This is a genomic window from Micromonospora sp. CNZ286 (assembly GCF_014207755.1).
In genome coordinates, this window is the sequence record NZ_JACHIZ010000001.1 from 1 (window position 1) to 56,136 (window position 56,136).

Here is a 56,136-nt window from a genome sequence, read left to right on the forward strand (position 1 = left end):
GGCTGACCGTGCTGGGCACGAAGCTGGCCGCCCTGCTCACCACCGTGTTCGGCCTGACCGTGGTGCTCGGCGCGCTCTGGACGGCGGCGTTCTGGCTGATCGCCAGCCAGCGCGGCAGCACCGCGAAGATGACCGCCGGAGTGTGGCAGTCGATCGGGCTGGACGGTCTGCGGGCGCTGGGGATGACGCTGCTCGTGGCGGCGGTCGGGTTCGCGCTGGCCTCGCTCGGCCGGCACACGGCGATGGCGCTCGGCGCGGCGGTGGGCATCTTCGCGGTGAGCGAGATCGGCATCCGGATCGCGGTCGCCGTGCTCGGGGTCCAGTTCGGTGACCGGTACGTGCTGTCCACGTACGCCCAGTCGTGGTTCCTGAAGCAGGCGGAACTGTTCGACTACGACACCTGCCAGTTCTCCCAGGGCGCCTGCGAGCCTGCGACGTACGTGGTCACCTGGCAGCAGTCGGCTGTGGTGTTCGGCGTGGCGCTGGTGGGCGCGTTGGCGGCCGCGTTCTGGACGATGCGCCGGCGGGACATCGCCTGACCTGGTCCGCGCCGTCGGCCGGTGCCGGCGGCGCGGACCCCGCGTCCGATGCGGCCGGGGGCGACCCTGGTTACGCTGGGGCTCCCCCGGCCGGCGCGCTCCGCGTGCCGGTCACCCGCCGTCGGAGAGGAGCGCCATGTCCGCCGACGCCTCGCAGCGGGCCGCCGTCGACCGGTCCGGCCCGGCAGCGGGTACGCGCCACGCGGGCGGGACGGTTCCGCCGCCGCGCACCGCTCCGCCCGTCGAGTCCACCGCACCGTCGGAGCCGTCGGAGTCCGCCCGGCCCGCCGAGCCCGCCACGGCCGGGCCCGCCGCTCCGCCCGTCGAGTCCGCCGCGCCGGTCGAGCAGGCCGGTCCAGACGCGGCAGAGGCGGCCGCTGTAGGCACGACGCCGGCCGGCCTGACCGAGCGGGAGCAGCGGATCCTCGCGTTCGAGGCGCAGTGGTGGAAGCACGCCGGCGCCAAGGAACAAGCCATCCGGGACACGTTCGGGCTCTCCGCGACCCGCTACTACCAGCTGCTCAACGCCCTGCTCGACCAGCCGGCCGCGCTCGCCGCCGAGCCCGTGCTGATCGGCCGGCTGCGTCGGCTGCGCTCGTCGCGTGCCCGTAACCGGCGCCGCTGACCGGCGTCACTTCTCGTACGTGCGCAACCCGTTGCCGATGGCGAAGAACGTCGGGGCCCACTCGCCGATGAAGATGCCCCAGCGGTCCGCCCGCGCCACCCCGGCGCGCTCCATGTGCTTGGAGAGGAACCAGCTGGTCACCGAGAGGCCGATGCTGACGAACCCGGCGAGGTAGGCGTGCTCCGCCCGGATGCCGCCCTCGTGCAACCGCTCCAACATCTCGAACCCCCTGTCGCCGGGACCGACCCGGTCGCGTCCGACGCTACCGAAAGTCCGGAGAAGATGACGCACGGTTACCTCGATCGGGTCGGCCGGCGGATGACCGGCCGCGGTCCGGGTAGGCGGTCCGCGACGACGAACGGAGGCCGACGATGGGGGCACCAGACCGCCGGTACGTGATCGGCAGCAGGCCGGCCCGCCCGGTCGCGGAGGCGCCGGTGATGCGGGTGCGTTCCGCCTCCGACCCGGCGCCCGGCCGACCGGAGAACGAGGACGCGGTCTTCCGGTTCGGCCCGCTCGTCGGCGTCCTCGACGGCGCGACGGTGCCCGAGGGCTTCGACACCGGCTGCGTGCACGGTCCCGCCTGGTACGTCCGGCACCTGGCCGCCCGGATCGGCCTGGCGATCGCGGCCCGCCCCGCCGCCACGCTGATGAGCAGCCTCGCGGCGGCGATCCTCGCGGTGCGGGCCGATCACGGCGGAACGTGTGACCTCGACCATCCCGGCACCCCGTCCTCCACCGTCTGCCTGCTCCGGCACAGCGGCGACCGGGTCGACTACCTGGTGCTCTGCGACAGCCCGCTGGTGCTCGACACCGACCAGGGGATCGAGGTGGTCACCGACGACCGGCTGGCCGACGCGGTGGCGGACCTGCGCCGCAGCGTCGCCGCACTGCCGGACGGCGAGACCGACCCGGTGACCCGGTTCCGGCGCGCGACGACCGTGCAGCGGACCCGGATGAACCGCACCCACGGCTACTGGGCGGCGGCGAGCGACCCGGACGCGGCGTACCACGCGCTGACCGGGACGCTTCCGCTGCGCGGTCCGGGTGCGCTGCGGCGGGCCGCGCTGCTCAGTGACGGCGCCTCCTGCGCTGTCGACCAGTTCGGCCTGTTCGACTGGGCCGGGCTGCTGGAGGTGCTGACCGTGGAGGGTCCGGAAGGGCTGATCGACCGGGTCCGCGCTGCCGAGCGGGACCACCCGGACCGGCTGCGGCGGCACAAGCGCACCGACGACGCCTCGGCTGTGCTCTGCGAGTTCGGCCCTTCGGCGTGAGCACGCTCACGTCGGAACGACCGGTCGGATGACAACGCAGCGTGAGGCGGGAACACCCCGGGGGTACGACCGGACGAGGCGGTCGGCCATAGCGGCAATCCCTCCCCAAAGGGGTGGACGACCCGGACCACGCGCGGCAGACTGCGCGACGTGACGGGTGCTGTACGGCTGGAGCCGGTGGACGAACGGAACCTGGAACCGTTGCTCTCCGTAGCGGCGGCCGAGGCGGAACCGGAGGACGTCATGCCTCCGGTGGACGCCCCCGCGGGCTGGTCGCTGGCCCGCCGCGACGCGTTCCGCGAGTTTCACCGCGCCAGCCTCGGCGGGCTGAACGGCCCGACCGGCACCGCCATGTACGCGATCGTCTCCGGCGGTGAGGTCGTCGGCATGGTGCGGATGACCCGCCGGGACGAGCCGGGAACAGTGGAGACCGGCATGTGGCTCGGCCGGTCCGCGCGGGGCCGGGGCCTGGGCGCCGCGGCGCTGCGGCAGTTGCTGCACGTCGCCGCCGGGGCCGGGATGCACACGGTGGTCGCGAACACCACGCCGGACAACGCGGGGGCGATCTCGGTGCTGCGTAAGTGCGGCGCGGAACTGCGTGAGGAAGACGGAGTGCTGCACGCCCGGATGTCCCTGGATTCGGCCCTGCCGATCCGCTGACCCCGCTTCCTTCCCCGATCACGTTTCTCCTGCTCAGAGTCGCCTCGGTGGGTGGTTTCGTGCTTGCACGGAAGTGTTTTGCCGAGGGGGTGACGGGTACTGCCCGCGTCTCCGGGACCTGACTTTCCCGGGGAGCGCGGAGGAGAGCGGATGAAGAGCGGAACACGGGTGGCGTTCGCCGTCGGTCTCGGCTACCTGCTGGGTCGCCGGAAGAAGATGCGTACCGCGCTGACGCTCGCCGCGGCGGTCGCCGCCGGGCGGGCCAGCAGGCGCCCGGGCGGCCTGAAGCAGCTCGGCGCGGACCTGATGGCCGCGAACCCGCAGCTGCGCAACCTCGGCGGGCTGGCACCGCCGCTGGTGGCCGCGGGCCGCGCGGCCGCGACCGCCGCCGCCGGCAACGGCATCGACGCCATCGGCGGACGACTGCGTGAGGGCGCCGGTGCGTTGCGCCGCAAGGCGGGTACGGGCCGGCCGGACGCCGGGCGTTCCGCGTCGGACGAGGACCGTTCCGGGCCGGGCGCCGAGCGTTCCGCGCCGGACGAGGAGCAGGAACTGGACGACCAGCCCGGCGCGCCGGTGCCGGCCCGAGCCGATCGGGGGCGGTGAGCCGTGGCGACGGGCAGCCTGGCCGACCGGGCCCGCGACCAGATCGGCGGTGAGCTGCGCAACCTCGCCTCCGCGCTCGGTGAGCGGGCCGTGCAGGTGGTCACCGAACGGGTCACCGACGCCACCGGGCGGCTGAGCGGGTACGCGAAGCAGGGCGGCGATCCTGGCCTGGTCGCCGCCGCCACCGGCGCGCAACGGCTCGCCGAGGGCGCCTCCCCGGTGAAGGCGATGTTCCATGCCGGCCTGGCCGGCGGTAAGGAGAAGCTGATGGCGGCGTTCGGTCGCAAGGGTGGCCGGGACGGCGGCCAGAAGCTCAAGGTCACCAACATCGTCGAGACCGTCGAGGTCGGCGTGCCGGTCCGGGTCGCCTACAACCAGTGGACGACGTTCGGCGACTTCCCGAGCTTCATGAAGAAGGTCGAGCAGGCCGACTGCGACGCCGACGAGAAGATGACCTGGAAGGCGCAGGTGCTCTGGTCGCACCGGAGCTGGGAGTCGACGATCGTCCGGCAGATCCCGGACCGGCTCGTCCACTGGCGGTCCAAGGGCGAGAAGGGCTCGGTCGACGGCACCGTCAGCTTCCACGAGGTCGCCCCGGAGCTGACCCGGATCCTGGTCGTGCTGGAGTACCACCCGCAGGGCTTCTTCGAGCACACCGGCAACCTGTGGCGGGCGCAGGGCCGGCGGGTCCGGCTGGAGCTGAAGCACTTCGTCCGGCACGTGATGACCCGGACCGTGCTCGACCCGGACGCGGTCGAGGGCTGGCGCGGCGAGATCGAGGACTCCCAGGTCGTCAAGGACCACGAGACCGCGCTCCGGGAGGAGCGGGGAGACGCCGGGCCGGCCGACGACGAGTACGCCGCCTACGACGAGGGCAACGACTTCGACGACGACGAGTACGCCGACGAGCCGGTCCTGACCGAGCCGGAGCGTGCCCGCAGCCGGACGGCACGCGGGCAGCGCGAACCCGAGCGCCGCCGCCGTGTCCCGGAGAGGCCTCGCCGCCCGGCCGCCCGCCGCCGCGACGAGCGCTGACCGGAGGCGGGCCGGTTCGTCAGGACCGGCCCGTGGCGTACGACTCCAGGTGCGCGAGCTGCACCGGGTCCAGGGAGGGGCGGACCCGGTTCCGGGCCGCCTCGACGTGCGCGGCGGTCACGGTGCTCGCGCTCAGCGACTCCCGCATGGCTGCCAGCGCCGCCTCCCGGATCAGCGCGGCGCAGTCGGCGGCGGAGAAGCCGTCCAGCTCCCCGCCGAGCGCGTCGAGGTCCACGTCCGGCGCGAGCGGGACGTCCCGGGCCGAGGCGCGGAGGATCTCCGTACGCGCCGGGCCGTCCGGCGGCGGCACGTAGACCAGCCGTTCCAGCCGGCCGGGACGCAACAGCGCCGGGTCGATCAGTTCGGGACGGTTGGTCGCGCCGACCACCACCACGTTGCGCAGTGCCTCCACCCCGTCCAGTTCGGTCAGCAGCGCCGCCACCACCCGGTCGGTCGTACCGCCGTCGGTGGCCTGCCCGCGTACCGGGGCCAGCGCGTCCACCTCGTCGAGGAAGACGAGCGTGGGTGCGGCCTGGCGGGCGCGGCGGAACAGCTCCCGGACCGCCCGCTCGCTCTCACCCACCCACTTCGAGAGCAGCTCCGCGCCCTTCACCGACAGCACGTTCGCCCGCCCGGACCCGGCCAGCGCGGTCACCAGGTAGGTCTTGCCGCAGCCGGGCGGACCGTAGAGCAGCACCCCGCGCGGCGGCGTCACGCCCAGCCGGGCGAACGTGTCCGGATAGGTGAGCGGCCACAGCACCGACTCGGTGAGCGTCTGCTTGACCTCGTGCAGCCCGCCCACGTCGTCCAGCGTCACCGACGCCAGCTCCAGCGTGGACGCGGACATCGTGGTCGGCCGGACCACCTCCAGCGCGGCGGTGAAGTCGGCCATCGCCACCGTCGGCGTCTCCGCCGTCTTCTGGCGCAGCGCCGCGCGTACCCCTGCCTCGCGTACCAGCGCCGCCAGGTCCGCCGCGACGAACCCGGGGGTACGGGCGGCCACCTCGTCCAGCCGGACGTCACCTGCGAGCGGCACCTCACGGGTCAGCACCGTCAACTGCTCCCGGCGCAGCGCCGCGTCGGGCAGCGGCACGGTGATCCGCAGCGCGAGCAGGTCCGGGCCGCGCAGCGCCGGATCCACCGCCTCGGGGCGTCCGCTGGTGCACACCACAGCGGCACCGGCCCGCAGCGTCTCGGCCACCACCTGGCGGAACACCGTGGCCAGGGGGCCCGGCTCGTCGGCCGGGGCGATCGACTCCACGTCGGTGACCAGCAGCACGGCGGGACCACCGGCGCGTACCGCCGAGGCGGCCTCGCGCAGCCGGCGGGCCGCCGCGTCATTGCTGAGCGCGGCCAGCTCCGGCGCCCAGAGCGGCCGTACGCCCGCGCCGACCCGGGCGGCGACGGCACGCACCAGCGCGGACTTGCCCGAGCCCGCCGGGCCCTCCACCAGCACACCGAGCGACACGGTGGTGCCGAGCCGGCCCAGCACCTCGCGGTGGTGGAAGCCCAGATCCAGCAGTTCGGTCAGCTCCTCGGCCTGGGCGCGCAGGCCGGGCAGCTCGTCCACGTCGGGCGCGTCCTCCGGACCGAGCAGGTCCCCGTCGGGTTCCGTCCCGGGCGGCGTGGCGGGGGCGGAGAACCGCGCGGGGGAGGCCGAGGACGCCGGGCCGGAGCCGCGGGTGGCGGCGCCGTGCTCCCAGCCCACCACCGTGTCCATGGTGACGAGCGCGCCGACCGCCGGTTCGGCCGACACGACTGTGAGCAGCGTGCTCGTCCAGGCGTACCCGACGGAACTGGCCAGACTGCGCCGCGCGGCCTCGATCAGGCCGCGCACGGCGGCGTCCGGCAGCACGTCCTGCGGCAGCAGCGAGACGTCGTCCCCGGCGGTGACCACCTTGCCCAGCAGCGCGAGCCGCAGCATCTCCGGCGGGACCGCGGCGACCACAGCGGCCGGGCCGGAGAGGGTGAGCCGACGCGCCGGGGTCGCCGGCAGCGGGCTCACAGTGACCTGGCCGCCGGCCCGCAGGCCGAGGTTGCCCAGCAGCAGGTCGTCGGCGTGCAGCAGGGCGCCGCTGGTGCTCGGCTCGGCGGCGGCCGCGATGCCGGCGGTGACCCGGCGGCCGGTCAGGCGTACCGGGTCGCCGGGGCGCAGCGCCAGCGCGGTGAGCACCTCGGGATGCAGGCGCACCACGCCGCGGCGGGCGTCGAGCGCGGCCGGCCGCAGCGTCGCGGTCAGGGTCAGGTCGGGTTCGGCCACCCGCCGACAGTAGCCGCCCCGATCATCGGGTGCCGGTCAGCGCGGGCCCGGATCGTCCAGCAGCGACGGGTCGCGCCGGATCATCTCGGCCAGCCGGGCCGCCGGGTCGGACTCCAGCGGGTCGTGGCCGGGCGCGGGCACCGTCTTCACCGACATGGGCCACGCCGGCGGCGGCGCGGGCGGCGCCGCCGGGCCCACCGTCACCGCCGCGCCGGACCAGGAGACCCGCAGCGGGTACGCCTGCTCGCCCAGTTCCACGCGCAGCGTCACGGCCAGCCCGGGGTGCTCCGCCACCACCCTCCGGACCGCCTCGGCGACCTCCTCGACCGGGTCACGCCGAACCGGCGCCTCGCCACCGCGCAGCCGGTACGCGCCGCGTCCCGCCCGCTCGTCGCCCGGCTCGTCCGCCGCCTCCACGGGTACGTCCCGCTCGGGCGTCCCGGCGGGTTCGCCGGGCATCGGCGCCCGGCGGCGCAGCGCCTCCTCGCGCCGTGCCATCCGGGCCAGTGTCTCGTCCAGATCACCTCTCATGGCGTCCACCCCTTCGCCAGACAACGGATCGAAACGACTGCGAGTTCAGCCTGCCCGGGATCGGGTGGCCCGGTCCAGCGCACGGTCCAGGACGACGAGCAGGGCGTCCCGTACCGAGAGACGGTCCCGGGCGTCGAACTGCACCAGCGGCACGTGCTCGCCGATCGCCAGCGCCCAGCGGATCGACGGCAGGTCCAGGGCCAGCCGGCCGTCGAAGGCGTTGACGCCCACCGCGAACGGCAGACCGGACCGCTCGAAGAAGTCGATCGCCGGGTAGCAGTCGTCGAGCCGGGCGCTGTCCACCACCACGAGCGCCCCGAGCGCGCCCCGGGCCAGGTCGTCCCACATGAACCCGAAGCGCGCCTGGCCGGGCGTACCGAAGAGGTAGAGCTTCAGGCTGCGGTCGATGGTCACGCAACCGAAGTCCATGGCGACGGTGGTGGTGGTCTTGCCGGCGACCCCGCCCGGGTCGTCGATGCCGATGCCGGCGGTGGTCATCTCCGCCTCGGTGGTCAGCGGCGCGATCTCGGAGATCGCGCCGACAGTGGTGGTCTTGCCGACCCCGAACCCGCCGGCTATGAGGATCTTGACCGGGATCGGCGGCCGGGGCGCCGGTACCCGGCTGACGATCGGGGCAGGTTCGGCCGGCGGCACACCCGGCGGCAGGTACGGCAGCGGCGGCGTGGGCGGGGGTGGCGTGGCCCGGCCGATCAGCGGCGCCGGGCCGCCGTAGCGGCTCGGGGCGCTGTTGGCGGCCGGCCCACCCGTGGCGGCCGCCGGCCATTCAGGAGATCGCACGAAGTCCATCAATCACTCGCAGGATGATGTCGGGATCGAGGGCGTCGTCGACGTCCGCGACGTGCACGTCGAGATGGCCGGCGGCGCGAAGGTCGCCGACCAGCACCCGGGTCACCCCGAAGTGCATCCGGGTCCGGGCGGAGATCTCGGCCACCGAGACGGGCTCGGCGCAGATCGCGACGATCGCCGCCAGCTCCGGGGCCAACCGGGCGGTCACCGCCCACGAGGTGCTGCCCGGACGAGCGGTGACCTGGGTCTCCAGGCCGATCGCCGGGTCGCCGTCCACCCGTCCGGAGGTCAGCACGAAGGGGCGTGGGCCGGTCGGCTCCCCGTCGCCCGCGTCCGGCTCCGGCACCGGAGCGGACGCGTGCAGGAAGGGGCGGATCCGGACGCCGGGTTCCGGCTCCGGGTCCGCGCCGGCGGCCCCTGGGATCATTGCTGTACGGCGTTCTTCAGCTCGGCGATCAGGCGCGGACTCAGGGCGCCGCCGGCGCGGCCGGCGAACAGCGTCATCTCGTACGCCACGGTGCCCAGGTTCGCCGTGCGGTCGGCGACGACGCCGAGCACCGAGCCGCTGCTGATCGCGCTGATCAGCAGGTATCCCTCGGCCATGTCGACGATCACCCGGTTGAGCGCGCCGAGCGCGTACCAGCTCGCCGCGCCCCCGGCGAGACTGGTCATGCCGGAGACCACGGCGGCGAGCCGTTCCGCGTTGGACCGGTCCTTGATCGCGGACATGGCCATCAGCAGCCCGTCCGAGGAGACCGCGATCGCCTCCATCACCCCGGCGGTGCTGGAGGTGAACGAGTCGAGCAGCCAGTTGAAGGTGCGTGCCTCGGGGCTGAGATCGCCGGTGGTGCTCTGTTCGACGTTCTCGTGGAGGAAGGGGCTGGTCACCGTGATGGGTCCTCTTCGTAGCGGCGGTCGGTACTGACTTCGCGCAGAGCACGGGCGACGCCCGCCTCGAACTCGCTGATCCGGTTGCGTACCTCGACGGGGTCGCCGGGGTCGGAGCTGGTGGGGGGCACGGACTGCGCCGGGGAGACGGACAGGTTCGCGCCGGGCACCCGGCGGCTGAGCCGGGGCCGTTCCGCAGCCGGGGGCGCGTGGTCGACGTCGCCCTCGGCCCGCCGTACCCCGTCCTGGAACGCCTCGACCAGGGCCCGGACGCTCGACGGGTCCGCCGGTACGCCGATCAGCGGTCCGCCGGTGGCCGGTCCGGCCGGACCGGCGGGCGGGGTGGCCGGCAGGTTCGCGCCGGGCACCCGCTGCCGGATCGGCGAGCGGGTACCGGGCCGCCCGGCGGGCGGCCCGACCGGGTTCGGCCCGGTCGGCGCCGGCATGACCGGGGATGACCCGGCGGGCGCCGGGGCCGGGCGGGTGGCCGGCGGCGTCAGGGTCGGGCCGGTCGCCGGCCCGGCGGCCGGGGGAGCGGCCGGGGCCGGGCCGACGACCGGTGTCGGCGGGGAGACGTGCCCGGGACGCGCCGCCGGTCCGGCCGGCCGGGTGCCCGACGGCGGCCAGGCCGGCGGCGGAGCGCCGGTGGCCCGACCCTGGTCCTCGATCGGCTCCGCGGTGTCGGCCTGGTGGCCGAAGGCGTTCCACGGGTCGCCGCTGGACATGCTGCGCGTGGCCCGGGTCAGCAGCTCGGCGTCGAAGCCGGACGGCGCCTCGACGGCCGGTGGCTCCGGCTCGCGGGTGCCGGACACGGCGGCCCGGCCGGCGCCGACCGGCTCGGGGCGGCGGATCACGAGCGAGGCGCCCGGGATCTCCAGGGCGGCGGTGACGCCGCTACCGGGGGTGTGGCTCAGCCGGACGCTCCAGCCGTGCCGGCGGGCCAGCCGGCCGACCACGAACAGGCCGAGCACCTCGGTCGGGGCGAGGTCGAGGCGTTCCCGCCGGGTGAACCGGGCGTTCTCCTCGGTCATCCGGTCCTCGGTCAGGCCGATGCCGTGGTCGACCACGACAAGTCGTGCGCCGCCCTCGGTCAGCTCACCGGTCACCACCACACGGGTGTGCGGCGGCGAGAACGAGGTGGCGTTCTCCATCAGCTCGGCGAGCGTCAGCACCAGGTCGCCCGCGATGGCGGGGGCCGCCGCCACGCCGGGCGGTACCTCCACGTCGACGCGGGTGTAGTCCTCGATCTCGCCGAGCGCGAGCCGGACCACGTCGGCCAGCGGGACCGGCGCCACGTGACCGTCCGAGCCGGTGGCGCCGGAGAGCACCACCAGGCTGCCCGCGTTGCGGCGCAGCCGGCTGGAGATGTGGTCCAGTCGATAGAGGTGCTCCAGGCGGCCCGGGTCGGTCTCCTGCCGTTCCAGCCGGTCGATGAGCGCGATCTGGCGGCCGACGAGGTTCTGCGTACGCCGGCCGACGTGGCCGAACATCTGCGCCACGTTGCGCCGCCCGGCGACCTGCCGCTCGACCAGCCGGGCGGCGGTGTGCTGCACCCGGTCGAACGCGCGGGCCAGGTCGCCGATCTCGTCCCGGGCGCTGATCTCCACCGGGTCGAGGCGTACCGGGGGGACCGTTTCGGACTCGTCGTCGGCGACCCGGGTCAGCTCGGCCTCGGTGACCCGGGCGACCCGCTCGGCGGAGCGGGTGAGCCGGCTCAGCGGCCGGGCCACCGTACGCGCCACCGTCATGCTCAGCAGCACCACGACGAGCAGGATCGCCGCCGCCGCCAGGCTGACCAGCCAGGCCGCGGTCAGGGCCTCCCGTTCCCGGGCGCGGGTCTCCGCGATGACGTCCGCGACGACCTTCTTCTCCACGAACTGGCCCAGCGTGATCATCGACCGGGCCGACGGGAACAGCACGTCCAGCGGCACCGGCGCGATCGCCTTGTCCGGATCCCGGAGGCTGTCCACCAGGAACGTCGGGCTGGTCCGGGCGGCCACCGCCGCGTCGTCCAGCTCGGCCACCTTCAGCTGCTCCGGCGTGATCAGCTTGCGGAACCGCCGGTTGTCGACGTTGAGCCCCGCCATGCAGGCCACGAACGACCGGGCCACCTGCGGATCGCCCGTCGCCTTCACCAGCACGATCTGCGTGGTGCACGAGCTCAGTGCCTCGTCGACGCGCAGCAGCGCGTCCAGGGCGAGCACCTGCCGTCCGGCCGCGGTGTCGGTGTCCACCTGGAAGGGCAGCCGCAGCGCGTCGATCAGGGCGGTGTCGACCTCGCCGAACACGGTCAGGATCTGCTGCGGCGTGGCCCGGCCGCCGAGCGTGGCGTTGCGGACGTCCTCCAGCCGGCGTACCCCGTCGAGGCTCTTGCGGACCGCCGTCGGCAGCGTCTCGGCGCGCAGGTCCGCGACCCGGTCGTCGACGGTGGCCGACTTCTGGATCAGCTCGGTCCGGCTCACCCGCCCGAGCAGCAGCCCGACCGACAGCAGGCGTTCCTGCTGGAGATCCTGGACCAGGCTGCCGACCCGGCTGGCGACGCGGACGGTCTCGGCGGTGTCGGCTGCCTCCCGGGCGGCGGTGACCCGGTCGATGACGACCGGTACGGCGAGTCCGACCATGCTGAGCAGCGGAATGATGACCAGCAGGGCGAGCTTGCCCCGGATGCGTAACCTACCGAGCAGCATCGAACGGCCTCCACCGGTCGGCGTCGCCACCGTGTCCCACCGCGACCGGCTGGCGGTCGGCCCCGGGCGCGGTGAGCGGTGGCTCCGGGTGGACAGTCGGCGCCGGCCCGGCCTCGGCCGGTTCCCGGCGTGCCGGGGTGGCCCGGGACCGGTCCCGGCGCAGCGCGGCCACGTGCAGCGCGACGATCCCGGCGATCAGCACCACCGCCGCCCCGGCGGCGATCCGGCCCAGCAGCCGGTCCCGCTCCAGGGCGTCGAGTCGTTCCCGCAGCAGCGCGTCGAGCTGGTCGAGGATGACCGTGCGGAGCTGCTTGGCGGCGTTCTGCGCGCTGATCCCGGCGCGGGTGAGCTGGTCGGTGCTCGGCGCGGAGCGGCCGGCGCCGGGCGCCGAGTAGACAGCGAACGTCTCCAGTGAGCGCTGGTAGGTGTCCAGCGGCGTGAGCACGTTGGCGCCCAGGTCGGTGCTCTCCGAGCTGTCGACCGCCGAGCGCAGGTCGGCGACCAGGTCGGTGGCGGGACCGAGCGCGGAGACGCGCAGCTCGGCCAGCTCCGCGCCGACCCGCGCGCGTTCGGCGGCGGGGCGCTTGGCGGACAGCCGGGCCAGGTCGACGAGCCGCCCGGCCAGCACCGTCGCGGTGGGCAGGTCCCCGCCGATGCCGTCCTGGAGGAAGAACGAGTCGGAGCGCGGGTCGCGGATCAGGCCGGAGCTCTCCCGTACCTTCCGGTAGAGGGCCAGGAGCAGGTCGGACGCCTCGCCGTAGGCCCGGTACGCGGCCTCGGGGTCACCGATCCCGCGGTCCGGCAGCGCCTCCAGCTTGGCCCGCAGCCCGGCCCAGCGTTCGTGGGTGCGCAGCTCGTCGCCGACGGCGTTGTCCACCTCCGCGACGCCCTCGATGGCGGCGGCGAGCGAGGCCCGGGAGACGGCCCCTTCGGCGACGGCGATGGCCTGGGCCTCCACCAGCGTGTCGGTGACCGGCCCGAGGGCGCGCAGGTAGCGGACGCCGAGCCGCTCCCGGCTCACCAGGTCGTGGTCGTCGGCGAAGTCGCGTTCGGCCTGGACGAAGATCAGCCCGAGCGGGGCCAGCAGCGCCAGCACCAGCACCAGGGCGAGCGTGCGGCCCGGTACGGCGGGCCGCCGGCGAACCCGCGACGCGGGGACTGTCATGGTGTGTCTCCTCCGGCGACGGCGGGGCGATCGGTGCCCCGGGAGGTCGCCGTACGCAGTCCCGTGCACCGGACCGGAAAAGTAGCCGAACCGGACGCGCGTGAGACCTCGGCCGATGAGTCGGCTTCGCGTCAGTCCATTTTGGGTGACCCTGCGTCAGGGCGAAAGGTACGTAGCGTGTGATCGTGTTGCCGAGAAATGACATCGACGATGGTTTGCGCCTGTAGATGTGAATTCACATGATCCGAATACGTCCCGCTGGGATGCTCTGGACCTTTGGCGGATGACGGACGCTACGCGACGATCGGTGCAACCGGACAGACGTACGGCGGATCTCAGCGAATGCTCAGCCGTCGGCCCGTACCGTGTGGCGCATGAGATCAACCGCCGCGCGGCTCCGGCGCGCCCTGGCCGGCCATCCGCGCCGCATCGTCGCCGCAGTGGTGGTGGTCGTCCTCGTCGCCGCCGCGCTGGTCTGGGTGGCCCGGCCGCAGGGCGCGGACTTCCGGACCGAGCCGGCCCTGGTGACAGTGCGTTCCGGGCCCTCCGGCGACGAGCCGGTCGACCTGGACACCACGCTCTACCTGCCGGAGGACGCCTCGTCGTCGAACCGGGTGCCGGCGGTGCTGCTGGCGCACGGCTTCGGCGGGACCAAGGACTCGGTCCGCTCCGACGCCGAGGACCTGGTCGCCCGCGGGTACGCGGTGCTCACCTGGACCGCCCGCGGGTTCGGGCGCAGCGGCGGCCAGATCCACCTGGACAACCCCGACTACGAGGTGCGGGACGCGCAGCGGCTGCTCGACCGGCTCGCGCAGCGGCCGGACATCCGCCTCGACGCGGCCGGCGACCCCCGGGTCGGTGTGGTCGGCGGCTCGTACGGCGGCGGCCTGGCCCTGCTGCTCGCCGCGCAGGACCAGCGGATCGACGCGATCGTCCCGATGATCACCTGGAACGACCTGTCCCGCGCATTCCTGCCGGAGAGCAGTGGCCGGCAGCCCACCGACGGCGTGTTCAAGAAGGGCTGGGCCGGCATCTTCTTCGGCGGCGGCGGGAACGCCGGATCCGGCCCGGCCGGGCTCTCCGGGGCCACCGCCGCCGCGCCGGAGGGCGCGCCCGAGTCGGCCGGCCCGCCGAGCCCGCAGCCGAGCCCGCAGCCGGGCGCCGGGCCGGGCACCGGTTCCGGTCGCGCGCCGGCCGGCGCCGCCGACCCGTCCTGCGGGCGCTTCGCGGCCGACGTCTGTGCCGCGTACCTGCGCATCGCCACCACCGGCCGGGCCGACGCGGCGGCGGTCGAACTGCTGCGCCGGTCGTCGCCGGCCGGCGTGCTGGACCGGATCAAGTCGCCGACGCTGCTGGTGCAGGGCGAGGCGGACACGCTGTTCCCGCTGGCCGAGGCGGACGCCAACGCCCGGGGCATCGCCGCCGCCGGCACCCCGGTACGGGTCGCCTGGTTCACCGGCGGCCACGACGGCGGCTCCGGACCCACCTCCGACTCCGACCGGGTGAAGTTCCTGACCGCACAGTGGCTCGACCACTACGTCAAGGGCGACGGGGCGGCGCCCGGCGACACGTTCACGTTCTCCCGGATCGCCGGGTTCGACGCGCTCGACCGGGGCCTGGTGGCGACCGGCTTCCGTACCGCCGACTATCCGGGGCTGACCGGGCAGGACCGCCGCGAGGTGACGCTCGCCGGTCCGCCCCAGCCGGTCGCCGTACCGCCGAACGGCAACCCGGCGGCGATCTCCTCGGTGCCGTTCGCGGGCGCGCTCGGCTCGCTGCTGGACGGCGTCGCCGGTGACATCCCCGGCCAGCACGCCCGTTTCGAGTCGGCGCCGCTGGACGAGCCGGTCGACGTGGTGGGCGCGCCCACCGTGCGGATCAGGGCCGCCTCCCCGACCGGCGAGGCGGTGCTGTTCGTGAAGCTCTACGACGTCGACCCGCAGGGCGCTGCCACGCTGCCGTCCGGCCTGGTCGCGCCGGTGCGCCTGACCGGCCTGCCGGCCACCGTCGACGCGGCCACGCCGGTCACCGTGACGCTGCCGGGGATCGTCCGGCGGGTCGAGGCCGGGCACCGGCTGCGGCTCGTGGTGGCGACGTCGGACCAGGCGTACGCCTCGCCCGCCGAACCGGCCGTGCACACGGTGGCGCTCGCCGACGGGCCGCTGACGCTGCCCACCGTCGACGCCACGCCGATCCCCACCACCGCCGCGATCTGGCGCTGGGCGCTGGCCGGCCTGCTCGCCGCGATCGTGGCCGGGCTCGTCGTGGTCGTGCTGCTCACCCGCCGCCGGCACCGTCGCCAGGACGACTCCGTGCACCCGGAGTACGCGGGCGTCCCGCTCGCCGTGCGCAACCTGCGCAAGGAGTACGCGGACGGCTTCGTCGCGGTCTCCGACGTGGACTTCGAGGTGCACCCCGGTCAGGTGGTCGGCCTGCTCGGGCCGAACGGTGCGGGCAAGACCACCACGCTGCGGGTGCTGATGGGGCTGACCCAGCCCACCGCCGGTGAGATCTACGTCTTCGGTCACCGGTTGGTGCCGGGCTCGCCGGTGCTGTCCCGGATCGGCGCGCTGGTCGAGGGGCCGGGCTTCCTGCCGCACCTGTCCGGTCTGGACAACCTCAAGGCGTACTGGCGGGCCACCGGCCGGCCGTGGGAGGACGCGCACTTCGACGAGGCGCTGGAGATCGCCGGCCTGGGCGACTCGGTGCACCGCCGGACGAAGAAGTACAGCCACGGCATGCGGCAGCGGCTGGCCATCGCCCAGGCCATGCTCGGCCTGCCCGAGCTGCTGGTGCTGGACGAGCCGACGGACGGGCTGGACCCGCCGCAGATCGCCGAGATGCGCCGGGTGCTCCAGCGCTACGCCACCGACGGCCGGGCGGTGCTGGTCTCCAGCCACCTGCTGGCCGAGGTGGAGCAGACCTGCACGCACGCGGTGGTGGTGAACAAGGGCCGGATCGTGGCGTCCGGCCCGGTGGAGGAGATCGTCGGCGAGTCGCCGAGCGTGCTGTTCGAGGTGAGCGACCCGGACGCGGCGCGTACGGTGCTCGGCCGGCTCGGCGGCGTACGGGTGCTGCCCGACGGCGACGGCGGGCTGGTGGTCGACACCAACGGCACCGCCCGCAGCGAGGTGGTGGCCGAACTGGTCCGCGCCGGGATCGGGGTGGACCGGGTGGTGCCCCGGCGCCGCCTGGAGGACGCGTTCCTCGCCCTGGTGGGCGAGAACTCTCGGGGAAGCGGGGACCGGTGATGGCGGGTTCGTCGGTGGCATCGTCGCCTGGTGGCGGCACGTCCGGTACGGCGGAGCCGGGCGCGGGCGGGGCGGCGGCCGGTTACCGGCCCTCGGCCACGCTCCCGTTCGCCGCGGAGTTCCGTCGGCAGGCGTCGCGGAGGCGTACCCAGCTCGCGCTGGGGTTCATGGTGCTGCTGCCGCTGATCATCCTGGTGGCGTTCCAGTTCGACGCCGGGGACGACGACGACGGCGGGCGGGGCGAGTTCTCCAGCCTGGCCGACCTGGCCACCTCGGGCGGGCTCAACTTCACCCTGTTCTCGATCCTGGTGTCCGCGTCGTTCCTGCTGGTCGTGGTGGTGGCGCTGTTCTGCGGCGACACGGTGGCGAGCGAGGCGAGCTGGGGCAGCCTGCGCTACCTGCTCGCCGTGCCGGTGCCCCGGGCCCGGCTGCTCGCGGTGAAGCTGGTCGTCGCGCTCGCGTACTCCGGGCTGGCCCTGCTGTTGCTGGCCGGCACCGCGCTGCTCGCCGGCACGCTCCGGTACGGCTGGAAGCCGCTGAGCAGCCAGGTCTCGGCCGAACTGGCCCCGGCCGACGGGTTGCTGCGGCTGCTCGGCGTGCTCGGCTATCTCGCGGTCGTGCTGCTGGTGGTGGCCGGGCTGGCGTTCCTGCTGTCGGTGACCACCGATGCCGCGCTCGGCGCGGTCGGCGGGGCGGTGCTGCTGTGGATCCTGTCCAGCATCCTGGACCAGATCACCGCGCTGGGCGGGCTGCGGAACCTGCTGCCGACCCACTACAGCAGCGCCTGGCTGGGGTTGCTGTCGACACCGATGCAGACCGACGACGTGGTCAAGGGCGCCTTCTCGGCGGTCGTCTACGCCACGCTGTTCTGGGGTCTGGCCTTCTGGCGCTTCACCCGCAAGGACGTCACGAGCTGAGGTGACCGGACGGGGTCGCCACGCGAGTGGTCCGGCCCATATCATGGGAGCGTTCCCACAGGGTTGTCCCGCCTGCAAAGAAATCGATTAACATCGATCAGTAGTCCCCCCATCCTGGACGGCGTCCGGCACCCGTACCAGGAGGTTCCCTATGATCCCGGCACAGCTGAAAGCCCCTGTGTTGTCCCTGTTCCGCATCGTCACCGGCGTACTCTTCCTCTGCCACGGCGCCGCCTCGATCTTCGGCGTCTTCGGCGGCAATCCGGCCACCGGCGGGGCCGTGCCGTTCGCCACCTGGCCCAGCTGGTGGGCGGCGCTGATCCAGCTCGTGTGCGGCGCGCTGGTCCTCGTCGGCCTGTTCACCCGGCCGGCCGCGCTGCTCGCCTCCGGCTCGATGGCGTACGCGTACTTCGTGGTGCACCAGCCGCACCACCTGATGCCGATGCAGAACGGCGGCGAGCTGGCCGCGCTCTTCTGCTGGTCGTTCCTGCTGGTCGCGGTGCTCGGCCCGGGAAACTGGGCGCTCGACGCGCTGCTGGCCCGCCGCCGGTCCACCGCGACCGAGCCCGCCGCCGCGCCGGCCTCGGTCCCGGTCTGAGCGTTCGCACCGAACCAGATCCCGGTCGGGGTGCTCCCGTGCCGGGCTCTGGTTCCTACAGCGGATTGACCGGCGGAGTCGTGGGCGGGGGCGGGGCGGCCGGCGTGGGCGTGTCGGCCGGGCCGGGCTTGCGGCGCTCCCACGCACTGACGCCCAGCCGGCCGGTGTTGCCGAGGTCGATCGGCCCGTCCAGGGCGACCGGGTGCGCCGGCCGGCCGGCCACCGGCGCGACGTCGAGTCCGGTGCCGTTCGTCGCCGGCACCGTCGCGTCGGTGACCAGGTTCCGCCAGATCAGCGCCGCGCCGGCCCGCTCGCCGGGGGCCAGCACGATCCGCGTGGGCGGGTGGTCGAAGCCGGAGGTGATCGGCTTGGCGCCCGGGATGATCCGCACCTCGATCGGGTCGCCGTCGGCGTCCCGGAGCGCGACCGCCGGATAGCCGCGCAGCTCGTACGGCCGGTCGCCGCAGTTGAGCAGGTCCAGGCCCATCGCCCGCAGCCCCATCGCGGCGCTCACCCCCAGTTCGGTGATCGCGATGCCCTCCGGGGAGCAGGTGGCGGCGGGCGTCGGCTCGGCCGTGGGGGCACCCGGCCGCGGCGGCGCCGTGGGCGTCGAATCGGATAGCCCTTCCGCGGGCCCCTGCGCCGGGGCGCAGGCTGCCATCAGCGTCACGCCGGTGAGGGCGCCGATCAGGCGCGCCGATCTCCGCATCGGGTGATCATGCCACTCGGCCGCGCTCGGCGAGGACCGCATCGAGCAGGCCCGGGTAGCCCGCTGTGGTGGAGCCGGTCGCGGTGGTCGGACGCCGAGCCGGCCCACAGCGTGGGATCCCGAGGTGGCGCGGCCGTGAGCAGCGCCTAGACTCGGCGGCACAACTGAATACCTCATCCAGAGGGGCTGAGGGATACGGCCCGACGACGCCCCGGCAACCACCCGCACGCTCGACGACGAGCGACAGCGGGCAGGTGCCAATTCCGTCCCCGCCGCACCCGGCGATGCGGGGAAAGATGAGAGGAACTCCTCGACATGACGTCGACGCTTCCCGTCGCCACCGGTATCGACACCACCCTCAGCCCGGCCCGCGCCCTGGTCTGCCGTGCCTGTTCGGCGCGGTACCCGCTCGCCGCGCAGCACGCCTGCTACGAGTGTTTCGGGCCGCTGGAGGTCGACTACGACACCGCCGCGCTCGCCACCGTCACCCGTGAGCAGATCGAGGCCGGTCCGGACAACATCTGGCGGTACGCGGCGCTGCTGCCGGCCGGTCAGGACCCGGCCACCCGGGTCACGCTCGACCCGGGGCTGACCCCGCTCGTCGCCGCCCCGCACCTCGCGGCCGAACTGGGGCTCACCGCGCCGCTCTGGGTCAAGGACGACAGCGCGAACCCCACCCACTCGTTCAAGGACCGGGTCGTCTCGGTGGCGCTCACCGCGGCCCGCGCGCTCGGCTTCGCCCGCTACGCCTGCGCCTCCACCGGCAACCTCGCCAACTCCGTCGCCGCGCACGCGGCCCGGGCCGGCGTGCCGTCGATCGTCTTCATCCCCGGCGACCTGGAGCAGGGCAAGGTCGTCACCACCGCTGTGTACGGCGGCGACCTGGTCGCCATCGACGGCTCGTACGACGACGTGAACCGGCTCTGCGGCGAGCTGGTGGAGACCGACGAGTTCGAGGACACCGCGTTCGTCAACGTGAACGTCCGGCCCTACTACGCGGAGGGCTCCAAGACGCTCGGCTACGAGGTGGCCGAGCAGCTCGGCTGGCGGATCCCGGCCCAGGTGGTCATCCCGATGGCCAGCGGCGAGCTGCTCACCAAGATCGACAAGGCGTTCGCCGAGCTGGTCGAGATCGGGCTGGTCGAGGCGCCGGCCGGTGGCTGGAAGGTGTTCGGCGCGCAGTCGGCCGGTTGCAACCCGATCGCCACCGCGCTGCACGGCGACACCGACACGATCGTGCCGGTCAAGCCGGCCGGCATCGCCAAGTCGCTGAACATCGGCGACCCGGCGGCCGGGCTGTACGCGCTGGAGGCGGTGCGGCGTACCGGCGGCTGGATGGACTACGCCGACGACGACGAGATCCGCGCGGGCATCCGGCTGCTCGCCCGTACCACAGGGGTGTTCGCCGAGACGGCCGGCGGCGTGACGGTCGCGGTGCTGCGCAAGCTGGTCGAGTCGGGCCGGCTCGACCCGGCCGCCGAGACGGTGGTGTTCAACACCGGCGAGGGCCTGAAGACGCTCGACGCGGTGGCCACCCAGGTCGGCCCCACCCACCGCATCAAGCCCAGCCTCCGCGCCGCCCGCGACGCCGGCCTCCTGGCCTGACCCCTCCGGTCCTCCGCCACCTGCGCGATGATCAAGGAGTATGTGTCGGCGGCCGGGCCGTTTCGTGACACGAACTCCTTGATCACCGCCGCTGGCGGGGGTGGCCGGGTGGGGGAGGTGGGGCTCGCCCGGGTGGGGGATCGGGTGAGACCGGTGGGTAACCGGTGATGTGCGGTGAGTGCCAGAAAACCGCCCTCAAGGACTTGACGGCAGGAACCGGACGGCGCAAGATGCTTCGTGCGGGAGGGCATCCGCCGGAGACTTTTCAAGTTCTTGCGACCCAACGCCGGAGGCGTTGTGCGGACGTCCCTCCCGACCAACGTCCGAAGAGGCCAGCGGAAAACCGCTGGCCTCTTCGCTGTGTCCGGCGCACCCTCGGTGGCATGACGCTCACGGTGACGCCGCTGGATCCGACCGACCGGCCGACGCTCGACGCGGTCTACCGGATCGCCTGCGGCGCGCAGGCCGTCGACGAGCCGGACCTGCCCGACCTCTGCCGGCGGCGGTTCGAGGCGCCGCTGCGGCACCCGATGCCCGGCATCGACACGCGCTGGCTGGTGGCCCGGTTGGACGGGCAGCCCGTCGGCTGGCTCCGGCTCTACCTGCACACGATCGACAACACCGAGAACGCGAGCGTCGAGCTGACCGTGGACCCGGCGTACCGGCGGCAGGGCATCGGGCGCACGCTGCACGACCACGGCGTCCGGCTGCTGCGGGAGCACGGCGGCAAACGACTGGTCGGCGCTACCGTCGCCGCGCTGCCCGGCGAGGAGGGGCGGGTCTTCCCCGGTGCCGCGTTCGCCGCCGCTGTGGGCGCCAAGCCGGCGCTGGCCGACGTCCGCCGCCGCCTCGACGTGGCCGGGCTCGACCGTGACCGGCTCGCCGCGCTGCTGGCCGACGCGCGCGCCGCGGCGACCGGCTACCGGCCGGTGCGGTGGCGCGACCACACGCCCGAGGAGTACGTCGCGGACGTCGCCTACCTGGAGGGCCGGCTGCTGCTCGACGCGCCGATGGGCGAGCTGGACTGGGAGCCGGAGCAGGTGGACGCCGCGCGGGTGCGGGACGCGGAGCGGGCGCTGGACGCCCGGGGCGTACGCCGGTACAACACCGGCGCGGTGCACGAGGCGACCGGCCGCCTGGTCGGGTGGACCCAGCTCAGCCTGGACGCGAGCAGCACCGACCACGCCTGGCAGCAGATCACCCTCGTCGACCCCGGCCACCGCGGCCACCGGCTGGGCCTGCTCTGCAAGGCCGGGAACCTGGAGTACGCGCTGGCGCACGAACCGGCGTTGCGGGCCGTCGACACCTGGAACGCGGCCGCGAACCGCCACATGATCGCGATCAACGAGCAACTCGGGTTCCGCCCCGCCGCCGGTTCGGTCGACTGGCAGTTGACGATCTGAGTTGTGACACGCCCCTACTGATCTGGTGCCTTTCTGTTGCATGATGGCGGGCATGACGGAGACCCCGCACCCCCTGTACGACAGGCACCGCGAGACCCTCGACCGGGCGCTGACCGCCATCGCGGAGCGCGGGTACTGGTCGGCCTATCCCGAGTCGCCCAGCCCCCGGGTGTACGGCGAGACCGCCGCCGCCGACGGCAAGGCCGCCTTCGAGGCGTACCTGGGCGGGGACTTCCCGCTCGACCAGGCCGGTGACGGCACCACGGTGGCCACCGAGGCCAGCCCGTTCGGGGTGGCGCTGGACGTGCGCTACCCGCACGCGGGCGCCGACCAGCTGGTGTCCGCTGCAAGCGCCGCGCTGCCCGCCTGGCGCGACGCGGGCCCGCAGGCCCGGGCCGGTGTCTGCCTGGAGATCCTGGACCGGCTGCACCGCAACGTGTTCGAGCTGGCCAACGCGGTGCAGTTCACCAGCGGCCAGGCGTTCGTGATGGCGTTCCAGGCCGGTGGCGCGCACGCGCTGGACCGCGCGCTGGAGGCGGTCGCCTACGCGTACGCCGAGATGACCCGCCACCCGGGCACCGCCGGCTGGGAGAAGGCCGCGGGCAAGGGCGACCCGCTGCGGATGACCAAGACGTTCCACGTGGTGCCGCGCGGTGTCGCGCTGGTCATCGGCTGCAACACGTTCCCGACCTGGAACTCGTACCCCGGTCTGTTCGCCTCGCTCGCCACCGGCAACCCGGTGGTGGTGAAGCCGCACCCGCGCGCGGTGCTGCCGCTGGCGATCACCGTCAGGTACGCCCGGCAGGTGCTCGCCGAGGCCGGCTTCGACCCGAACCTGGTGCAGCTCGCCCCCGAGACCGACGGCGAGAAGCTCGCCACCACGCTGGCCCTGCACCCGGCCGTCAAGATCGTCGACTTCACCGGCTCCACCGAGTACGGCGACTGGCTGGAGGCGAACGCCCGGCAGGCCGCCGTCTACACCGAGAAGGCCGGCCTGAACACGGTGGTGATCGACTCCACCGACGACTTCGCCGGGCTCTGCCGCAACCTCGGCTTCACGCTGACGCTGTACAGCGGCCAGATGTGCACCACCTCGCAGAACCTGCTGATCCCGCGCGACGGTATCGAAACCGACCAGGGGCACAAGAGCTTCGACGAGGTGGCCGCCGGGATCGCCGGCGCGGTCGCCAAGCTGACCGCCGACCCGGCCCGGGGCGTCGAGCTGACCGGCGCGATCGTCAACGACGGCGTGCTGGAGCGGCTGGAGGAGGTCACCAAGGTCGGCGAGCCGGTGCTGGAGTCGCGCACCGTCGAGCACCCGTCCTTCCCCGGCGCGGTGGTGCGTACGCCGACTGTGGTGAAGCTCGACGCGTCCGACACCGCCACCTACTCGCGGGAGTGGTTCGGGCCGATCTCGTTCGCCATCGCCACCGACTCCACCGAGCACAGCCTGCGCATCCTGCGCGAGACGGTGGGGGAGAAGGGCGCGCTGACCGCTGGCGTCTACTCCTCGAACGAGGCGGTGCTGGACGCGGCCGAGGCGGCGGCGATCGACGCCGGGGTGCACCTGTCCTGCAACCTGACCGGCGGGGTGTTCGTCAACCAGTCGGCGGCGTTCTCCGACTTCCACGGCTCGGGCGCGAACGCGGCGGCCAACTCGGCGCTGACCGACGGCGCGTACGTCGCCAACCGGTTCCGCATCGTGCAGAGCCGCCGGCACGTCTGAAAGGAGGGGCCCCTTCTTAACGCCTCCGGTAGAGGAGGGGCCCCTTATTAACGCCGCGCCGGCTCAGGCCGGGCGGCGCATCTGCAGCTCGTGCAGACCGGCGATCCGGGGGTGCGGCACGCGTACGCCGGTGTCCACGAAGCCCAGCTTCTGATAGGCCCGGTAGGCGCGGTCGTTGCCGACCACCACCTCCATCATCAGCTCGGGCCGTCCGCAGGCGCGCGACCAGGCCGCCACCTCGTCGACGAGCGCCGCCAGCAGGCCGCTGCCCCGCCGGGCCGGCGTCACGTAGACCGCGTAGACGAGCGTCAGGCCCGGCTCGTCCGGCGCGGCGATGCCGCCGGCGTGGCCGACCAGACGGCCGCCCGGGTCGGCCACGAACTGCGCGGTGTGGTCGCCCCGGGAGACGGCCGCGACCCGGGCCGCGAACTCCGCGTGCGGCCGGGCGGCGGCCTCGGCCACCGTCTCCAGGAAGGCCAGCGGGGAGTCGGCCAGCATCTCCAGCCGGAGCGCCCGCATCCGGCCGGCGTCCTCCGGCCGGACCCGGCGGACGGTGGTCGTGGTGCTCACGCTGGTCATGCCGCATGCATACCGGACGGCCCGCAGCGGGTGTGCGACAGGCCCGGGTACGCCCCGGAATATGCCCGATTTGTGGTCGTGCGCCGTCGTCACGCCTCGTGTAGCGTGCGATTTCGGTCACCGAATTCAGCGTCGCCGATCGCTGGACCGGTGCGCCACCGGTGCCGGTCCGCCGGTTTCCGGGTGTTGGAACGCCGCGCAGAGTGAGGAAGTGCACCGTGGCACAGGGCACCGTGAAGTGGTTCAACGCCGAAAAGGGCTACGGCTTCATCGCCGTCGACGGCGGGCAGGACGTCTTCGTCCACTTCTCCGCGATCGAGATGGACGGCTACAAGGCGCTCGACGACGGCCAGCGCGTCGAGTTCGAGATCGCGCAGGGGCAGAAGGGTCCGCAGGCCGAGCGGGTCCGCGTCATCGCCTGACCTGCGGCGGGCGGTGCTCCCGCGACCGGACCCCGGCCCGGGGGCTGCGTTGCGGCCGACCACCATGGAAGATCATGAGCCGTTCCAGCCGTAGTCGCTGAGGAGGGCCCATGTCCGATCTGCCCCCGTCGGGTTCCACCGAGCCGGCGGCGTCCGGCCCTCCGGCCGACCCGACCGCGCCCCCGCCGCCCGCCGCCGAGCCGGCACCGGGACCGTTTGGGGCCACCGGAGGGGCCACGCCCGCCTCCGGCGCGTCCGGCGCCGACCCGTGGGCGGGTCATACCGGCCCCGTGCCGATCGTCCCGGCCGAGCCGGGGTACGACACCCCGCAGCCCGGCGCCCCGTTCCCGGCCACCCCGCCCGGATGGACCGCGCCGGATGACACCTCACCCGGCCACACCTCGCAGGGCTGGACCGTGCCGCCGGGCACTCCTCCGCACGGTTGGAACGCGCCGGGCACTCCTCCGCAGGGCTGGAACGCGCCGGGCACTCCTCCGCACGGTTGGAACGCGCCGCCGGGCACCCCGCCGCCGGGATGGGGTGGTCCGGCGTACCCGGGCTATCCGATGCCCGGTGCGGCCTACCCGGTCCCCGGTGCGGCGTACCCGGTGCCGGCCGGTCCCGGGGCGTACGCCGGCTGGTTCCCGGGCATCGACCCGCAGGATCCGCTCGTCAACCCGCCGCACGCGGGCATCGGTCCCTGGTTCGCCCGCTGCACCGCCGCGCTGCGGCGCGGCTGGCGGCAACTGCTGCCCATCGTGCTGCTCACCCAGGTCGTCCCGGCGGCGGTGATCGGCGTCCTCACGCTCGTCTTCAGCCCCGAGGGCGAGATGGCGACCGCCCCGGACGGTGCCCCGGTGCTGCCGGCCGGCTTCTGGGGGCAGATGTTCGCCTTCTACGGCGTGCTCCTGTCCGCCGGGCTGGTCTTCGGCCTGCTCCAGGCGGCGGGCTGGGCCGCCGGCACCTGGGTGGTCGCCCGCCAGGCGGCCGGCGAACCGACCGGACTCGGCGCCGCCTTCCGGTACGGGCTGCGCCGTGCCCTCGGCCTGTGGGGCTGGACGCTCCTGGTCTCGCTGCTGGTCATGATCGGCAGTTGCTTCTGCCTGCTGCCCGGCCTCTACGCCGCGTTCGCGCTGGCCCTGTTCGGTCCGGTCTACCTGTTCGAGCGGCGGGAGCCGATCGGGCGGGCGTGGCGGATGTTCCACAGCCGGTTCGGCATGGTGCTGGGCCGGGTCGCGCTGGTGATGGCGGTCCTCCTCGCGGCGACGGTGCTGGACGCGGTCGTGGGCGGGATCAGCGGGGCGGTGTTCGGCGTCGAGCCGATGAAGGCCGTCGGCACCGCGATCGGCGCCGTGGCGCTCGCCGTGTTCGGCGCCCTGCTGGCTGCCCCGGCGTACCTGGCGCAGCAGGTCGGGCTGGTCGTCACGTACGCCGAACAGCGGGCTCAGGAAGGCCCGGTGAACGCGGCCCGGCTGGCGGCGGAACTCGGCTGAGCGGGGCTGTCGTGCTTGCACTCGGCTAGGGAGAGTGCTAAACAAGTCATTGGCACTCGCGTACGGTGAGTGCCAGAAGGTCGGGGCGGTAGGGCCACGGCCGCGCCGGTGTCCGAAGGGACGCCGGAGCGGTACGAGGCCGGTCGTCGCGGGCTGTCCGGCCCGACCGAGGAGACGTCGTCGTCGCCAGGTGGCGACGTCCCCAAGGTGCGTACACCAGACGGCCCATCCGGGCATCCGGGTGGCCCGTGAGTGTCCAGGAGGACAACGCCGTATGGCCAAGATGATCGCGTTCGACGAAGAGGCGCGCCGCGGCCTCGAGCGGGGCATGAACCAGCTCGCCGACGCCGTGAAGGTGACCCTCGGCCCCAAGGGCCGCAACGTCGTGCTCGAGAAGAAGTGGGGTGCCCCCACCATCACCAACGATGGTGTGAGCATCGCCAAGGAGATCGAGCTCGAGGACCCGTACGAGAAGATCGGCGCCGAGCTGGTCAAGGAGGTCGCGAAGAAGACCGACGACGTCGCCGGTGACGGCACGACGACGGCGACCGTCCTGGCCCAGGCCCTGGTCCGTGAGGGTCTGCGCAACGTGGCCGCCGGCGCCAACCCGATGGCCCTGAAGCGGGGCATCGAGGCCGCCGTGGCCAGCGTCTCGGAGGAGCTGCTCAAGCTCGCCAAGGACGTGGAGACCAAGGAGCAGATCGCCTCCACCGCCTCCATCTCCGCCGCCGACCCCAGCGTCGGCGAGATCATCGCCGAGGCGATGGACAAGGTGGGCAAGGAAGGTGTCATCACCGTCGAGGAGAGCAACACCTTCGGCCTGGAGCTCGAGCTCACCGAGGGCATGCGCTTCGACAAGGGCTACATCTCCGCCTACTTCATGACCGACCCGGAGCGTATGGAGGCCGTCTTCGACGACCCGTACATCCTGATCGTCAACAGCAAGATCTCGTCGGTGAAGGACCTGCTCCCGATCCTGGAGAAGGTCATGCAGTCGGGCAAGCCGCTGCTGATCATCGCCGAGGACCTGGAGGGCGAGGCCCTCGCCACCCTGGTGGTCAACAAGGTCCGTGGCACCTTCAAGTCGGTCGCCGTCAAGGCGCCGGGCTTCGGTGACCGCCGCAAGGCCATGCTGACCGACATCGCCATCCTCACCGGTGGCCAGGTCATCAGCGAGGAGGTCGGCCTCAAGCTGGACGCGACCGGCCTCGAGATGCTGGGCCGCGCCCGCAAGGTCGTGGTGACCAAGGACGAGACCACCATCGTCGACGGTGCCGGCGACGCCGAGCAGATCCAGGGCCGGGTGAACCAGATCCGGGCCGAGATCGACAAGAGCGACTCCGACTACGACCGGGAGAAGCTGCAGGAGCGTCTGGCCAAGCTGGCCGGCGGTGTTGCGGTGATCAAGGTCGGCGCGGCCACCGAGGTCGAGCTGAAGGAGCGCAAGCACCGCATCGAGGACGCCGTCCGCAACGCGAAGGCCGCCGTCGAGGAGGGCATCGTCCCGGGTGGTGGCGTCGCGCTGGTGCAGGCCGGCAAGACCGCCTTCGACAAGCTGGACCTGGCCGGCGACGAGGCGACCGGCGCGCAGATCGTCAAGATCGCGCTGGACGCCCCGCTGCGGCAGATCGCCGTCAACGCCGGTATGGAGGGTGGCGTCGTCGTCGAGCGGGTCCGCAACCTCGACCCGGGTCACGGCCTCAACGCCGCGACCGGCGAGTACGTGGACCTGCTGGCCGCGGGCATCATCGACCCGGCCAAGGTGACGCGTTCCGCGCTGCAGAACGCCGCCTCGATCGCCGCGCTGTTCCTCACCACCGAGGCCGTCGTGGCGGACAAGCCGGAGAAGACCCCGGCCGCCCCGGCGGGCCCGGGTGGCGGGGAGATGGACTTCTGAGTCCAGCTCCACCCAGTACGCCGAAAGGGGGCGGGCCGCGTCAGCGGTCCGCCCCCTTTCCGCGTATCCGGCTCAGGTGGGCAGCGGGCGCTGGTTGCGCCGCTTGTGCGCCCTGTCGTACGGCGGTGGCGGCCGCCTCGGCTCGTCCACCGGCTGCCGTGGCTCCTCCACCGGTGGTGCGTCTGCGCCGGTCAGCTCGGCGAGCTGCTCGGCGTCGCCGACGTCGAGCCGGTCGAACGGGAGCTGGCCGGGAAGCTCGTCGGCCGGGCGCCGGGCCGCCGCCGGATCCTCGGCCCGTTCGTCATTCGTGGTCATGCACCGCCTCCTCTGCTCCGACCGTAGAGCCCGGTCGATGGCGAAGGAGGCTGAATGGCACTATTGACGTCTATGCCCCTTTGATGGCTTTCCGGTAGAGGAAGAACACCCGCTCGATCCGGGCGCCCGCCGCGTTCGAGTAGAACGGCACCGGCCCCACCCAGCCGATCTGCGCCGCGGTGATCCCGGCCGCCGCCTGGTCGCGCAGGCACCGGCGCAGCAGCACGCCGCCGATCCCGGAGCCCTCCGCCGCCGGTGCGGTGCCCATCGGCCCGAACCAGCTAGGCCGCGCCGAACCGTACGCGGCGAACCCGAGGATCTCGCCGTCCCGCTCGGCCAGGTGCACACCCGCGTCCGGCCGCCCCACCGAACCGGCCAGCTCACCGTCCCAGGCGCCGCCGAACGTGGACCTGGCGAACGCGGCGAGCGCCGGCAGGTCGTCGGAGGCGGCACGGCGTACCGTCACGCCCCGCCCGGCCAGCCGCTGCTCGGCGGCCTCGGTGGGCCGCAGCGCCGCCGACCCCTCGGACAGTTCGGCGGTCATGTTCCAGGCGGTACGGTCCTGCCGGTAGCCGAGCCGCTGCGCGGCGCAGACCGCCGGGGTGTAGCGCACGTCGACGCCCGGCCAGGCGTAGTGCGGCGGGTTGCCGGCGAGCAGCACCTCGGCCGCGCCGAGCGCGCCGAGCCGGCTCTCCGCCTCGGTCAGCAGCGCCCCGCCCACGCCCTGGCGGCGCTCAGTGGGCGCGACAGCGACCAGGTCGACGTGGCCGAGGCGCGGATCGGCCGCCGACAGCGACCCGACGAGTACGCCGACCAGCGCGCCGTCGCGTACCGCACCGAGGCGCAGCACCGGACGGTCGGCTGCGGCCCGCTCCGCCACGGTGACCACCACGGCTGACGCCTCGGCCGCGTCCTCCGGCAGATCGAACGACAGCCGGCACAGCTCGACCACCTCGGGCAGCCGGTCCCGGCCCAGCTCGATGATCTCCACGTCCATGGACGCCGACCCTAGGGCATCGGCAGACCAATGGACAGGGTTGTTAACCGGTCGCCACCGACCGGGCCGCGCGGACCGCCGCGTACGCGTCCACGAGCCCGGCGCCGGAGACGTCCTGCGGTCCACCGCAGGCGTCGGCGGGCTGGGTGACCGGCTGCGCGGTGTCGCGCAGGATCGCCCTGGTCCGCTCCAGGTCTCCGACCAGCGCCGGGTTCGCCGACCACATCAGCGCCACCACGCCCGCGACCTGTGGCGTGGCCATCGAGGTGCCGTCCAGGGTGGCGTACCCGCCGCCCGGCATCGCGGACAGCACCGCGGCGCCCGGGGCGACCAGGTCCGGCTTGGCCCGACCGTCCGGCGCCGGACCGCGGCTGGAGAACTCGGTGACGCGCCGCTGCCGGTCCACCGCCCCGACGGTCAGCACGTCCGGGTACGGCGCGGGCGCATCGTTGATCGAGCCGCACGACGGGCCGGTGTTCCCGGCCGCGGCCACCACCAGGATGCCGGCCGCGGTCAGCGCGGCGGTCGCCGGTCGCAGCGCCCCCGGGTCGCACCCCTCCACCGGCGGGCAGCCCCACGAGTTGGTGAGCACGTCCGGGGCGCGTGAGGGACGGCCGTCGGTGAGCGGGTTCCCGCCCTCGGGGAACGGGGCCAGCATGAACTGGAGGCAGTCGAGGTAGCGGGCCGGGCTGCCCATGTTGCGCTCCAGGTTGACGCAGCCGACCCAGCTCGCACCCGGCGCCACGCCGACCCCGTCCCGGCCCACCGCACTGCCCAGCGTGTGCGTCCCGTGGCCACCCCGGTCGGCCGGGGCGCGGCGGCCCTCCCACGGGTCGTACCACGAGTCGTCGCCGCCCCGGAAGCCGCCCGCGAGCGCCGGGTGCCGGCCGTCCACCCCGGAGTCGGAGCTGCCGACCACCACGCCGGACCCGGTGACGCCCAGGTCCGACCAGACCCGGTCCGCGCCGATCAGCGAGACGTTCCAGGCCGGGCCGGCCGGCGCCGGGGCGTCGCCGCGCGCCTGCGGGGCGAGCGCGGGCAGCGGGCGCAGGCGCTGGCTCACCAGCACCCGGGCCACCTCGGGACGGCTGGACAGCCAGGCCCGCACCGCCGGCCCGCCGTCCGTCTCGATCGCGTTCACCAGGTAGTACGGCGTCGGGTTCAGCCGCATCCCGGCCAGCGTGCGGCGCAGGTCGACCTGCGTGCGGTCGGCTGTGGCCACCAGCCGCCGGTAGACCTCGGTCGCCCGGACGTCCCGCCCGGCCCGGCCCGGCGTCCCGGCCGGCAGGCCGGTCAGATCGGCCTGCTCGCGCAACACCACCAGCAGCCGCTCGCCGTACAGTCCGGGCCGGCCGGGGACCACGTACACCACGGCGACGGCGGCGAGCAGCGCGGCGGCGACCAGCGCGGCCGGACCGCGCCGGGGCGCGCGGGCGCGGGACCGGGCGAGCAGCACGCCGTACCCGACTGCGAGCAGGACCGCGACGGCGAACGCCACGCCGGTGCCCACCGCGACCCAGAACGGCGCGTCGCGGGTGGCGGACAGCAGGAGGCTGATCTCCTCCGGGTCGGTGAACGCGAGCGGCCCCAGCAGGGCGAGCCCGACCAGCCGGCGCACCGGCGCGGGCCCGGCCGGACGGCCCGCGTGGCGGGCCGCCGCCTCCAGCGCGGCCAGCACGAAGCCGAGCGGCGGCAGCAGCACCAGCGCCGGCAGCTGCACGCCCGACTGCCCGGCACCGGCCGCGAGCGGCGTCAACGCGACCCCCGCGACCAGACCGCCGACGAGCACCACCCGGACCGGACCCGGCCCGAACGCGGCCCAGAAACCGGCGCCGAGTAGTGCCCCGGCGAGCGCGCCCAGCGCGGCGGCGGCCAGGCCGGCCAGCAACGTCTCCAGCGCTCCGCCGAGCGCGCCCACCCAGGCCCACGGCAGGAGTACGGCCAGCCCGGCCGCGATCGCCAGCAGCGACACCGACCCGAACCGGCCCTCCGGGGCCGCGTCCACGACGACCGGTGGCCGGACGCGGCCGAGACGGACGGCGACGAGCGCGAGCGCCGCGGCGGTCACCGCGAGCGCGGCCAGGTACGCCTCGTGGTGCACCGGCGGCACCGTCCGCAGCAGCGTGGTCGCGCCGAGCGCGACCACGGCGGCGGTCCAGGCCCGGCCGGTCGCCCGCAGCGCGGGGGAGCGGGGCGCGAGCGCCAGCGCCAGCGCCGGGGCGCCGGCCAGCAGCACCGTGGCCACCGCGACCACCGGCCAGGCCGCCACCGGCCGGTCCGCGCCGATGACCAGCGCCACCTGGTCGACCAGCCAGCCGGTGATCTGGCCCGGCACGGTGACCAGCACGATCCACACCCCGGTCGCCACCGCCGCCACGACCGGCCACGGACCGGTCTCGCGTGGTGGCGGCGGTACGGGGGCGAGCGGCGGACCGGTCAGCATGGTCATCACGGTACGGCCGGGCCGTGTCGCCGCGCGCCCGGGACGGTTACCGTTGACTGGTGCGTGACCCGAGTGTGTCCCGATCCACGGCCGGCCGGCTGTCCGCCGAGCGCCGCGCCGACGACCTGCGCCGCCTCCGGGCCGAGCGGTTCGACGTGCTGGTCATCGGCGGTGGCGTCACCGGAGCGGGCGCCGCGCTCGACGCCGCCTCCCGAGGGCTGAAGGTCGCCCTGGTGGAGGCGCGCGACTACGCCGCCGGCACGTCCAGCCGGTCCAGCAAGCTGATCCACGGCGGCCTGCGCTACCTGGAGCAGCTGGAGTTCCACCTGGTCCACGAGGCGCTGACCGAGCGCGGTCTGCTCGCCACCCGGCTCGCGCCGCACCTGGTCCGGCCGGTGCCGATCCTGGTGCCGCTGCCCGCCGAGGGCGGCGCGGGCGACCTGCCCCGGCGGTTCTTCCGCCGCTCCTACTACGGCCTCGGCGTGGCCGCGTACGACGCGTTCGCCGGGATCTTCGGCGGCGGCCGCGGCATGCCGCTGCACCGGCACCTCACCCGCGAGGGCACCCGCCGGATCTTCCCCAGCCTCCGGCCGGACAAGCTGGCCGGCGCGATCCGCTACTACGACGGCCAGGTCGACGACGCCCGCCTGGTGGTGACGCTGGCGCGTACCGCGGCGAGCCTCGGCGCGACTGTGGTGACGAGCGCCCGCGCGGTCGGCCTGACCCGGCAGGCCCGGGAGGTCACCGGCGTGCGGGTCCGCGACCTGGAGGCGCCCGCCGGTTCGCCGGACGCCGAGTTCGAGGTACGCGCCCGCACCGTGATCGCCGCCACCGGCGTGTGGAGCGACGACATGTCGCGGATGCTCAACGACGTCGGGCTGCGCCCGAAGCTGCGGGTCCGCGCCTCCAAGGGGGTGCACCTCGTGGTGCCCCGCTCGGCGATCGTCGGCGAGACCGGCCTGATCCTCCGTACCGCGACGAGCGTGCTGTTCGTCATCCCCTGGGGCGGGCACTGGATCATCGGCACCACCGACACGGACTGGCAACTCGACAGGTCCCACCCGGCCGCGACCGCGAGCGACATCGACTACCTGCTGTCGCAGGTCAACATGGTGCTGGACCGGCCGCTGACCACCGCCGACATCGAGGGCGTCTACGCCGGGCTGCGCCCGCTGCTGGCCGGCGAGGCGGACTCCACCTCCAAGCTGTCCCGCGAGCACGCCGTGGTGGAGCCGATGCTCGGCCTGCTGCTGGTCGCGGGCGGGAAGTACACCACCTACCGGGTGATGGCCTCCGACGTGGTCGACCGCGCGATGCACCGGCTCGGCCGGACCCGCTCCTCGCGTACCGCCGACCTGCCGCTGCTCGGCGCCGACGGGTACGCCGCCATGTGGCGGGACCGGGCCGACCTGGCCCGCCGGCACGGGGTGGCGGTCGGCGTGGTCGAGCACCTGCTGGAGCGCTACGGCAGCCTCACGCTGGAACTGCTCGCCCTGGTCGACGCCGATCCGCTGCTCGGCTCGCCGCTGGCGGGCGCGCCGGAATACCTCGCCGCCGAGGTGACGTACGCCGCCCGCGCCGAGGGCGCGCTGCACCTGGAGGACGTGCTCACCCGGCGTACCCGGATCTCGATCGAGACCAGCCACCGCGGCCTGGAGTCGGCGGAGCACACCGCGGAGCTGATGGGTGCGGTGCTCGGCTGGGACGCGGCGACCCGGGACCGGGAGGTCGCCCACTACCGGGCGCGGGTGCTGGCCGAGCGGGAGTCGCAGCTCATGCCCGACGACATCGCTGCCGACGCGGCCCGCCTCGGCGCGCCCGACGTCCGCGGATTCGAGGCCGACCGGGGCACCGACGGTCCGGGCGTTGAACTTCCGGCCTCCCCCAGGTAGGGGATCCCCTACCCGGGCCGCTCGGCCGGTAGTGCGCGCTACCTACGGAAGTGTAGGTTTCCCCGCGTGGTTCGCCCATCCTGGTTGCGCGTCCCCGCCCTGTCCGCCGTCGTCCTGCTGGCTCTGACCGGTTGCTCCTTCGGCCGGGCCGAGGGCGCCACCACATCCGGGGCGGCGGGCACGGCCAGCCCGACACCGGAGGGCAGACGTGTCTCGCTGGTGCAGCGGCTCGGCGACGGCCCGGTCCGCAACCTCGACGTGGACCCGTCCGGCCGCTGGCAGTGCCGCGACTGCGCCGGCGACGGCGTGGACGCCACCGGCACGCTGAGCCCGGAGCAGACCACGCGCCTCCAGCGGATGCTCGCCGACCCGGCGATCGCGAAGGAGACCGACCAGGCCCGCAGCTACAAGCAGGGCTGCATCGGCGTGCTGACGTCGACGCTGCTCGTGCCGCCGGACCTGACAGTCACCATCCAGGACTGCCCGGGCGAGCCGAAGCCGAAGGTGGCCTACGACGTGCTGCTGCTCGTCACCCAGGCCACGCCCGCGGAGGACAGGGGCTAGAACACCTTGCCGGGGTTGAGCAGCCCGGCCGGGTCCAGCGCCGCCTTGATCGCCTGGTGCACGCGTACGCCCACCGGCCCGATCTCGCGGGCCAGCCAGTCCCGCTTGAGCAGCCCGACGCCGTGTTCCCCGGTGCAGGTCCCGCCAAGGTCCAGCCCCAGCCGCATGATCTCGTCGAAGGCCCGCCGCCCCCGGGCCAGGCTCGCCGGATCGGCCCGGTCGACCACGATGTTCGGGTGCATGTTGCCGTCGCCCGCGTGGCCGACCACCCCGATCGGCACCCGGCACGCCTCGGCGATCCGGGCCACCCCGTCGAGCAGCTCCGCGAGCCGGCCGCGCGGCACCGCCACGTCGTCGATGACCAGGCCGCCGTTGCCGCCCGGGAACGTCTCCGCCGCGAACCGCTCCATCGCCGGATGGGCCAGCCGCCGCGCCTGGAGCAGGGCCGCCGCGTCGGTCGCGTCGGTGGCCGCGTAGACCTCGTCGGCACCCGCCGCCGTGCACACCTCGGCGAGCCGGGCCAGGTCGTCGGCGGCCCGGGCGCCGGTGTCCACTGCCGCGAGCAGGAGCGCCTCGGCATCAGTGCGCAGACCCATCGGCCGGTACGTCTCGATCGCCCGCAGATGGGTCCGGTCCAGCAGTTCCAGCAGGCTCGGGGTGAGTCCCCGCTCGGCGATCCCGGCGACCGCGCCACCGGCAGTCGCCACAGTGGGAAAGACCGCGACCAGGGTCAGTGACTCCTCCGGGGCCGGGCGCAACGCCACAGTCACCTCGGTGATCACGCCGAGCGTGCCCTCCGAGCCCACGAACAGGCGGGTCAGGTCGTACCCGGCGACCCCCTTGGCGGTACGCCGCCCGGTGCGCAGCACCTCGCCGGAGGCGAGCACCACCTCCAGGCCCAGCACGTACTCGCTGGTCACGCCGTACTTCACGCAGCACATGCCGCCGGCGTTGGTGGCCACGTTGCCGCCGATCGTGGACGACTCCCACGAGCCCGGGTCCGGCGGATACCAGAGGCCGTGCTCCCGTACCGCGCGGGCCAGCGCCGCGTTCACCACGCCCGGCTGCACCACGGCGATCCGGCCGACCGGGTCGATCTCCCGCACCGCGTCCATCGCCACCGTGCTCACCACCACCGCGCCGTCCACCGCGTTCGCCGCGCCGGCCAGCCCGGTCCGCGCCCCCTGCGGCACCACTGGTACGCCGTGCCGGGCCGCCACCCGGACTACCGCCGCCACCTCCTCGGTGTCGCGGGGACGCACCACCACCAGCGGGGTGCCCGAGTCGCACAGGTCGGCCTCGTCGCGCTCGTGCCCGGCCAGCAGATCCGGATCGGTCAGCACGGCGGCGTCGCCGAGCGCGGCCCGCAGGTCGTCGAGGAGGGGATGGGCGGCCATGCCGGGAAGGCTACCGGCGTACCGTCTGTGGCCGTGCTCTACCTGGACCCGCCCGCCGTGCCCTGGCGCGGCCGGCTCTGGTCGCACCTGATCAGCGACGTCTCGTACGCCGAACTGCACGCGTTCGCGGAGATGCTCGGCGCGCCCCGGCGCGGCTTCGACCGCGACCACTACGACGTGCCGGCCGAGCGGTTCCGGACCGCGATCTGGCTGGGCGCCAGGGTCGTGCCCTCACGGGAGATCGTCCGCCTGCTGCGGGACGCCGGTCTGCGCCGCCCGAAGCACCGCGTCTCAGGCGAGACCGGCCAGCTCCCGGGACAGGTTGGCCCGGGCCGGGGCCTCCCAGCGGGCGTGCGGCTCGGGTAGGCGGTAGAGCGCCGGCAGGGCGAGCAGGTGCCGCAGCACCGCGGCCCGGCCGGTGCGGAAGTCCGGTTCGGGCACGTGCGCGTACTCGGCACGGATCGCGGCGGCGTACCTGTCGTACCGCTCCGCCGGGGCGGCGAGCACCGCCAGGTCCGCGTCGCACAGCAGCGCGCCGTCCGGGTCGTCCGGCCCGACCACGTGGCCCGCGGTGAGCAGCACCAGGCGGCGTACCCCGGTCACCGTCGCGGCCGGGAGCCCGGCGGCGGCCAGCAGCTCGCCGGCCAGGTCGGCGCTGGCCCGCTCGTTGGCGTCGCCCGCCGCGCGCGGGTCGTAGACCGCGTCGTGGCACCACGCCGCCAGCCGGACCAGGTCGGGGTCGCGGGCCAGACCGGCGTACGCGTCGACCACGTCGAGCACCGCCCGCAGGTGCTCCTCGTCGTGGTAGCGCCGGTGCGGCTCCCGCCAGCCCGCCAGCAGCCGCTCACCGGCCCGGTCGGCTCCCGCCGGATCGGTCGCGCCCGCCGCCAGTACCGTCGCCCGCCACCGTGCCGTCAGTTCGTCCATCGGGTGCAGTCTGCCCCAGTCCGGCCCGGTCGGAGGGATTCAGCCGGGGCGGTACGGGTAGTACCGGCCATGGCCCGGGACGGACGACTGCGGTTCCTGCGTCGTGGCAAGCTGCGTGAAGGGCTGGCGGACCGGGACGGGCAGCGGATCGCCTCCGCGATGGATGAACTGCGGCACCGGGGCAAGGCGACGCTGCACGACCGGCTGCACCGGGTCCGTACCGCGTTCGGCCTCGCCGTGCAGGCCGGGCTCGCCGCCGGCCTGGCGTATCTGGTCGCGCACCGCCTGCTGAAGAACCCGCAGCCGGTCTTCGCCCCGATCTCCGCCGTCGGCACGCTCGCCGCCTCGGTGGGGCAGCGGTTCCGGCGCACCGTCGAGCTGATCGTCGGGGTGGCGGTCGGCGTGCTCGTCGGCGACGCGCTCATCTACTTCGTCGGCACCGGCGCCTGGCAGCTCGCGCTCGTGGTGACCTCGGCGATCCTGCTGAGCATCTTCGCCGGGGCGAGCGTGGCCATCGTGATCCAGGCCGCGGCCACCGCGGTGCTGATCGTGACGCTCAGCCCGTCCACCGAGAACCTGGAGTTCCCCCGCTTCATCGACGCGTTGCTCGGTGGCGGCATCGCGCTGCTGGTCACCGCCATCCTGCTGCCGCTCAACCCGCTACGGGTGATCAACCGGGCCGCCCGGCCCGCGCTGGACCTGCTCGCCGGCCAGCTCGACGCCTGCGCCGACGCGGTGCGCAGCCGGGACCGGGACGCGGCCCAGCAGGCGCTGTTCCGGCTGCGGGAGAACAAGGAGGAACTGGCCGCCCTCTCCGAGGCGATCGAGGGCGCGAAGGAGACCAGCACGCTGTCCCCGGCCCGCTGGCACCGGCGCAGCGAGCTGACCCACTACGCCGAGGCGGCCGACCCGATCGACCGGGCCATGCGCAACACCGGCACGCTGATCCGCCGCGCGGTCACCATGATCGAGGACTCCGAACCGGTCCCCGAGCCGATGCCGGACGCGATCGGTCACCTGGCCGAGTCGGTGCGCCTGCTCCGCCAGGAGTTCGCCGCCGGGCAGGAGCCGCAGGAGGCCCGCGAGCGGTCGCTGCGCGCGGTGAGCGAGGCCGGGCGGGCGTACGCCGAGGGGGTCGGCTTCTCCGGCAGCGTGGTGATCGCCCAGGTGCGTACCACGGCGAGCGACCTGATGGTGGCCTCCGGGATCGAACAGGAGGAGGCGAACCGGCTGGTCCGGCAGGCGTTCGGCGAGAACCGCCAGGGCGAACCCGCAGCCCGGAACCCCGCCGCTCATCCCCCCACAGCCCCACCCGTCGGCTGACCCCCGCCCGGTCGCGCTCCCGCCCTGGCTCCCTCGCTCCCGCCCTGGCGCCTTGCCGCGTTGATCAAGGAGTTACCGGACTCCGAGGAGATCAACTAGTGCACAAACTCCTTGATCACCGCTCGAGGTGCGTGGGGAGAGAGCTAGGGGAGGTGGGTCAGGGCCGTCAGGAGGGTGTCTACCTCCGGCTCTGTGGTGCCCAGGCCGAGGCTGGCGCGTAGGGCGGTCGGGGGCAGGTCGGTGCGGCCGGTACGGGCGGCGGCCTCGGCCAGCAGACGCCGGGTCAGCGGGTGCGCGCAGAACAGGCCGTCGCGTACCCCGATCCGGTGCCGGCTCGCCAGGTGGGCGGCCACCTCGGCGGAGTCCCGTCCGGCGACCACGAAGCTGACGATGCCCACCCGGGGCGCGTCGGGGGAGAACATGCGCAGCTCCACCACGTCCGGCAGCGCGGCCAGGCCGGTACGCAGCCGGGCCAGCAGCGCCTGTTCCCGGGCGTGCAGCGCGTCCCGGTCGGCCGCGCCGAGCGCCTCGCAGACAGCGGCGAGCGCCACCGCACCCAGCAGGTTCGGGGTGCCGGCCTCGTGCCGGGCCGGGCCGGTCGTCCAGCGCACCTCGTGCGTCGCGGCGCCGACGTAGCTGGTGGCGCCGCCTCCGGCCAGGTACGGCGGGGCCGCGTCCAGCCAGTCCGCGCGCCCGGCCAGCACGCCCGCGCCGAACGGGGCGTACAGCTTGTGCCCGGACAGGGCCACATAGTCCACGTCCAGCGCGGTCAGGTCGACCGGGGCGTGCGGGGCGAGCTGCGCGGCGTCGACCAGGATGCGGGCGCCGTGCCGGTGGGCCACCCGAGCCAGCTCGGCGACCGGCCAGCACTCGCCGGTGACGTTGCCGGCGCCGGTGACCGCGACCAGCACGGGCAGGCCGGGCCGGGCGTCGCGGGCGAGTTCGCCGAGCGCCGCCGCGAGGGACCGGACCGCTCCGGCCGGGCTGTCCGGGACCGGCAGCCGTACCGAGCCGCGCGGCCAGGGCAGCAGGTTGGCGTGGTGCTCGGCGCCGAACGTGATCACGGTGGTGCCGGCGGGCAGCGCCCGGGCCAGCAGGTTCAGCGCGTCGGTGGTGTTCCGGGTGAAGATCACGTGGTCGTCGGGGCGGGCGCCGAGGAAGTCGCCGATCGTCTGCCGGGCCCGCTCGTACGCCAGTGTGCAGCGTCGCGACAGCGCGCCCGCGCCGCGGTGCACGCTCGCGTACCAGGGAAGAAGCCCGGCCACCGCGTCGGCCGCGGCCCGCGCGCACGGCGCGCTGGCGGCGTGGTCCAGGTTGATCTCCCCCGGTACGCCGAGCACGCCGAGCGGGTCGGGCCGGACCGGCGCGGGCAGCACGGGCAGCGAGGGTACGAGGGTGACGGTCATGCCGGAGCCTCCCGGGTCACAGGACCCCAGGTGGTGCCGGGACGGGGTCCGCGCTTGCCCGGCGCGCGGAGCGGCACCGGGCCCGGTCATCACCCGGGGCACCCCACCGCGAACCTCGACGAGGGTTGCCGGCCAGCAAGCCGGGGCTTGACGCTGGCGCTCGTGACCTGTCCGGGAGCATAGCCCTCACGATGCGACCGGACCAGTGGGTCGCAGGTGACTACGCTGACCGCATGGCCGACACCCCGCCCGGCGCAGCCCCGCCGCCACCGCATGCGCCCGCCGCCCCGCCGGGGGCGCCGACGCCCCGGATGCCGCTGCGCCGGCTCGGCTGGCGGCGCTTCCTGGTGCTGGCCGGCGTGGTGCTGCTGATCGCGGCCGGTGCGCTGTTCATGGTGTTCACGCTCGGCGAGAGCCTGGGCGCCGAGGCGCTGCTGATCGGCGTGATCGCGGCGATCCTGCCGGTGCCGGTGCTGGTCTTCTGCTTCCTCTGGCTCGACCGTTACGAGCCGGAGCCGCTGAAGTATCTGATCTTCTGCTTCGCCTGGGGCGCCTTCGTCTCCACCGCGATCTCGCTGCTGGTGAACACGGCCAGCGCGGGGCTGTTCGAGGACCGAGGGCTGCCGGTCGCGCTGACCGCGGTGCTGGTCGCGCCGTTCATCGAGGAGCTGACCAAGGCGGCCGGTCCGCTCCTGGTGCTGATCTTCCGGCGGCGGGAGTTCTCCGGGATCACCGACGGCCTGGTCTACTGCGGGCTCTCCGCGGTCGGCTTCGCCATGGTGGAGAACATCCTCTACCTGGGCGGGCACGGCTACCGCGCCGGCGCCGACGAGTACGGCCCGGCCACCGGCGCGCAGCAGGTGATCGCGATCTTCATCGTCCGGATCCTGCTGTTCGGCTTCGCCCACCCGCTGTTCACGTCGATGACCGGCGTCGGGCTGGGCGTGGCCGCGCGTACCGCCGACCGGCGCGTGCGGGTGCTCGCGCCGCTCGCCGGGCTGCTGCTGGCGATGATCCTGCACGGCACCTGGAACCTGCTGCCCTCGCTGGCCCAGGCCACCGGGGAGGTGGTGATCGTGCTCTACGGCTACATCGGCGTGATGGTGCCGATCTTCTTCGCGATGGTCGGGCTGGCGGTCTGGCTGCGCGCCTGGGAGGGCCGGCTGACCGAGCGCACGTTGCCGGACTACGTCCGAGCGGGCTGGCTCACCCCGCCCGAGGTGGCGGCGCTGGGCAGCCTGGGCCGCCGGCACGCGGCGCGTACGTGGGCGCGCCGGGTCGCCGGTGACGGCGGGGTACGCGCGATGCGCGGCTACCAGTTCGCCGCGACCCGCCTGGCGCTGCTGCGCGACGGGATGCGCCGGGGACTGGACCGCAAGCCGGAGGAGCGGGAGCGGACGGCACGGGAGGAACGGGAACTGCTGGACGCGATCACCGCGTACCGGTCGTTCTTCGTCGGTCGCGACCCGCAGGCGCCGGTCGGGGTCTGGGACGGTCAGCGCTACCACCTGCGGTTCCCGGACGGTTCGCAGCGCCCGGTCGAGGCACCGGACGACCCGGTGGTGCCGATCCCGGTGGTGCTGGCCCAGCCGCCCGCCTTCCCGCAGGGCGGCTACGGTCCGGGCGGCTGGCACGGCGGCCCGGGTGCCGGGCACGGACCGGGCGGCTGGCACGACCCGGGCGCGCCCTGGCATCCCGGGCGCTGAGGCCGGGCGGCTCGTCGTGGGCGCCGGTCAGCTCATCAGGCCGGTCAGGAAGTCGCCGAGCCCCTGGGCGATGGCCATCAGCGCGCCGCCGATGCCCTTGAACACCTGCGCCGCGCCGTCCGGCCGGAACGCCATGAAGTAGATCAGGAACGCGAGGAATCCCCAGGCGAGGATCTTTTTGATCACTACCGGCATGGTGTCCCTCCCCAGGGCGCGCTGAGGTGCCTGGGCTTCCCGCCGGGCAGCGCCGCAAACAGCACCGCCGCAGAGCGACCGGCACCGGAGCGCGGCAACAGGTAAGGACCTACAGGTAGAGACCGGTGGAGCCGGCGGCGGTGCTCTCCACCCGCTCGGCCGCCACGGCGTGCACGTCCCGCTCGCGCAGCAGCACGTACGCCCGTCCGTGCAGCTCGACCTCGGAGCGGTCGTCCGGGTCGAACAGCACCCGGTCACCGGCCACTATCGCGCGGACGTTCGGCCCCACGCCGACCGCCGTGGCCCAGGCCAGCCGCTTGCCCACGGCTGCCGTCGCGGGGATCACGATGCCGGCGGTGGAGCGGCGTTCCCCCTCCGCACCCTCGGTACGCACCAGCACGCGGTCGTGCAGCAGGCGGATCGGCAGCCCGGCGTCGAGACTCTGGTCGGCGGTCACGCGAAGACGCTACCGCGTGGCCGTCGGTCGATCCCGGCGTGGTTGGCGAGAGCGCCGGGCGGGCAATGTGTGGCCGAGTCGCCCTAGGGTGGGGCGTACGGACGTATCCTGTGCCCCCTGCGACCTGGTGGGGCTGATTTTGCCGGAGGTGCGCTTGAGCCGCTTCGAGCGGATGCGCGGACGGCTCCGCCGCGCGTACGAGTCGGGCCGGGAGGCGGCCCGGACCCGGCGGGCCGCCGCGGACACCGGGGACGCCGGAGTGGCCTCGCCCGCCGCGCCGGGGCCACCCGCCGCGCCGGAGGCGGTGGTCGTGGGCGCCGCGTCGCCGGCGGCGTTGCACTCCTCGACTGTGAGCCGGGACGACACGGAGGTGCCGCACGCGCTGCGCATCGCCGCCGCGTGGTGCTGGCGCCTGATCGTGATCGGCATCGTGACCTGGGCCCTGCTCAGGATCGTCGGCACCATCAGTATCGTGATCATCCCGCTGACCGTCGCGCTGCTGCTCTCCGCGCTGCTCGCCCCGGCGGTCGGCTGGCTGCTCCGGGCCCGGCTGCCCCGCTCGCTGGCGACAGCAGTGGTGCTGGTCGGCGGCCTGGCTGCTGTCGTCGGCACGCTCACGCTCGTGGTCAACGAGTTCATCAAGGGCGTACCGGAGCTGAGCCAGAAGTCCTCCGAGGGCGTCCGCCAGATCCAGGACTGGTTCAAGACCGGCCCGCTGCACCTGTCCGACAGCCAGCTCAACCGCTACATCGACGAGGCGCAGAACTGGATCAACGGCAACACCGAGCGGTTCACCAGCGGTGCGATAAGCACCGCCGCCACGCTCGCCGAGGTGCTCACCGGCACCGTCCTGGTCCTGTTCGCCACGTTCTTCTTCCTGCGCGACGGCAACAACATCTGGCGGTTCCTGGTCCGGCTGCTGCCGGTGGCCGCCCGCTGGAAGGTCGACGACGCCGGTCGCGCGTCCTGGGCGACGCTCGGCGCGTACGTGCGGGCCACCGTCCTCGTGGCGTTCATCGACGCGGTCGGCATCGGCATATTCCTGGTGCTGTTCGACATCCCGTTCGCGTTCCCGCTGGCCGCGCTGGTCTTCCTGGGCGCGTTCATCCCGATCGTCGGCGCGTTCCTGTCCGGCGTGGTGGCCGTGCTGGTGGCGCTCGTCGACAGCGGCCCGGTGACCGCCCTGATCATCCTGGGCGCGGTGATCGGCGTGCAGCAGGTCGAGGGCCACGTGCTCCAGCCGCTGATCATGGGCCGCGCGGTGGCCATCCACCCGCTCGCCGTGATCATCGGCATCGCCGCCGGCGTGGTGCTCGCCGGCATCGCCGGCGCGCTGGTCGCGGTGCCGCTGATCGCCGTCCTCAACACCGCGGTGCGCCGGCTCGCCGCGCGTACCGTGCCGGACACCCCACCGGACGCGGTGGTGGTCGCCTCCCAGGCGCCCTGACCAGGCACGATCCGCCGACGCCCGCGTCACCCCGCCCGGGGAGGCGCGGGCGTCAGCTCTTGGCGAGCCGTTCCAACGCGCCCCGGGCCACCTCCGGCCGGGTGGTGTACCAGAACGGCGGCAGCGACCGGCGCAGGAACGGGCCGTACCCGCGCGCCGTCTCCAGCCGCGAGTCGAGCACCGCCACCACGCCCCGGTCGCCGGTGGCCCGGATCAGCCGGCCGACACCCTGGGCCAGCCGGACCGCCGCGATCGGCACGCTCACCGCCGCGAAACCGGACCCGCCACCGGCGTCCACAGCCGCCGCCCGCGCCGCCGCGAGCGGCTCGTCCGGCCGGGGGAACGGCAACCTGTCGATCACCACGAGCTGGCAGGCGTCGCCCGGCACGTCCACCCCCTGCCAGAGCGACATCACCCCGAACAGGCAGCTCTCCCGCACCTCGCGGAACCGGCGCACCAGCAGCGGCAGCGCCTCCTCGCCCTGGAGCAGCACGGGCAGGTCGGTCCGCGCGCGGACCAGCTCCGCCGCCTGCTGCGCGGCCCGTCGCGACGAGAAGAGCCCGAGGGTACGACCACCGAGCGCCTCGACCAGCGCCAGCAGCTCCTCACCTGCCGGTCCGGGCAACCCGGAGACGCTGGGGCGGGGCAGATGCGCGGCGACGTACAGGATGCCCTGCCGGGCGTAGTCGAACGGCGAGCCGACGTCGAGTGAACTCCAGCCCGGCCCTTCGGTCGCGGGGACGGTGCCGATCGACGCGCGGCTGCCCTCGGCGGCGGCCACCGGCGTGACCGGGGAACGGCCCGCGGCGGCGGCGGTGGCGATCGCGGCGGCGGCCGGGGACGGCGGGGCGGGCGGAGGCGCGTCCAGCCCCAGCGCCCGGGCCACGGTGTCGAAGCGGCCGCCCAGCGCCAGCGTGGCCGAGGTGGCGACCACTGTGCGCTCGTCGTACAGGTGGGTGGCGAGCGTGCCCGCCACCGACAGCGGCGCCACGACGAGCGCCCGGCGGCTGCCGTTGTCCGGCTTCTCGACCCAGGCGACGTCGTGGTCGGCTTCCTCCAGCAGCCGCTGGGCGGTGGTGGACAGCTCGTCCAGCACGGCCTTGGCCTGCTGCTTGCGTACCGGATCGGGGTCGTCGGCCTTCACGTCGCCGATCCCCTCCAGCGCGGCCCGGGTCGCCGAGTCCAGCAAGGTGCACGCCTCGCGCAGCGCGGGCGGCAGACCGGCGGTGAGCCGCCCGGCCGGCGCCTCGGCCAGCCCCACGGCGAGCGCGTCACCGGCCTCGGTGAGCCGTTCGGCCACGTCGGGGCGCAGCAGGGGCCGCGCCCGCCGGGTGGACCTGTCGATCAGCTCCGGCACCAGCTCGGCCTGGGCGGCCGACGAGACCCGGTCGGCCAGCTCGTGCGCCTCGTCCACCACGAGCAGCTTGTGCGGCGGCACGATGTGCCGCCCGGCGAGCATGTCGACGGCGAGCAGGCTGTGGTTGGTGACCACGATGTCGGCCTCGCGGGCTCGCGCCCGGGACGCCTCCGCGAAGCACTCCTGCCCGAACGGGCAGCGGCTGGCGCCCACGCACTCCCGGGCCGGCATGGAGACGCTGCGCCACACCTGGTCGTCCACGCCCGGATCCAGCTCGTCGCGGTCGCCGGTGGCGGTCTCCTCGGCCCAGTCGCGCAGCCGCTGCACCTGCTTGCCCAGCCGGCCCGCCTCACCGAGCCACTTGGTGCCGCCGTTGCCGGAGTGCGGCGCGTCGAACAGCGCGTCGTCCGGCTCGTCCTCGACCGAGCTGTCCAGCCGGGCCAGGCACAGGTAGTGGTGACGGCCCTTCAGCACGGCGAAGGTCGGGCGGCGGCCCAGCACCGGCTCGACCGCGTCGGCCAGCCTCGGCAGGTCGTGCTCGACGAGCTGGGACTGCAACGCCAGTGTGGCGGTGGAGACCACCACCGGCCCGTCCACTGTGAGCGCCGGAGCGAGGTACGCCAGGGACTTGCCGGTGCCGGTCCCGGCCTGCACCAGCAGATGCTCGCCGGAGGCGATGCTGCGCTCGATCGCCTCGGCCATCTGCTGCTGACCCGGCCGGGCCGCGCCACCCGGAACCGCGCCCACCGCGGCGGTCAGCAACTCCCCGGCACCGGCGCGGCCCTTGCGGCGCTTCTTCGGGACGGCCGGGCCGGTGGCGGTGCGGGACGGGGTCACCGTGCGACCGTACCCGCCGGCACCGACGGCGGTCCGGCCGCTCCGACGGCGTGGCGGGACGGCGGGTCGCGTCCGGTTACCTCCCGATCGCGTGGCGTGGCCGGAATCGGTTAGGGTGCCAGGCATGCCGAGCGATGTGGTCCGCGTGATCTACCGCAAGTACGACGGCAGCGCACACCGCGACTACCCGGCCCGCCGGCTCGCCGAGGACGATCTCGGCGTCTGGCTCGGCGTGCCCGCCGGCACCGAGTCCGTCTACCACGGCCGCCCGTCGGTCGAGCGGATCCCGTTCGTCCTGCTGGTGCCGCACCACGGGTGGTGGACCGGCATGTTCAACCCGCCGCCGCGCACCAGCGAGGTCTACTGCGACATCGCCACCCCGGCCCGCTGGGAGGGCGAGGAGACGGTCCACCTGATCGACCTCGACCTGGACGTGGTGCGCCGCCGCGAGACCGGCCTGGTCGAGCTGCGCGACGAGGACGAGTTCGCCGTGCACCGGGCCCGCTGGGGCTACCCGGAGGACGTGGTCACCGAGGCCGAGGCCGCGTCCCGCTGGCTGCTCGGCGCGCTCGGCGACGGCACCGAGCCGTTCGCCACGTCGTACCGGAAGTGGCTCGCACTGGTGGTCTGAGCCGGCTCACCAGCGCGGCGGCCAGGCGGCGTCCGGGCCCAGCGGCGGCAGCTCGCCGACCTTGGCCGGGTTGAGCTGGTTGAACACGCCGGTGACCCGCCCCTCGTGGATCGCGAACGAGGTGACCATCCGAATGGTTCGCCCGTCCCGGTGGAAGAACTCCGTCTGCCATCCCAGCGTGCCGTCCACCAGCACCGGGCGTCCGCGCAGGCCACCCCGCTGCCGGGCCTGGCCGTAGAGGCCGAGCAGCAGGCGGCCGACCGACTCCACACCGACCACCGGCCGGCGACCGGCCGGGAAGTGGCCGCCGGCGTCGCCGATCGACACCACGTCCGGGGCGAGCACGCGGACCAGCTGCTCCAGCTCACCCGACTCCACCGCAGCGGCGAACGCGGCGAGCACCCGCCGCTGCTCGGCCAGGTCGGCACTGTGCCGGGGCGCGTCCGGCCCGTGCACCGCCCGGCGGGCGCGCGACGCCAGCTGACGGGCCGCCTCCGGCGTCACCGCGAGCACGTCCGCCACGTCGGAGAACGGCACCGCGAACACGTCGTGCAGCACGAACGCCACCCGCTGCTCCGGCGTCAGCCGTTCCAGCACCACCAGCAGCGCGGTGCCGAGCTGGTCGGCCCGTACCGCCCGCTCGGCCGGGTCGGGCGCGAACCCGTCCGCCGCCGGCGCCGCTGTCACCACCGGCTCGGGGAGCCACTGACCCGGGTACGCCTCCCGGCGCACCCGGGCGGAGCGGAGCACGTCCAGGCAGATCCGGGAACAGGTGGTGATGAGCCAGCCCCGCAGATCGCGTACGCGGGCGCGCTCTTCCGGGTCGCTCAGCGCGCCGGAGAAGCGAAGCCAGGTCTCCTGCACCGCGTCCTCGGCCTCGCTGCGGCTGCCCAGCATCCGCTGCGCCACCGCCAGGAGACGCCCTCGTTCCGCCTCGAACTCCCCCGCAAGCTCGTCCACCCCCTCATTCTCCCGCCCCACCGCCCGTCACGGCACCCGCCCGCCCTCGGCGGCACCCGCCCACCCTCGCCGATCTTGCACTTGCCGCCCCGGCAAACGGTGCTTTCCGGGCGTACCAGGGGCCGCAACTGCAAGATCGACGGGGCGGGGCGGGCGGGGAACGGCTCCGGGGGTGAGGATCGGGGGATGAGTGAGGTTGTGGGGCCCGACGGCGGGCCTATGCGGGAACTGCTTCGGGTGGGGCCGGGCACTGTCGATCTGGCGGCTGTCGATCCCCGGTCGACGCCGGGGCTTCCGGTGGCGGCCGGGCACGGGCCGGCGCGCAAGGAGTGGGCGCGGGCCCAGGTCGAGCTGATCGGCGCGGAACTGGGGCGGCAGCAGGAGATGCTGTACGCCTCCGCGCAGGGCGCCGCCGGGCCGGGCAGCGCCACCAGCGCGCCGGCGCAGGCGGACGCCGGGCTGGACGGCGACCGGCCGCGCCGGGTGCTGCTGGTGCTCCAGGCGATGGACTGCGGTGGCAAGGACGGCACGGTCAAGCGGGTGGCGGGCGCGATGAACCCGCTCGGGTTGCACATCCGCTCGTTCGGGCCGCCGACCGAGGAGGAGTTGCGGCACGACTTCCTGTGGCGGGTACGCCGGGCGCTGCCGCCACCCGGGTACGTGGGCGTGTTCAACCGCTCCCACTACGAGGACGTGCTCATCGCCCGGGTCGAAGGGCTGGTCGACGAGGCGACCTGGCGGTCCCGGTACGCGATCATCAACGACTTCGAGCGGGAACTGACCGAGCAGGCGGTCACAGTGGTGAAGGTCATGCTGCACATCTCGTACGCCGAGCAGGGCGAGCGACTCATGGAGCGGCTCACCGACCCGACGAAGTTCTGGAAGTTCAACCCCAGCGACCTGGACACCCGGGCACGCTGGGGCGACTACCAGGACGCGTACGCCGAGGCTCTGGAGCGTTGTGGCACGGACGCCGCGCCCTGGTTCGTGGTGCCGGCGGACCGCAAGTGGTACCGGGACTGGGCGGTCGCCCACCTGCTGCGGGAGACGTTCGGCGGGTTGGATCTGGGGTATCCGCCTGCCGATTTCGACGTCGAACGGGAGCGTGACCGGTTACGGAGCCAGCGCCGTCCGTGATCAGGTGAACGGAAGGTGAACGAGCGGTGAATCGGGCCTGACCAGGGGTGGGCCGATCGAAAGTGGGTTCGGCGCGGTCCCTAGCATGCGCAGAGCAGACGCCCGGGGGGCGACGGCCACCCTTCCACCGACACGACGAGGTCCGTGCTGTGAAGTTTTCCTTCCGTCCCACCGAGGGCGCTTTCTACGAGCTCTTCACCAGGGCCGCGCAGAACCTGGTGAAGGGGACCGAACTGCTCAACGAGCTGGGTCTGCCCGGTGCCGACGTGCAGTCGATCAGCGAGCGGCTGACCGACATCGAGCACGACAGCGACCAGATCACGCACGAGCTGTACAAGAAGATCAACTCCACGTTCATCACGCCGTTCGACCGGGAGGACATCTACCGGCTGGGCTCGCTGCTCGACGACGTGATGGACCACCTGGAGGCGGTCGGCAACCTGCTCTACCTGTACGGCCTGACCAAGCTCCCGTCGCTCCCGCGCGAGCTGCACGAGCTGGTCAACGTGCTCGACCTGCAGGCCAAGCTCACCGCCGAGGCGATGCCCCGGCTGAAGTCGATGAAGGATCTCGAGGACTACTGGATCGAGTGCAACCGGCTCGAGAACGACGGCGACCAGGCGTACCGGATGCTGCTGGTCCGCCTCTTCTCCGGTGAGTACGACGCACTCACGGTGCTGAAGATGAAGGAGGTGGCCGACGAGCTGGAGGCCGCCTGCGACGCCTTCGAGCACGTCGCCAACACCGTCGAGACCATCGCGGTCAAGGAGTCCTGATCCAGTGACACCCGAACTCATCGCCGTGCTGGCGGTGATCGCGGTCGCCATGGCGTTCGACTACACGAACGGCTTCCATGACGCGGCCAACGCGATCGCCACCAGCATCTCGACCCGGGCGCTGACCCCCCGGATCGCGCTCGCGCTGGCCGCCGTCGGCAATTTCGTCGGCGCGCACTTCGGCGCCGGGGTGGCCAAGACGGTCGGCGACGGGCTGGTGACGTTGCCGACCGGGGTGGAGAGCCTCGGCGTGGTCTTCGCCGGCGTGCTCGGCGCGATCATCTGGAACCTGATCACCTGGTACTTCGGCCTGCCGTCCTCGTCCTCGCACGCCCTCTTCGGCGGCCTGGTCGGCGCCACCCTGTTCGCCGCCGACGGCATCGTCCAGTGGGGCACCATCATCGAGAAGGTCCTCATCCCGATGGTGCTCTCGCCGGTGGTCGGCCTGATCCTCGGCTTCCTGATGATGCTGGCGATCATGTGGCTGTTCCGGAAGGGCCAGCCCGGCAAGCTCAGCCGTGGCTTCCGGTGGGCGCAGACCGCGTCCGCCGCCGCCATGTCGGTCGGCCACGGCATGCAGGACGCCGCCAAGACCATGGGCATCATCGTGCTCGCGCTCTACACCGGCGGTTTCCAGGAGAGCAAGACGCACATCCCGGGCTGGGTCTTCTGGACCTCCGCCGCGATGCTGGCCGCCGGCACGTACGCGGGCGGCTGGCGGATCATCCGGACGCTCGGCCGGAAGATCATCGACCTCGGCCCGGCCGAGGGCTTCGCAGCCGAGACCGTGGCCAGCGCGGTGCTCTACTTCAACGCGCTGGTGCTGAAGGCCCCGATCTCCACCACGCACACGATCACCTCGGCGATCATGGGTGTGGGCGCGACGAAACGGCTCTCCGCGGTGCGCTGGAACGTGGCGGGCAACATCGTGATCGCCTGGATCATCACGTTCCCGGCCGCCGCCGCGATCGCCTGCCTCGCGTACCTGCTGGTCCGGCCCTTGTTCTGAGTGACCTGACGCCGAGGGGTTCCCCGCCGTGGCGGGGGACCCCTCACGCGTAGGAGACGCCGATCCGGGCCTTGATGTCGTCGATCAGGCCCATCACCTCGAGCGTGGCGGAGTGCGGGACCAGCGGGCTCTCGGTCAGCCCGGCTGCCAGGCAGCGCTGCACCTCGATCGCCTCGTACTGGTAACCGCCGCCGGTCAGGTCCGCCGGGATCGTCTCCGGCTCGGCGCCGGCCCGGTGCAGCACCACGTGCGCGGGCCGGAAGAACAGCTCGGGCAGGTCGATCCGGCCGGTCGTACCGGTGATCGACGCGGAGATCTCGGTCGCGCCGACCATGCCGCAGCTGAGCGTCGCCACCGCGCCGGAGTCCCAGCCGAGCACCATGCCGGTGTTCTCGTCCACCGCCTCCGGGGTCAGCTTGGCCCACGCCTGCACGTGCTGCGGCACGCCGAGCACCAGGTGGGCCAGGCTCAGCGGGTAGACGCCGAGGTCCAGCAGCGCGCCGCCGCCGAGCGTGCGGGCCCGCATCCGGTGCTCCGGCGGGAACGGGCCGGCCACGCCGAAGTCCGCCCGTACGTGCGTCACCTCACCGATCGCGCCGTCCCGGATCAGCTCCAGCACCCGCAGGATCAGCGGGTTCGTCCGCATCCACATGGCCTCCATGAGGAACAGCCCTCGGGCGCGGGCCGTCTCCACCAGCTCGGTGGTGGTCGGCAGGTCCAGCGTGCACGGCTTCTCCACCAGCACGGCCTTGCCGCCGGCCAGGCAGGCGAGCGCCGCCTCGTGGTGCGCGGCGTGCGGCGTTGCCACGTAGATCGCGTCCAGGTCCGGGTCCGCGGCCAGTTCCGCCCACGAGGCGTACGCCCGCGGCACGTCGTGCCGGCGCGCGAACAGTTCGGCGCTCTCCCGGGTACGCGAGCCGACCGCGACCAGCTCGGCGTCCGGCACCAGCCGCAGATCCTCGGCGAAGCGGGCGGCGATGTTTCCGGTGGCCAGGATTCCCCAACGCGTCATGCCCGGCACGCTATCCCTTCCTGCTCCGGGGCCGGCAGGGTGATCCACCCGTCGGGACGGATCAGCCGGGGGCGTCGGCGGCGGCCCGCGCGGCCCGCTCGATCATCGCCCGACGCACCGTCAGCGTCGGCTGGTCGGGTTCCAGGTGCGCGTACTCTGCCCATGCCCCGGTCGAGCCGTCGAGCTGCTCGCGCAGGATGTCGGCGTGCCCCGCGTGCCGATTGGTCTCGGCCACCACGTGGACCAGGATGTTGAACAACTTGACGTCCGGGCGGGGCCACCACGGCACGTGGCCGGGAGCGTCGACGGCGAGGGCGTCGATCGTCGCGTCCGCGTGCTCGGCCGCCCGCCGGTAGCGGCCGATCACCTCCTCGCGGGTCTCGTGCTCGGTCGCCCACATGTCGGTGCCGTCCGGATCCGGGTCGTCCCACCGGGGCAGCGGCTCCGGGAACGGCCTGCCGAACACCTCGCCGAAGTACCGGGCCTCCCCGAAGGACAGGTGCTTGACCAGGCCGAGCAGGTTGGTGCCGGACGCGGTCAGGGGACGGCGCACGTCGTACTCGGACAGCCCGTCGAGCTTCCACAGCATCGCCTCGCGGATCTGGCGCAGGTCGTTGTGCAGATACTGCTTCGCGAAGTCGTCGATCATAGGTCACCACCCTGCCAGTCGCGACCGGCGGCCGCTGCCCAGTGCCGGCGACGGTCCGGCTGGTCCGGCCGGCCCGCACGACCGGGCGCGGCGAGCTGATGCCGCTTCGCGGCGAACACGTAGCGTGAAGAACGCGCAGAGTGACGGCTGCCGCCCGCCTCCTCGTCGAAGTCAGACGTCCAAAGGCGATCATCCGGACATAAGGCGGCCTTGGCGCGAGTTGGGCTGACCACCTCGCGCCCACTTTGCTCTGCAGCCTCATCCGCACCGCTCACGGACGGTTGCCGATGCGGATCTGGCTGCAGAGCAAAGGCGGCAGAGGGGTGTCTGTTGCTCCGGGCCGAAAACTACGCATCGTGACCAGACGGCGCGGTCGGGGAGTGTGGGTGAGGCGGCGCGCGTCTCCGCCCGGCCGCCCCCGGCCGGGCCGCCCGTCGCGAACTAGGCTCGGCGCATGACGATCGACGGCTTCGCCGCACCCCCCGCCCTGGTGGAGCACGCCCGCCGGTTCCAGGCCGAGGGCGCCGTACCAGCGGCACCCCGGGTCGCCGCCACCGTGCTGCTGCTCCGCCCGGCGGGCGACGGCTTCGAGGTCTACATGATCCGCCGGGTAGCGGCGATGACGTTCGGCGGCATGTACGCCTTCCCCGGCGGCGGGGTGGACCGCTCCGACTCGGAGGCGCACCTCGGCTGGGCCGGCCCGGACCCGGCGGCGTGGGGTGAGCGCCTCCGGCTCGACCCGGCCGCCGCGCAGGCAGTGGTGTGCGCCGCCGCCCGCGAGGTCTTCGAGGAGGCGGGCGTGCTGCTCGCCGGGCCGGACCCGGACACCGTGGTCGGCGACGTGAGCGGCGACGACTGGGAGACGGCCCGGCAGGATCTGGAGGGACGGCGGGTCGGCTTCGCGGACCTGCTGGCCGGTCGGGGCCTGACGCTCCGGTCCGACCTGCTGCTGCCGTGGAGCCGGTGGATCACCCCGGAGTTCGAGCCGCGCCGCTTCGACACGTACTTCTTCGTGGCCCTGCTGCCCGAGGGGCAGCGGACCCGGGACGTCTCCGGCGAGGCCGACCACACGCTGTGGCTGCGCCCGGCGGACGCCCTGGCCCGTACCGAGGCCGGCGAGCTGACCATGCTGCCGCCCACCATGGTCACGCTCGCCGAGGTCGCCGCCGCGGGCGACCTCGCCGGCGTGGCCCGCGCCGCGGCAGAGCGAGAGCCGGGTACGCCGATCCTGCCCCACATCGACGGCCTGGACGGTGCCGAGCCCCGCTTCCGCCTGAGCTGACCTCGGCCGGCGGTGTTAAGAGGGGCCCCTTCCTCTACCGGAGGCGTTAACAGGGGCCCCCTCCTTACACCTCAGCCGAAGCGGCCGGTGATGTAGTCCTCGGTCTTCTTCTGGCTCGGGTTGCTGAAGATCTTCTGGGTGTTGTCGTACTCGATCAGGCGCCCCGGGTCGCCGGTCTTCTCGATCGAGAAGAAGGCGGTCCGGTCCGACACCCGGGCGGCCTGCTGCATGTTGTGCGTGACGATGATGATGGTGAACTTGTCCTTGAGCTGGAACATCAGGTCCTCGATGGCCAGCGTGGAGATCGGGTCCAGCGCCGAGCAGGGCTCGTCCATCAGCACCACCTGCGGCTCGACAGCGATGGTGCGGGCGATGCAGAGCCGCTGCTGCTGACCGCCGGACAGGCCCGCGCCGGGCTTGGCGAGGCGGTCCTTCACCTCGTCCCACAGGTTCGCCGAGCGGAGCGCCCGCTCGGCCGCCTCCTCCAGGATCGACTTGCGCCGCACGCCGTTGAGCCGCAGGCCCGCCACCACGTTCTCGAAGATGCTCATGGTGGGGAACGGGTTCGGCCGCTGGAAGACCATGCCGATCATCCGGCGGACCGCCGTGACGTCCACGTCTCGGTCGTAGATGTCCTGGTCGTCGATGGTGAGGCTGCCCTCGACCCGGGCGCCGGGCAGCACCTCGTGCATCCGGTTGATCGACCGCAGGAACGTGGACTTGCCGCAGCCGGACGGCCCGATCAGGGCGGTGACGGTCTTCGGCTCGACGGTCAGGTTGATGTTCTCGATCGCCTTGAACCCGCCGTAGTAGGCGGTCACGTTCGTGGCTTCGATGCGCTTGGCCATGGTGGCGGTACCTCCGGGGTTCATCGGCCGAGCCGGTTACGACGGGCCAGCAACTTCGCCGCGACGGTGAGGACGAGGACGAGGGCGACCAGGGTCAGCGCCGCGGTCCACGCCCGTGCCGGCGAGTACTTCGACGCCTCGCCGGCCTGCTGGTAGACGAAGAGGGCCAGCGACGACTGGTTGTTCTCGAACGGGTTGAAGTTGATCGCCGCGCCGCCGCCGGCGACGAGCAGCACCGGGGCGGTCTCACCGGCGGCCCGCGCGATGGCGAGCATGATGCCGGTGACGATGCCGGGCAGCGCGGTCGGCAGCACGACCCGCAGGATGGTCTTCCACTTCGGTACGCCCAGGGCGTACGCGCCCTCGCGCAGCGGCGCCGGCACCAGCCGGAGCATCTCCTCGGTGGAGCGGACCACTGTGGGCAGCATCAGCACGCTCAGCGCCAGCGCGGCGGCGAAGCCGGAGAAGCCCGGCCGGCCGTCGTTGAACCACGGCGAGACGACCAGCACCCAGAAGGCCAGCACGAACAGGCCGGTGACGATCGACGGGATGCCGGTCATCACGTCCACGAAGAAGCGGATGGTGAACGCGAACCGGCCCCGGCCGTACTCGACGATGTAGATCGCGCAGAGCACGCCGAGCGGCACCGTGATCAGGGTGGCGATGCCCACCTGCTGCAACGTGCCGACGATCGCGTGGTACGCGCCGCCGTTGGCGTCCCGCGAGCCGATGTTGTTCATCGAGGTGCCGAAGAAGTTGGCGTCCAGCCGCTCGGAGCCCTTGCTGACAAGCGTCCAGACCACCGAGGCCAGCGGCAGCACCGCCAGCACGAACGCGGAGTGGATCAGCGCGCTCCAGGTGCGGTTGCGGGCCGACCGGCGTCCCTCCACCGCGTTCGCCGCGACGAAGAGACCGGCCAGGTAGAGCAGCGCGCCGACCACCACGACCAGGACCGGGCCGCCGATGCCGGCGCCGTACACCAGGGCCGCCGCGAGCAGCAGCGCCGCGACGGCGATGGCCGGAGCGGCGTACGCGGGAAGCCGCCTCGCCCGCAGCGTGGCCGGCTGGGCCGGCGGGCGCGGGCGGCGGGGGGTGAGGGTAGTGGTCATGCTGCCGACTCCGTGAACTCGCGCCGCCGGTGGATGATCGCCCGCGCGGTGATGTTGACGATCAGCGTGATCGCGAACAGCACCAGGCCGGAGGCGATGAGTGCGCCCCGGCCGGTGTCGTTCGCCTCGGCGAACCGGTTGGCGATGTTCGCGGCGATCGAGTTGCCGCCGCTCTGCAGGATGTTGAACGAGATGGCGTACGTGGAGCCGAGCGTGAGCGCCAGCGCGATGGTCTCGCCGAGCGCCCGGCCCAGGCCGAGCATCACCGCGGCGATGACGCCGGGCCGCCCGTACGGGAGGACCGCGGTGCGGATCATCTCCCAGCGGGTGGCGCCGAGCGCGAGCGCGGCCTCCTCGTTGGCGGTCGGGGTCTGCCGGAACACCTCGCGGGACAGCGAGGTGACGATCGGCAGCACCATGATGGCGAGCACCACCGAGCCGAGCAGGATCGAGTTGCCGTACGGGCCGTCGCCGAAGATCGGGATCCAGCCGAAGTACCTGTTCAGCCACGCGGACAGGTCGGCGACCGGCTGGGCGAAGTAGTCCCGGCCCCAGAGGCCGAACACGACGCTCGGCACGGCGGCCAGCAGGTCGATCAGGAAGCCCAGGGCGTTGCCGAGCCGCCGGGGCGCGTAGTGCGACAGGTACAGGGCGATGCCCAGCGCGACCGGCACCGCCATGAGCAGCGCCAGCAGCGAGCTCAGGACCGTACCGAAGGCGAGCGCGCCGATGCCGAACTGCGGCGGGTCGTCGTTCGGGAACCAGCCCTCGAACGTCCAGAACGACTCGGTGTTGGCCCGCAGCGCCGGGACGGCCTTGGCGATCAGGAAGATCGCGATGGCCGCGATGACCACCAGGACCGTGGTGCCGGCGGCCAGGGTCAGGCCGCGGAACGCCCGTTCCGCGCCGAAGGCGCGGGCCCGGGGGAGGGCGCCGCCGCCGCCGAGGCCACCGTCGGGGCGGCCCGGGTTACCGGGGCGCTCGGCCACACGCGCCGAGGCACCGGCGGGTCGCTCGTGACTCGTGGTCACGGGGTTCCCGCCGGTGCCGGCGTGGGCCGAGCGGTGAGGGGTGTCACCCATCTGCTCGCTCGCTTCGTGTTGAGGAGGTGTCGGTCAGAGCGTCAGGAGAGGCTCTTGACCGCGGCCTCGACCTTGGTGCGGACGGTCTCGGGCAACGGCGCGTAGCCCAGCTCGACGAGCTCCTTCTGCCCCTCGGCGCTGGCGGCGTGGCCGAGCAGGCCCTTGACCAGCGGCAGCTTGTCGGCGGCGAGGCCCTTGCTGCAGACGATCTCGTAGGTCGCCAGGACGATCGGGTACGCCCCGGCCTCCTTGGTGTTGTAGTCGATCGACATCTTCAGGTCGTTGCCCTGACCCTCGAACTTGGCGCCCGCGATGGTCTTGCCGGCCGAGTCGCCGGTCAGCTCGACGAACTCGCCGTTGCCGTTCTTGATCTTCGCCATCTTCAGGTCGGAGTTCTCGGCGTACGACCACTCGACGTAGCTGATGGTGCCGTCGGTGCTCTTGACCTTGCTGGCCACACCGTCGGACTTGGCCGCGCCGACGCCGCCCGGGGCCTTCCACGCCTTGGAGTTGCCGAGCGTCCAGTCCGCCTCGGCGGTCTTGGAGAGGTACTTGGTGAAGTTGTCGGTGGTGCCCGACTCGTCCGAGCGGTGCACCGCCTGGATCGCGGTCGACGGCAGCTTGGCGTCCGGGTTGTCGGCCTTGATCGCCGCGTCGTCCCACTTGGTCACCTTGCCGGCGAAGATCTTCGCCAGGGTGGC

Annotated in this window: 51 protein-coding genes, 1 pseudogene and 2 riboswitches (1 of these 54 only partly in view); of the genes and pseudogenes, 26 read left to right on the forward strand and 26 right to left on the reverse strand. The window is 73.8% G+C overall.

Annotated features, from left to right (window positions below; all coding sequences use genetic code 11):
- Together FHX31_RS00005 and FHX31_RS00010 are read left to right on the forward strand one after the other, a co-directional pair.
- Positions 1–539: pseudogene (locus tag FHX31_RS00005) on the forward strand (ABC transporter permease subunit); the annotation flags it as partial.
- Positions 540–675: 136 nt separating this feature from the next.
- Positions 676–1,164 (forward strand): DUF3263 domain-containing protein, encoded by a 489-nt coding sequence (locus FHX31_RS00010; RefSeq protein ID WP_071097588.1) that lies wholly within the window; start codon positions 676–678, stop codon positions 1,162–1,164.
- Between the two features lie 6 nt (positions 1,165–1,170).
- Here FHX31_RS00010 and FHX31_RS00015 read toward each other — a convergent pair whose 3' ends face one another.
- Positions 1,171–1,383: a hypothetical protein gene (locus FHX31_RS00015; RefSeq protein WP_013288875.1), complete on the reverse strand. Its 213-nt coding sequence runs from the start codon at positions 1,381–1,383 to the stop codon at positions 1,171–1,173.
- 152 nt (positions 1,384–1,535) lie between these two features.
- Here FHX31_RS00015 and FHX31_RS00020 point away from each other — a divergent pair, with 152 nt between their 5' ends.
- The 4 genes from FHX31_RS00020 (at position 1,536) to FHX31_RS00035 (ending at position 4,739) form a co-directional block, all read left to right on the forward strand.
- Complete coding sequence (locus FHX31_RS00020) at positions 1,536–2,438, forward strand: hypothetical protein (protein WP_047891120.1); 903 nt, start codon at positions 1,536–1,538, stop codon at positions 2,436–2,438.
- A 150-nt stretch (positions 2,439–2,588) separates the two neighbouring features.
- Positions 2,589–3,098 carry a GNAT family N-acetyltransferase gene (locus tag FHX31_RS00025; RefSeq protein WP_013288873.1) on the forward strand — a complete coding sequence of 170 codons (510 nt, stop codon included), beginning with the start codon at positions 2,589–2,591 and terminating at the stop codon, positions 3,096–3,098.
- A gap of 150 nt (positions 3,099–3,248) precedes the next feature.
- Complete coding sequence (locus FHX31_RS00030; protein WP_013288872.1) at positions 3,249–3,704, forward strand: hypothetical protein; 456 nt, start codon at positions 3,249–3,251, stop codon at positions 3,702–3,704.
- Positions 3,705–3,707: 3 nt separating this feature from the next.
- Complete coding sequence (locus FHX31_RS00035; RefSeq protein ID WP_123110822.1) at positions 3,708–4,739, forward strand: SRPBCC family protein; 1,032 nt, start codon at positions 3,708–3,710, stop codon at positions 4,737–4,739.
- Between the two features lie 19 nt (positions 4,740–4,758).
- On the opposite strand, the gene FHX31_RS00040 is transcribed toward FHX31_RS00035, so the two are convergent.
- The 7 genes from FHX31_RS00040 to FHX31_RS00070 are packed head-to-tail and all read right to left on the reverse strand — an operon-like array spanning position 4,759 to position 13,077.
- Positions 4,759–6,999 carry an AAA family ATPase gene (locus tag FHX31_RS00040; protein ID WP_184974451.1) on the reverse strand — a complete coding sequence of 747 codons (2,241 nt, stop codon included), beginning with the start codon at positions 6,997–6,999 and terminating at the stop codon, positions 4,759–4,761.
- A gap of 36 nt (positions 7,000–7,035) precedes the next feature.
- A complete protein-coding gene (locus FHX31_RS00045; RefSeq protein ID WP_013288869.1) occupies positions 7,036–7,530 on the reverse strand; it encodes a hypothetical protein in 495 nt (164 codons plus the stop codon).
- A gap of 45 nt (positions 7,531–7,575) precedes the next feature.
- The gene (locus tag FHX31_RS00050; RefSeq protein WP_013288868.1) at positions 7,576–8,337 is read right to left on the reverse strand and encodes a GTP-binding protein; all 762 of its coding nucleotides are present in this window, start codon (positions 8,335–8,337) and stop codon (positions 7,576–7,578) included.
- Positions 8,315–8,764, reverse strand: a complete 450-nt coding sequence (locus FHX31_RS00055) for a DUF742 domain-containing protein (RefSeq protein WP_013288867.1) — start codon at positions 8,762–8,764, stop codon at positions 8,315–8,317. Before FHX31_RS00055 ends, FHX31_RS00050 begins: the two co-directional genes overlap by 23 nt.
- Positions 8,761–9,225: a roadblock/LC7 domain-containing protein gene (locus tag FHX31_RS00060; RefSeq protein ID WP_013288866.1), complete on the reverse strand. Its 465-nt coding sequence runs from the start codon at positions 9,223–9,225 to the stop codon at positions 8,761–8,763. Before FHX31_RS00060 ends, FHX31_RS00055 begins: the two co-directional genes overlap by 4 nt.
- A complete protein-coding gene (locus FHX31_RS00065; RefSeq protein WP_184974454.1) occupies positions 9,222–11,912 on the reverse strand; it encodes a nitrate- and nitrite sensing domain-containing protein in 2,691 nt (896 codons plus the stop codon). The genes FHX31_RS00060 and FHX31_RS00065 overlap by 4 nt, the downstream gene beginning before the upstream one ends.
- Positions 11,899–13,077, reverse strand: a complete 1,179-nt coding sequence (locus tag FHX31_RS00070; RefSeq protein ID WP_091330684.1) for a hypothetical protein — start codon at positions 13,075–13,077, stop codon at positions 11,899–11,901. The genes FHX31_RS00065 and FHX31_RS00070 overlap by 14 nt, the downstream gene beginning before the upstream one ends.
- A 374-nt stretch (positions 13,078–13,451) precedes the next feature.
- Here FHX31_RS00070 and FHX31_RS00075 point away from each other — a divergent pair, with 374 nt between their 5' ends.
- From FHX31_RS00075 to FHX31_RS00085, 3 genes are all read left to right on the forward strand, one after another.
- Positions 13,452–16,328, forward strand: coding sequence for an alpha/beta fold hydrolase (locus FHX31_RS00075; RefSeq protein ID WP_184974458.1), 2,877 nt, complete (start codon positions 13,452–13,454; stop codon positions 16,326–16,328).
- A complete protein-coding gene (locus FHX31_RS00080) occupies positions 16,328–17,245 on the forward strand; it encodes an ABC transporter permease (protein WP_184974461.1) in 918 nt (305 codons plus the stop codon). The genes FHX31_RS00075 and FHX31_RS00080 overlap by 1 nt, the downstream gene beginning before the upstream one ends.
- Before the next feature lie 151 nt (positions 17,246–17,396).
- Complete coding sequence (locus FHX31_RS00085) at positions 17,397–17,843, forward strand: DoxX family protein (RefSeq protein WP_184974466.1); 447 nt, start codon at positions 17,397–17,399, stop codon at positions 17,841–17,843.
- A gap of 55 nt (positions 17,844–17,898) precedes the next feature.
- On the opposite strand, the gene FHX31_RS00090 is transcribed toward FHX31_RS00085, so the two are convergent.
- Complete coding sequence (locus FHX31_RS00090; protein WP_402883392.1) at positions 17,899–18,552, reverse strand: DUF4232 domain-containing protein; 654 nt, start codon at positions 18,550–18,552, stop codon at positions 17,899–17,901.
- Positions 18,553–18,722: 170 nt separating this feature from the next.
- Positions 18,723–18,855, forward strand: a riboswitch (SAM riboswitch).
- 12 nt (positions 18,856–18,867) lie between these two features.
- Here FHX31_RS00090 and thrC point away from each other — a divergent pair.
- The 3 genes from thrC to paaN all read left to right on the forward strand — a co-directional run bounded on the left by thrC (position 18,868) and on the right by paaN (position 23,286).
- Positions 18,868–20,157 (forward strand): threonine synthase, encoded by a 1,290-nt coding sequence (gene thrC / locus FHX31_RS00095; RefSeq protein ID WP_013288859.1) that lies wholly within the window; start codon positions 18,868–18,870, stop codon positions 20,155–20,157.
- Between the two features lie 383 nt (positions 20,158–20,540).
- Positions 20,541–21,560 carry a GNAT family N-acetyltransferase gene (locus FHX31_RS00100; RefSeq protein ID WP_184974471.1) on the forward strand — a complete coding sequence of 340 codons (1,020 nt, stop codon included), beginning with the start codon at positions 20,541–20,543 and terminating at the stop codon, positions 21,558–21,560.
- Positions 21,561–21,612: 52 nt separating this feature from the next.
- The gene (gene paaN, locus FHX31_RS00105; RefSeq protein ID WP_184974474.1) at positions 21,613–23,286 is read left to right on the forward strand and encodes a phenylacetic acid degradation protein PaaN; all 1,674 of its coding nucleotides are present in this window, start codon (positions 21,613–21,615) and stop codon (positions 23,284–23,286) included.
- A gap of 63 nt (positions 23,287–23,349) precedes the next feature.
- On the opposite strand, the gene FHX31_RS00110 is transcribed toward paaN, so the two are convergent.
- Complete coding sequence (locus tag FHX31_RS00110; protein ID WP_013288856.1) at positions 23,350–23,865, reverse strand: GNAT family N-acetyltransferase; 516 nt, start codon at positions 23,863–23,865, stop codon at positions 23,350–23,352.
- Between the two features lie 218 nt (positions 23,866–24,083).
- On the opposite strand from FHX31_RS00110, the gene FHX31_RS00115 reads away from it, so the two are divergent.
- From FHX31_RS00115 to groL, 3 genes are all read left to right on the forward strand, one after another.
- A complete protein-coding gene (locus tag FHX31_RS00115; RefSeq protein ID WP_013288855.1) occupies positions 24,084–24,287 on the forward strand; it encodes a cold-shock protein in 204 nt (67 codons plus the stop codon).
- Between the two features lie 110 nt (positions 24,288–24,397).
- A complete protein-coding gene (locus tag FHX31_RS00120) occupies positions 24,398–25,780 on the forward strand; it encodes a hypothetical protein (RefSeq protein WP_123110816.1) in 1,383 nt (460 codons plus the stop codon).
- Between the two features lie 274 nt (positions 25,781–26,054).
- Positions 26,055–27,677, forward strand: a complete 1,623-nt coding sequence (gene groL, locus FHX31_RS00125) for a chaperonin GroEL (RefSeq protein WP_013288853.1) — start codon at positions 26,055–26,057, stop codon at positions 27,675–27,677.
- A 72-nt stretch (positions 27,678–27,749) separates the two neighbouring features.
- Here groL and FHX31_RS00130 read toward each other — a convergent pair whose 3' ends face one another.
- From FHX31_RS00130 to FHX31_RS00140, 3 genes are all read right to left on the reverse strand, one after another.
- Complete coding sequence (locus FHX31_RS00130; RefSeq protein WP_013475087.1) at positions 27,750–27,992, reverse strand: hypothetical protein; 243 nt, start codon at positions 27,990–27,992, stop codon at positions 27,750–27,752.
- Positions 27,993–28,062: 70 nt separating this feature from the next.
- Positions 28,063–28,989: a GNAT family N-acetyltransferase gene (locus FHX31_RS00135; protein WP_013288851.1), complete on the reverse strand. Its 927-nt coding sequence runs from the start codon at positions 28,987–28,989 to the stop codon at positions 28,063–28,065.
- Positions 28,990–29,032: 43 nt separating this feature from the next.
- Positions 29,033–31,438: a S8 family serine peptidase gene (locus FHX31_RS00140; RefSeq protein WP_184974477.1), complete on the reverse strand. Its 2,406-nt coding sequence runs from the start codon at positions 31,436–31,438 to the stop codon at positions 29,033–29,035.
- A 68-nt stretch (positions 31,439–31,506) separates the two neighbouring features.
- Between FHX31_RS00140 and FHX31_RS00145 the strand changes: the two genes are divergently transcribed.
- Together FHX31_RS00145 and FHX31_RS00150 are read left to right on the forward strand one after the other, a co-directional pair.
- Entirely contained in the window at positions 31,507–33,324 is a 1,818-nt protein-coding gene (locus tag FHX31_RS00145) for a glycerol-3-phosphate dehydrogenase/oxidase (protein WP_184977724.1), read from the forward strand.
- Between the two features lie 66 nt (positions 33,325–33,390).
- Positions 33,391–33,888, forward strand: coding sequence for a hypothetical protein (locus FHX31_RS00150; RefSeq protein ID WP_184974480.1), 498 nt, complete (start codon positions 33,391–33,393; stop codon positions 33,886–33,888).
- Here FHX31_RS00150 and FHX31_RS00155 read toward each other — a convergent pair.
- A complete protein-coding gene (locus FHX31_RS00155) occupies positions 33,885–35,285 on the reverse strand; it encodes an FAD-binding oxidoreductase (protein ID WP_184974483.1) in 1,401 nt (466 codons plus the stop codon). The genes FHX31_RS00150 and FHX31_RS00155 overlap by 4 nt on opposite strands.
- Before the next feature lie 33 nt (positions 35,286–35,318).
- Here FHX31_RS00155 and FHX31_RS00160 point away from each other — a divergent pair, with 33 nt between their 5' ends.
- Positions 35,319–35,651, forward strand: coding sequence for a DUF4031 domain-containing protein (locus FHX31_RS00160; protein ID WP_184974486.1), 333 nt, complete (start codon positions 35,319–35,321; stop codon positions 35,649–35,651).
- Here the strand turns inward: FHX31_RS00160 and FHX31_RS00165 are convergent.
- Positions 35,577–36,212, reverse strand: coding sequence for a metal-dependent phosphohydrolase (locus tag FHX31_RS00165; RefSeq protein ID WP_184974489.1), 636 nt, complete (start codon positions 36,210–36,212; stop codon positions 35,577–35,579). The two genes, FHX31_RS00160 and FHX31_RS00165, sit on opposite strands and share 75 nt — an antisense overlap.
- A 69-nt stretch (positions 36,213–36,281) precedes the next feature.
- On the opposite strand from FHX31_RS00165, the gene FHX31_RS00170 reads away from it, so the two are divergent.
- Positions 36,282–37,535 (forward strand): FUSC family protein, encoded by a 1,254-nt coding sequence (locus tag FHX31_RS00170; RefSeq protein ID WP_184974492.1) that lies wholly within the window; start codon positions 36,282–36,284, stop codon positions 37,533–37,535.
- Positions 37,536–37,678: 143 nt separating this feature from the next.
- Here the strand turns inward: FHX31_RS00170 and FHX31_RS00175 are convergent, their stop codons facing one another.
- Positions 37,679–38,941, reverse strand: coding sequence for an aminotransferase class V-fold PLP-dependent enzyme (locus tag FHX31_RS00175; RefSeq protein WP_184974495.1), 1,263 nt, complete (start codon positions 38,939–38,941; stop codon positions 37,679–37,681).
- A 45-nt stretch (positions 38,942–38,986) separates the two neighbouring features.
- Positions 38,987–39,109, reverse strand: a riboswitch (SAM riboswitch).
- A gap of 23 nt (positions 39,110–39,132) precedes the next feature.
- On the opposite strand from FHX31_RS00175, the gene FHX31_RS00180 reads away from it, so the two are divergent.
- Entirely contained in the window at positions 39,133–40,647 is a 1,515-nt protein-coding gene (locus FHX31_RS00180; RefSeq protein ID WP_184974498.1) for a PrsW family intramembrane metalloprotease, read from the forward strand.
- 27 nt (positions 40,648–40,674) lie between these two features.
- Here the strand turns inward: FHX31_RS00180 and FHX31_RS00185 are convergent, their stop codons facing one another.
- Both FHX31_RS00185 and FHX31_RS00190 read right to left on the reverse strand, forming a co-directional pair.
- Positions 40,675–40,833, reverse strand: a complete 159-nt coding sequence (locus FHX31_RS00185) for a hypothetical protein (RefSeq protein WP_162881441.1) — start codon at positions 40,831–40,833, stop codon at positions 40,675–40,677.
- Between the two features lie 118 nt (positions 40,834–40,951).
- Entirely contained in the window at positions 40,952–41,299 is a 348-nt protein-coding gene (locus tag FHX31_RS00190) for a GroES family chaperonin (RefSeq protein WP_013288840.1), read from the reverse strand.
- Positions 41,300–41,471: 172 nt separating this feature from the next.
- Between FHX31_RS00190 and FHX31_RS00195 the strand changes: the two genes are divergently transcribed.
- The gene (locus tag FHX31_RS00195; protein WP_030272135.1) at positions 41,472–42,746 is read left to right on the forward strand and encodes an AI-2E family transporter; all 1,275 of its coding nucleotides are present in this window, start codon (positions 41,472–41,474) and stop codon (positions 42,744–42,746) included.
- A gap of 52 nt (positions 42,747–42,798) precedes the next feature.
- Here the strand turns inward: FHX31_RS00195 and FHX31_RS00200 are convergent, their stop codons facing one another.
- Complete coding sequence (locus tag FHX31_RS00200; RefSeq protein ID WP_123110812.1) at positions 42,799–44,940, reverse strand: ATP-dependent DNA helicase; 2,142 nt, start codon at positions 44,938–44,940, stop codon at positions 42,799–42,801.
- Between the two features lie 124 nt (positions 44,941–45,064).
- Here FHX31_RS00200 and FHX31_RS00205 point away from each other — a divergent pair, with 124 nt between their 5' ends.
- Positions 45,065–45,571: a DUF402 domain-containing protein gene (locus FHX31_RS00205; protein WP_123110811.1), complete on the forward strand. Its 507-nt coding sequence runs from the start codon at positions 45,065–45,067 to the stop codon at positions 45,569–45,571.
- A gap of 6 nt (positions 45,572–45,577) precedes the next feature.
- Here the strand turns inward: FHX31_RS00205 and sigJ are convergent, their stop codons facing one another.
- Positions 45,578–46,531, reverse strand: a complete 954-nt coding sequence (sigJ, locus tag FHX31_RS00210) for an RNA polymerase sigma factor SigJ (protein WP_114919012.1) — start codon at positions 46,529–46,531, stop codon at positions 45,578–45,580.
- Positions 46,532–46,717: 186 nt separating this feature from the next.
- Here sigJ and FHX31_RS00215 point away from each other — a divergent pair, with 186 nt between their 5' ends.
- The 3 genes from FHX31_RS00215 to FHX31_RS00225 all read left to right on the forward strand — a co-directional run bounded on the left by FHX31_RS00215 (position 46,718) and on the right by FHX31_RS00225 (position 49,453).
- A complete protein-coding gene (locus tag FHX31_RS00215) occupies positions 46,718–47,668 on the forward strand; it encodes a PPK2 family polyphosphate kinase (RefSeq protein ID WP_013288835.1) in 951 nt (316 codons plus the stop codon).
- Positions 47,669–47,817: 149 nt separating this feature from the next.
- Positions 47,818–48,444: a DUF47 domain-containing protein gene (locus FHX31_RS00220; RefSeq protein ID WP_013288834.1), complete on the forward strand. Its 627-nt coding sequence runs from the start codon at positions 47,818–47,820 to the stop codon at positions 48,442–48,444.
- A 4-nt stretch (positions 48,445–48,448) separates the two neighbouring features.
- Positions 48,449–49,453: an inorganic phosphate transporter gene (locus tag FHX31_RS00225; RefSeq protein WP_013288833.1), complete on the forward strand. Its 1,005-nt coding sequence runs from the start codon at positions 48,449–48,451 to the stop codon at positions 49,451–49,453.
- Positions 49,454–49,496: 43 nt separating this feature from the next.
- Here FHX31_RS00225 and FHX31_RS00230 read toward each other — a convergent pair whose 3' ends face one another.
- Positions 49,497–50,465, reverse strand: a complete 969-nt coding sequence (locus FHX31_RS00230; protein ID WP_013475100.1) for a Gfo/Idh/MocA family protein — start codon at positions 50,463–50,465, stop codon at positions 49,497–49,499.
- 61 nt (positions 50,466–50,526) lie between these two features.
- Positions 50,527–51,114: a DinB family protein gene (locus FHX31_RS00235; RefSeq protein WP_151015562.1), complete on the reverse strand. Its 588-nt coding sequence runs from the start codon at positions 51,112–51,114 to the stop codon at positions 50,527–50,529.
- A gap of 454 nt (positions 51,115–51,568) precedes the next feature.
- Between FHX31_RS00235 and FHX31_RS00240 the strand changes: the two genes are divergently transcribed.
- On the forward strand, positions 51,569–52,396 hold the full coding sequence (locus tag FHX31_RS00240) for an NUDIX hydrolase (protein WP_114919009.1): 828 nt from the start codon (positions 51,569–51,571) through the stop codon (positions 52,394–52,396).
- A gap of 71 nt (positions 52,397–52,467) precedes the next feature.
- Here the strand turns inward: FHX31_RS00240 and pstB are convergent, their stop codons facing one another.
- The 4 genes in view from pstB to pstS are tightly spaced (at most 41 nt apart) and all read right to left on the reverse strand, a layout consistent with a single transcriptional unit that may run on beyond the window.
- On the reverse strand, positions 52,468–53,244 hold the full coding sequence (pstB, locus tag FHX31_RS00245) for a phosphate ABC transporter ATP-binding protein PstB (RefSeq protein WP_013288829.1): 777 nt from the start codon (positions 53,242–53,244) through the stop codon (positions 52,468–52,470).
- A gap of 20 nt (positions 53,245–53,264) precedes the next feature.
- Positions 53,265–54,353, reverse strand: coding sequence for a phosphate ABC transporter permease PstA (gene pstA, locus FHX31_RS00250; RefSeq protein ID WP_030272142.1), 1,089 nt, complete (start codon positions 54,351–54,353; stop codon positions 53,265–53,267).
- The gene (gene pstC / locus FHX31_RS00255; RefSeq protein WP_013288827.1) at positions 54,350–55,435 is read right to left on the reverse strand and encodes a phosphate ABC transporter permease subunit PstC; all 1,086 of its coding nucleotides are present in this window, start codon (positions 55,433–55,435) and stop codon (positions 54,350–54,352) included. Before pstC ends, pstA begins: the two co-directional genes overlap by 4 nt.
- A 41-nt stretch (positions 55,436–55,476) precedes the next feature.
- On the reverse strand, positions 55,477–56,136 hold the 3' portion of the coding sequence (gene pstS, locus FHX31_RS00260; RefSeq protein ID WP_013288826.1) for a phosphate ABC transporter substrate-binding protein PstS. The gene runs 444 nt beyond the window's last position; only the last 660 of its 1,104 coding nucleotides appear in the window; its start codon lies beyond the right edge, outside the window; the stop codon is at positions 55,477–55,479.

Excerpts from the sequence above, each read along its gene's own strand:
- FHX31_RS00070 (WP_091330684.1), bottom strand. The coding sequence starts at position 13,077 with ATGACAGTCCCCGCGTCGCGGGTTCGCCGGCGGCCCGCCGTACCGGGC.
- FHX31_RS00015 (WP_013288875.1), bottom strand. The coding sequence starts at position 1,383 with ATGTTGGAGCGGTTGCACGAGGGCGGCATCCGGGCGGAGCACGCCTAC.
- pstA (WP_030272142.1), bottom strand. The coding sequence starts at position 54,353 with ATGACCACTACCCTCACCCCCCGCCGCCCGCGCCCGCCGGCCCAGCCG.
- FHX31_RS00135 (WP_013288851.1), bottom strand. The coding sequence starts at position 28,989 with ATGGACGTGGAGATCATCGAGCTGGGCCGGGACCGGCTGCCCGAGGTG.
- FHX31_RS00090 (WP_402883392.1), bottom strand. The coding sequence starts at position 18,552 with ATGCGGAGATCGGCGCGCCTGATCGGCGCCCTCACCGGCGTGACGCTG.
- FHX31_RS00230 (WP_013475100.1), bottom strand. The coding sequence starts at position 50,465 with ATGACGCGTTGGGGAATCCTGGCCACCGGAAACATCGCCGCCCGCTTC.
- FHX31_RS00110 (WP_013288856.1), bottom strand. The coding sequence starts at position 23,865 with ATGACCAGCGTGAGCACCACGACCACCGTCCGCCGGGTCCGGCCGGAG.
- FHX31_RS00140 (WP_184974477.1), bottom strand. The coding sequence starts at position 31,438 with ATGACCATGCTGACCGGTCCGCCGCTCGCCCCCGTACCGCCGCCACCA.
- FHX31_RS00050 (WP_013288868.1), bottom strand. The coding sequence starts at position 8,337 with ATGGACTTCGTGCGATCTCCTGAATGGCCGGCGGCCGCCACGGGTGGG.
- FHX31_RS00055 (WP_013288867.1), bottom strand. The coding sequence starts at position 8,764 with ATGATCCCAGGGGCCGCCGGCGCGGACCCGGAGCCGGAACCCGGCGTC.
- FHX31_RS00010 (WP_071097588.1), top strand. The coding sequence starts at position 676 with ATGTCCGCCGACGCCTCGCAGCGGGCCGCCGTCGACCGGTCCGGCCCG.
- FHX31_RS00085 (WP_184974466.1), top strand. The coding sequence starts at position 17,397 with ATGATCCCGGCACAGCTGAAAGCCCCTGTGTTGTCCCTGTTCCGCATC.
- FHX31_RS00045 (WP_013288869.1), bottom strand. The coding sequence starts at position 7,530 with ATGAGAGGTGATCTGGACGAGACACTGGCCCGGATGGCACGGCGCGAG.
- FHX31_RS00020 (WP_047891120.1), top strand. The coding sequence starts at position 1,536 with ATGGGGGCACCAGACCGCCGGTACGTGATCGGCAGCAGGCCGGCCCGC.
- FHX31_RS00205 (WP_123110811.1), top strand. The coding sequence starts at position 45,065 with ATGCCGAGCGATGTGGTCCGCGTGATCTACCGCAAGTACGACGGCAGC.
- FHX31_RS00180 (WP_184974498.1), top strand. The coding sequence starts at position 39,133 with ATGCGACCGGACCAGTGGGTCGCAGGTGACTACGCTGACCGCATGGCC.
- FHX31_RS00170 (WP_184974492.1), top strand. The coding sequence starts at position 36,282 with ATGGCCCGGGACGGACGACTGCGGTTCCTGCGTCGTGGCAAGCTGCGT.
- FHX31_RS00100 (WP_184974471.1), top strand. The coding sequence starts at position 20,541 with ATGACGCTCACGGTGACGCCGCTGGATCCGACCGACCGGCCGACGCTC.
- FHX31_RS00120 (WP_123110816.1), top strand. The coding sequence starts at position 24,398 with ATGTCCGATCTGCCCCCGTCGGGTTCCACCGAGCCGGCGGCGTCCGGC.
- FHX31_RS00165 (WP_184974489.1), bottom strand. The coding sequence starts at position 36,212 with ATGGACGAACTGACGGCACGGTGGCGGGCGACGGTACTGGCGGCGGGC.
- pstB (WP_013288829.1), bottom strand. The coding sequence starts at position 53,244 with ATGGCCAAGCGCATCGAAGCCACGAACGTGACCGCCTACTACGGCGGG.
- FHX31_RS00175 (WP_184974495.1), bottom strand. The coding sequence starts at position 38,941 with ATGACCGTCACCCTCGTACCCTCGCTGCCCGTGCTGCCCGCGCCGGTC.
- pstC (WP_013288827.1), bottom strand. The coding sequence starts at position 55,435 with ATGGGTGACACCCCTCACCGCTCGGCCCACGCCGGCACCGGCGGGAAC.
- FHX31_RS00155 (WP_184974483.1), bottom strand. The coding sequence starts at position 35,285 with ATGGCCGCCCATCCCCTCCTCGACGACCTGCGGGCCGCGCTCGGCGAC.
- FHX31_RS00195 (WP_030272135.1), top strand. The coding sequence starts at position 41,472 with ATGCGCGGACGGCTCCGCCGCGCGTACGAGTCGGGCCGGGAGGCGGCC.
- thrC (WP_013288859.1), top strand. The coding sequence starts at position 18,868 with ATGACGTCGACGCTTCCCGTCGCCACCGGTATCGACACCACCCTCAGC.
- FHX31_RS00130 (WP_013475087.1), bottom strand. The coding sequence starts at position 27,992 with ATGACCACGAATGACGAACGGGCCGAGGATCCGGCGGCGGCCCGGCGC.
- FHX31_RS00235 (WP_151015562.1), bottom strand. The coding sequence starts at position 51,114 with ATGATCGACGACTTCGCGAAGCAGTATCTGCACAACGACCTGCGCCAG.
- FHX31_RS00030 (WP_013288872.1), top strand. The coding sequence starts at position 3,249 with ATGAAGAGCGGAACACGGGTGGCGTTCGCCGTCGGTCTCGGCTACCTG.
- FHX31_RS00075 (WP_184974458.1), top strand. The coding sequence starts at position 13,452 with ATGAGATCAACCGCCGCGCGGCTCCGGCGCGCCCTGGCCGGCCATCCG.
- FHX31_RS00065 (WP_184974454.1), bottom strand. The coding sequence starts at position 11,912 with ATGCTGCTCGGTAGGTTACGCATCCGGGGCAAGCTCGCCCTGCTGGTC.
- groL (WP_013288853.1), top strand. The coding sequence starts at position 26,055 with ATGGCCAAGATGATCGCGTTCGACGAAGAGGCGCGCCGCGGCCTCGAG.
- FHX31_RS00080 (WP_184974461.1), top strand. The coding sequence starts at position 16,328 with ATGGCGGGTTCGTCGGTGGCATCGTCGCCTGGTGGCGGCACGTCCGGT.
- paaN (WP_184974474.1), top strand. The coding sequence starts at position 21,613 with ATGACGGAGACCCCGCACCCCCTGTACGACAGGCACCGCGAGACCCTC.
- FHX31_RS00215 (WP_013288835.1), top strand. The coding sequence starts at position 46,718 with ATGAGTGAGGTTGTGGGGCCCGACGGCGGGCCTATGCGGGAACTGCTT.
- FHX31_RS00240 (WP_114919009.1), top strand. The coding sequence starts at position 51,569 with ATGACGATCGACGGCTTCGCCGCACCCCCCGCCCTGGTGGAGCACGCC.